The 56,431-nt window shown below is 72.0% G+C and carries 51 protein-coding genes, 5 tRNA genes and 1 pseudogene (1 of these 57 cut by a window edge); 38 read left to right on the forward strand and 19 right to left on the reverse strand.

All coding sequences use genetic code 11. From position 1 onward, the window contains the following. Positions 1 to 349: 349 nt before the first annotated feature. Positions 350 to 1,942, forward strand: a complete 1,593-nt coding sequence (gene serA / locus AC068A_RS25575) for a phosphoglycerate dehydrogenase (RefSeq protein ID WP_478588562.1) — start codon at positions 350 to 352, stop codon at positions 1,940 to 1,942. 152 nt (positions 1,943 to 2,094) lie between these two features. After that, a complete protein-coding gene (locus AC068A_RS25580) occupies positions 2,095 to 2,709 on the forward strand; it encodes a TetR/AcrR family transcriptional regulator (protein WP_478588564.1) in 615 nt (204 codons plus the stop codon). Between the two features lie 74 nt (positions 2,710 to 2,783). On the opposite strand, the gene AC068A_RS25585 is transcribed toward AC068A_RS25580, so the two are convergent. Next, positions 2,784 to 4,136, reverse strand: a complete 1,353-nt coding sequence (locus AC068A_RS25585) for a PucR family transcriptional regulator (RefSeq protein ID WP_478588566.1) — start codon at positions 4,134 to 4,136, stop codon at positions 2,784 to 2,786. Between the two features lie 201 nt (positions 4,137 to 4,337). Between AC068A_RS25585 and AC068A_RS25590 the strand changes: the two genes are divergently transcribed. Both AC068A_RS25590 and pruA read left to right on the forward strand, forming a co-directional pair. Then, positions 4,338 to 5,264: a proline dehydrogenase family protein gene (locus AC068A_RS25590; RefSeq protein ID WP_478588568.1), complete on the forward strand. Its 927-nt coding sequence runs from the start codon at positions 4,338 to 4,340 to the stop codon at positions 5,262 to 5,264. Positions 5,265 to 5,284: 20 nt separating this feature from the next. After that, complete coding sequence (gene pruA, locus AC068A_RS25595; RefSeq protein ID WP_478588570.1) at positions 5,285 to 6,916, forward strand: L-glutamate gamma-semialdehyde dehydrogenase; 1,632 nt, start codon at positions 5,285 to 5,287, stop codon at positions 6,914 to 6,916. A gap of 110 nt (positions 6,917 to 7,026) precedes the next feature. On the opposite strand, the gene AC068A_RS25600 is transcribed toward pruA, so the two are convergent. Next, a complete protein-coding gene (locus tag AC068A_RS25600; protein WP_478588572.1) occupies positions 7,027 to 7,728 on the reverse strand; it encodes a nitroreductase family protein in 702 nt (233 codons plus the stop codon). A gap of 88 nt (positions 7,729 to 7,816) precedes the next feature. On the opposite strand from AC068A_RS25600, the gene AC068A_RS25605 reads away from it, so the two are divergent. After that, positions 7,817 to 8,524 carry a tyrosine-protein phosphatase gene (locus tag AC068A_RS25605; RefSeq protein WP_478588573.1) on the forward strand — a complete coding sequence of 236 codons (708 nt, stop codon included), beginning with the start codon at positions 7,817 to 7,819 and terminating at the stop codon, positions 8,522 to 8,524. Then, positions 8,521 to 9,069: a GNAT family N-acetyltransferase gene (locus tag AC068A_RS25610; protein ID WP_478588575.1), complete on the forward strand. Its 549-nt coding sequence runs from the start codon at positions 8,521 to 8,523 to the stop codon at positions 9,067 to 9,069. Before AC068A_RS25605 ends, AC068A_RS25610 begins: the two co-directional genes overlap by 4 nt. Before the next feature lie 57 nt (positions 9,070 to 9,126). Here the strand turns inward: AC068A_RS25610 and AC068A_RS25615 are convergent, their stop codons facing one another. Next, entirely contained in the window at positions 9,127 to 10,140 is a 1,014-nt protein-coding gene (locus AC068A_RS25615) for an NADP-dependent oxidoreductase (protein WP_478588577.1), read from the reverse strand. A gap of 100 nt (positions 10,141 to 10,240) precedes the next feature. Between AC068A_RS25615 and AC068A_RS25620 the strand changes: the two genes are divergently transcribed. The 4 genes from AC068A_RS25620 to AC068A_RS25635 all read left to right on the forward strand — a co-directional run bounded on the left by AC068A_RS25620 (position 10,241) and on the right by AC068A_RS25635 (position 13,986). Next, positions 10,241 to 11,143, forward strand: a complete 903-nt coding sequence (locus AC068A_RS25620; protein WP_478588579.1) for a LysR family transcriptional regulator — start codon at positions 10,241 to 10,243, stop codon at positions 11,141 to 11,143. A 257-nt stretch (positions 11,144 to 11,400) separates the two neighbouring features. After that, positions 11,401 to 11,535 carry a hypothetical protein gene (locus AC068A_RS25625; RefSeq protein ID WP_478588581.1) on the forward strand — a complete coding sequence of 45 codons (135 nt, stop codon included), beginning with the start codon at positions 11,401 to 11,403 and terminating at the stop codon, positions 11,533 to 11,535. A gap of 94 nt (positions 11,536 to 11,629) precedes the next feature. Beyond that, positions 11,630 to 12,670, forward strand: a complete 1,041-nt coding sequence (locus tag AC068A_RS25630) for a 3-isopropylmalate dehydrogenase (RefSeq protein ID WP_478588583.1) — start codon at positions 11,630 to 11,632, stop codon at positions 12,668 to 12,670. Positions 12,671 to 12,900: 230 nt separating this feature from the next. Beyond that, positions 12,901 to 13,986 carry a branched-chain amino acid aminotransferase gene (locus tag AC068A_RS25635; RefSeq protein ID WP_478588585.1) on the forward strand — a complete coding sequence of 362 codons (1,086 nt, stop codon included), beginning with the start codon at positions 12,901 to 12,903 and terminating at the stop codon, positions 13,984 to 13,986. Positions 13,987 to 14,082: 96 nt separating this feature from the next. Here AC068A_RS25635 and AC068A_RS25640 read toward each other — a convergent pair whose 3' ends face one another. Both AC068A_RS25640 and AC068A_RS25645 read right to left on the reverse strand, forming a co-directional pair. Next, positions 14,083 to 14,238, reverse strand: a complete 156-nt coding sequence (locus tag AC068A_RS25640) for a hypothetical protein (protein WP_478588587.1) — start codon at positions 14,236 to 14,238, stop codon at positions 14,083 to 14,085. A gap of 44 nt (positions 14,239 to 14,282) precedes the next feature. Beyond that, positions 14,283 to 15,713, reverse strand: a complete 1,431-nt coding sequence (locus AC068A_RS25645; RefSeq protein WP_478588589.1) for a cytosine permease — start codon at positions 15,711 to 15,713, stop codon at positions 14,283 to 14,285. 155 nt (positions 15,714 to 15,868) lie between these two features. Between AC068A_RS25645 and ureA the strand changes: the two genes are divergently transcribed. The 6 genes from ureA to AC068A_RS25675 all read left to right on the forward strand — a co-directional run bounded on the left by ureA (position 15,869) and on the right by AC068A_RS25675 (position 23,404). Continuing rightward, a complete protein-coding gene (gene ureA / locus AC068A_RS25650) occupies positions 15,869 to 16,603 on the forward strand; it encodes an urease subunit gamma (protein ID WP_478588590.1) in 735 nt (244 codons plus the stop codon). Then, positions 16,600 to 18,333, forward strand: a complete 1,734-nt coding sequence (locus AC068A_RS25655) for an urease subunit alpha (protein ID WP_478588592.1) — start codon at positions 16,600 to 16,602, stop codon at positions 18,331 to 18,333. The genes ureA and AC068A_RS25655 overlap by 4 nt, the downstream gene beginning before the upstream one ends. Before the next feature lie 58 nt (positions 18,334 to 18,391). Beyond that, complete coding sequence (locus AC068A_RS25660; RefSeq protein WP_478588594.1) at positions 18,392 to 19,438, forward strand: agmatine deiminase family protein; 1,047 nt, start codon at positions 18,392 to 18,394, stop codon at positions 19,436 to 19,438. Positions 19,439 to 19,477: 39 nt separating this feature from the next. Continuing rightward, positions 19,478 to 20,086, forward strand: a complete 609-nt coding sequence (locus tag AC068A_RS25665; RefSeq protein WP_478588596.1) for a TetR/AcrR family transcriptional regulator — start codon at positions 19,478 to 19,480, stop codon at positions 20,084 to 20,086. Between the two features lie 281 nt (positions 20,087 to 20,367). Next, a complete protein-coding gene (cimA, locus tag AC068A_RS25670; protein WP_478588598.1) occupies positions 20,368 to 21,996 on the forward strand; it encodes a citramalate synthase in 1,629 nt (542 codons plus the stop codon). A 91-nt stretch (positions 21,997 to 22,087) separates the two neighbouring features. Beyond that, entirely contained in the window at positions 22,088 to 23,404 is a 1,317-nt protein-coding gene (locus AC068A_RS25675) for a hypothetical protein (RefSeq protein WP_478588600.1), read from the forward strand. A gap of 58 nt (positions 23,405 to 23,462) precedes the next feature. Here AC068A_RS25675 and AC068A_RS25680 read toward each other — a convergent pair whose 3' ends face one another. Continuing rightward, positions 23,463 to 24,074, reverse strand: a complete 612-nt coding sequence (locus AC068A_RS25680) for a YceI family protein (RefSeq protein WP_478588602.1) — start codon at positions 24,072 to 24,074, stop codon at positions 23,463 to 23,465. 256 nt (positions 24,075 to 24,330) lie between these two features. Between AC068A_RS25680 and AC068A_RS25685 the strand changes: the two genes are divergently transcribed. Next, positions 24,331 to 25,914, forward strand: coding sequence for an acyl-CoA carboxylase subunit beta (locus AC068A_RS25685; protein ID WP_478588604.1), 1,584 nt, complete (start codon positions 24,331 to 24,333; stop codon positions 25,912 to 25,914). Positions 25,915 to 25,937: 23 nt separating this feature from the next. Next, positions 25,938 to 26,141, forward strand: a complete 204-nt coding sequence (locus AC068A_RS25690; protein WP_478588606.1) for an acyl-CoA carboxylase subunit epsilon — start codon at positions 25,938 to 25,940, stop codon at positions 26,139 to 26,141. Between the two features lie 222 nt (positions 26,142 to 26,363). Here the strand turns inward: AC068A_RS25690 and AC068A_RS25695 are convergent, their stop codons facing one another. From AC068A_RS25695 to AC068A_RS25730, 8 genes are all read right to left on the reverse strand, one after another. Continuing rightward, positions 26,364 to 26,945: a GTP-binding protein gene (locus AC068A_RS25695; protein ID WP_037792108.1), complete on the reverse strand. Its 582-nt coding sequence runs from the start codon at positions 26,943 to 26,945 to the stop codon at positions 26,364 to 26,366. After that, positions 26,926 to 27,480: a DUF742 domain-containing protein gene (locus AC068A_RS25700; RefSeq protein WP_478588608.1), complete on the reverse strand. Its 555-nt coding sequence runs from the start codon at positions 27,478 to 27,480 to the stop codon at positions 26,926 to 26,928. Before AC068A_RS25700 ends, AC068A_RS25695 begins: the two co-directional genes overlap by 20 nt. Before the next feature lie 93 nt (positions 27,481 to 27,573). Then, a complete protein-coding gene (locus AC068A_RS25705) occupies positions 27,574 to 27,987 on the reverse strand; it encodes a roadblock/LC7 domain-containing protein (RefSeq protein ID WP_114058494.1) in 414 nt (137 codons plus the stop codon). A gap of 10 nt (positions 27,988 to 27,997) precedes the next feature. Further along, positions 27,998 to 31,177: a nitrate- and nitrite sensing domain-containing protein gene (locus AC068A_RS25710; RefSeq protein ID WP_478588610.1), complete on the reverse strand. Its 3,180-nt coding sequence runs from the start codon at positions 31,175 to 31,177 to the stop codon at positions 27,998 to 28,000. Positions 31,178 to 31,469: 292 nt separating this feature from the next. Further along, on the reverse strand, positions 31,470 to 32,063 hold the full coding sequence (locus AC068A_RS25715) for a GTP-binding protein (protein WP_478588611.1): 594 nt from the start codon (positions 32,061 to 32,063) through the stop codon (positions 31,470 to 31,472). After that, entirely contained in the window at positions 32,044 to 32,439 is a 396-nt protein-coding gene (locus tag AC068A_RS25720) for a DUF742 domain-containing protein (RefSeq protein ID WP_478588613.1), read from the reverse strand. Before AC068A_RS25720 ends, AC068A_RS25715 begins: the two co-directional genes overlap by 20 nt. A gap of 152 nt (positions 32,440 to 32,591) precedes the next feature. Then, positions 32,592 to 33,005 (reverse strand): roadblock/LC7 domain-containing protein, encoded by a 414-nt coding sequence (locus AC068A_RS25725; RefSeq protein ID WP_162793327.1) that lies wholly within the window; start codon positions 33,003 to 33,005, stop codon positions 32,592 to 32,594. A gap of 9 nt (positions 33,006 to 33,014) precedes the next feature. Then, positions 33,015 to 36,725, reverse strand: coding sequence for a nitrate- and nitrite sensing domain-containing protein (locus AC068A_RS25730; protein WP_478588615.1), 3,711 nt, complete (start codon positions 36,723 to 36,725; stop codon positions 33,015 to 33,017). A gap of 567 nt (positions 36,726 to 37,292) precedes the next feature. Between AC068A_RS25730 and AC068A_RS25735 the strand changes: the two genes are divergently transcribed. The 9 genes from AC068A_RS25735 (at position 37,293) to AC068A_RS25775 (ending at position 41,385) form a co-directional block, all read left to right on the forward strand. After that, positions 37,293 to 37,481: a hypothetical protein gene (locus AC068A_RS25735; protein ID WP_478588617.1), complete on the forward strand. Its 189-nt coding sequence runs from the start codon at positions 37,293 to 37,295 to the stop codon at positions 37,479 to 37,481. Positions 37,482 to 37,641: 160 nt separating this feature from the next. After that, the gene (locus AC068A_RS25740; protein WP_478588619.1) at positions 37,642 to 38,460 is read left to right on the forward strand and encodes a fumarylacetoacetate hydrolase family protein; all 819 of its coding nucleotides are present in this window, start codon (positions 37,642 to 37,644) and stop codon (positions 38,458 to 38,460) included. Next, positions 38,453 to 39,937 (forward strand): glutamate--tRNA ligase, encoded by a 1,485-nt coding sequence (gene gltX / locus AC068A_RS25745; RefSeq protein ID WP_478588621.1) that lies wholly within the window; start codon positions 38,453 to 38,455, stop codon positions 39,935 to 39,937. The genes AC068A_RS25740 and gltX overlap by 8 nt, the downstream gene beginning before the upstream one ends. A gap of 131 nt (positions 39,938 to 40,068) precedes the next feature. Next, a complete protein-coding gene (locus AC068A_RS25750) occupies positions 40,069 to 40,797 on the forward strand; it encodes an HAD family hydrolase (protein ID WP_478588623.1) in 729 nt (242 codons plus the stop codon). 88 nt (positions 40,798 to 40,885) lie between these two features. Next, a tRNA-Gln gene (locus AC068A_RS25755) sits at positions 40,886 to 40,957 on the forward strand. 27 nt (positions 40,958 to 40,984) lie between these two features. Then, positions 40,985 to 41,057 (forward strand) — tRNA-Glu (locus tag AC068A_RS25760). Between the two features lie 61 nt (positions 41,058 to 41,118). Beyond that, positions 41,119 to 41,191: transfer RNA gene (locus tag AC068A_RS25765), tRNA-Glu, on the forward strand. A 22-nt stretch (positions 41,192 to 41,213) separates the two neighbouring features. Continuing rightward, positions 41,214 to 41,285: transfer RNA gene (locus tag AC068A_RS25770), tRNA-Gln, on the forward strand. Between the two features lie 27 nt (positions 41,286 to 41,312). After that, positions 41,313 to 41,385 (forward strand) — tRNA-Glu (locus AC068A_RS25775). A gap of 191 nt (positions 41,386 to 41,576) precedes the next feature. On the opposite strand, the gene ndgR is transcribed toward AC068A_RS25775, so the two are convergent. Next, positions 41,577 to 42,293: an IclR family transcriptional regulator NdgR gene (gene ndgR, locus AC068A_RS25780; protein ID WP_030304142.1), complete on the reverse strand. Its 717-nt coding sequence runs from the start codon at positions 42,291 to 42,293 to the stop codon at positions 41,577 to 41,579. Positions 42,294 to 42,478: 185 nt separating this feature from the next. Between ndgR and leuC the strand changes: the two genes are divergently transcribed. From leuC to AC068A_RS25800, 4 genes are all read left to right on the forward strand, one after another. Continuing rightward, entirely contained in the window at positions 42,479 to 43,903 is a 1,425-nt protein-coding gene (gene leuC / locus AC068A_RS25785) for a 3-isopropylmalate dehydratase large subunit (RefSeq protein WP_478588625.1), read from the forward strand. A 3-nt stretch (positions 43,904 to 43,906) separates the two neighbouring features. After that, the gene (gene leuD / locus AC068A_RS25790) at positions 43,907 to 44,500 is read left to right on the forward strand and encodes a 3-isopropylmalate dehydratase small subunit (RefSeq protein WP_478588626.1); all 594 of its coding nucleotides are present in this window, start codon (positions 43,907 to 43,909) and stop codon (positions 44,498 to 44,500) included. Positions 44,501 to 44,637: 137 nt separating this feature from the next. Then, complete coding sequence (locus AC068A_RS25795) at positions 44,638 to 44,865, forward strand: SCO5555 family protein (RefSeq protein ID WP_189811706.1); 228 nt, start codon at positions 44,638 to 44,640, stop codon at positions 44,863 to 44,865. A 144-nt stretch (positions 44,866 to 45,009) separates the two neighbouring features. Beyond that, entirely contained in the window at positions 45,010 to 45,690 is a 681-nt protein-coding gene (locus AC068A_RS25800) for an HU family DNA-binding protein (protein WP_478588627.1), read from the forward strand. 284 nt (positions 45,691 to 45,974) lie between these two features. Here AC068A_RS25800 and cofC read toward each other — a convergent pair. Beyond that, positions 45,975 to 46,655, reverse strand: a pseudogene (gene cofC / locus AC068A_RS25805) (2-phospho-L-lactate guanylyltransferase); the annotation flags it as partial. A gap of 169 nt (positions 46,656 to 46,824) precedes the next feature. Here cofC and AC068A_RS25810 point away from each other — a divergent pair. Genes AC068A_RS25810 through AC068A_RS25820 form a run of 3 tightly spaced genes read left to right on the forward strand, consistent with a single transcriptional unit; the run spans position 46,825 to position 49,781 of the window. Beyond that, positions 46,825 to 47,577, forward strand: a complete 753-nt coding sequence (locus tag AC068A_RS25810) for a lysophospholipid acyltransferase family protein (protein ID WP_478588628.1) — start codon at positions 46,825 to 46,827, stop codon at positions 47,575 to 47,577. Next, complete coding sequence (locus AC068A_RS25815) at positions 47,574 to 48,584, forward strand: NAD(P)H-dependent glycerol-3-phosphate dehydrogenase (RefSeq protein ID WP_478588629.1); 1,011 nt, start codon at positions 47,574 to 47,576, stop codon at positions 48,582 to 48,584. The genes AC068A_RS25810 and AC068A_RS25815 overlap by 4 nt, the downstream gene beginning before the upstream one ends. A gap of 39 nt (positions 48,585 to 48,623) precedes the next feature. Further along, positions 48,624 to 49,781: a D-alanine--D-alanine ligase family protein gene (locus AC068A_RS25820; protein ID WP_478588630.1), complete on the forward strand. Its 1,158-nt coding sequence runs from the start codon at positions 48,624 to 48,626 to the stop codon at positions 49,779 to 49,781. A gap of 77 nt (positions 49,782 to 49,858) precedes the next feature. On the opposite strand, the gene AC068A_RS25825 is transcribed toward AC068A_RS25820, so the two are convergent. Both AC068A_RS25825 and AC068A_RS25830 read right to left on the reverse strand, forming a co-directional pair. Then, on the reverse strand, positions 49,859 to 50,323 hold the full coding sequence (locus AC068A_RS25825; RefSeq protein WP_478588631.1) for a DUF3515 domain-containing protein: 465 nt from the start codon (positions 50,321 to 50,323) through the stop codon (positions 49,859 to 49,861). A 62-nt stretch (positions 50,324 to 50,385) separates the two neighbouring features. Next, entirely contained in the window at positions 50,386 to 50,619 is a 234-nt protein-coding gene (locus AC068A_RS25830; protein ID WP_478588632.1) for an Lrp/AsnC family transcriptional regulator, read from the reverse strand. Between the two features lie 245 nt (positions 50,620 to 50,864). Here AC068A_RS25830 and AC068A_RS25835 point away from each other — a divergent pair, with 245 nt between their 5' ends. Both AC068A_RS25835 and thiD read left to right on the forward strand, forming a co-directional pair. Next, positions 50,865 to 51,845 carry a thiamine-phosphate kinase gene (locus AC068A_RS25835; protein ID WP_478588633.1) on the forward strand — a complete coding sequence of 327 codons (981 nt, stop codon included), beginning with the start codon at positions 50,865 to 50,867 and terminating at the stop codon, positions 51,843 to 51,845. Next, positions 51,842 to 52,645 (forward strand): bifunctional hydroxymethylpyrimidine kinase/phosphomethylpyrimidine kinase, encoded by an 804-nt coding sequence (thiD, locus tag AC068A_RS25840; RefSeq protein ID WP_478588634.1) that lies wholly within the window; start codon positions 51,842 to 51,844, stop codon positions 52,643 to 52,645. The genes AC068A_RS25835 and thiD overlap by 4 nt, the downstream gene beginning before the upstream one ends. A gap of 158 nt (positions 52,646 to 52,803) precedes the next feature. On the opposite strand, the gene rpmB is transcribed toward thiD, so the two are convergent. Continuing rightward, positions 52,804 to 52,989, reverse strand: a complete 186-nt coding sequence (gene rpmB / locus AC068A_RS25845) for a 50S ribosomal protein L28 (protein ID WP_064070327.1) — start codon at positions 52,987 to 52,989, stop codon at positions 52,804 to 52,806. 240 nt (positions 52,990 to 53,229) lie between these two features. Here rpmB and AC068A_RS25850 point away from each other — a divergent pair, with 240 nt between their 5' ends. Together AC068A_RS25850 and recG are read left to right on the forward strand one after the other, a co-directional pair. Continuing rightward, positions 53,230 to 54,882 (forward strand): DAK2 domain-containing protein, encoded by a 1,653-nt coding sequence (locus tag AC068A_RS25850; RefSeq protein ID WP_478588635.1) that lies wholly within the window; start codon positions 53,230 to 53,232, stop codon positions 54,880 to 54,882. Between the two features lie 16 nt (positions 54,883 to 54,898). Continuing rightward, positions 54,899 to 56,431, forward strand: partial view of an ATP-dependent DNA helicase RecG gene (gene recG, locus AC068A_RS25855; protein ID WP_478588636.1) — the 5' portion only. It continues 696 nt past the right edge of the window; only the first 1,533 of its 2,229 coding nucleotides appear in the window; its start codon is at positions 54,899 to 54,901; the stop codon falls past the right edge of the window.

A 56,431-nucleotide genomic window follows, 5' to 3' on the forward strand; every position in this document is an offset into this window, starting at 1 on the left:
AGGGAAGAGAGGAAATCAGCGACGGTGAAAAAGTACGAGAAGGCGCCACCCTCCCCCCCCCCCCCCCCCCCCCCCCCCCCCCCCCCCCCCCCCCCCCCCCCCCCCCCCCCCCCCCCCCGCCGCATCCCGGCGAGCCGGAATACAGACATCCTGTAGTGCCGCTTGTCCACCCCGGCCAACCCCGGACGGGTGATCCTTCCGCACAGGCGGAAATCCGGCCCGGATCCGCCACTACACTGCTCAACACAACGCGTCAGGCCCACAGTGTCGTGCGTCTTCCACGCGGCTACCCCCTCCACCGCCTGCGGCCGTCGGGACGGCCGTCCGCACTGGACTTGTGAGGACCCACGTGAGCTCGAAACCTGTCGTACTCATCGCCGAAGAGCTGTCGCCCGCCACCGTCGAGGCGCTCGGCCCGGACTTCGAGATCCGGCACTGCAACGGCGCCGACCGCGCCGAGCTGATCCCCGCGATCGCCGACGTCGACGCCATCCTCGTGCGCTCGGCCACCAAGGTCGACGCGGAGGCCGTCGCCACCGCGCGGAAGCTGAAGGTCATCGCCCGCGCCGGCGTCGGCCTCGACAACGTCGACGTCTCCGCCGCCACCAAGGCCGGCGTGATGGTCGTGAACGCCCCGACCTCCAACATCGTCACCGCCGCAGAGCTCGCCTGCGGCCTGCTCATCGCCTCCGCCCGCCACATCCCGCAGGCCAACACGGCCCTGAAGAACGGCGAGTGGAAGCGCAGCAAGTACACCGGCGTCGAACTCAGCGAGAAGACCCTCGGCGTCGTCGGCCTCGGCCGCATCGGCGTGCTGGTCGCCCAGCGCATGTCCGCCTTCGGCATGAAGGTCGTCGCCTACGACCCGTACGTGCAGCCGGCGCGCGCCGCCCAGATGGGCGTCAAGATGCTGACGCTGGACGAGCTGCTGGAGGTCGCCGACTTCATCACGGTGCACCTGCCCAAGACCCCCGAGACCATCGGTCTCATCGGGAACGAGGCCCTGCACAAGGTGAAGCCGTCCGTGCGCATCGTCAACGCCGCGCGCGGCGGGATCGTCGACGAGGCCGCCCTGTACGCGGCGCTGAAGGAGGGCCGCGTCGCCGGCGCCGGCCTCGACGTGTACGCGAAGGAGCCCTGCACGGACTCCCCGCTGTTCGAGCTCGACCAGGTCGTCTGCACCCCGCACCTCGGCGCGTCCACGGACGAGGCCCAGGAGAAGGCCGGTATCGCGGTCGCCAAGTCGGTGCGCCTCGCGCTCGCCGGCGAGCTCGTACCGGACGCCGTCAACGTCCAGGGCGGTGTCATCGCCGAGGACGTCCGCCCGGGCCTGCCGCTCGCCGAGAAGCTCGGCCGCATCTTCACCGCCCTCGCGGGCGAGGTCGCGGTCCGCCTCGACGTCGAGGTCTGCGGCGAGATCACCCAGCACGACGTCAAGGTGCTGGAACTCTCCGCCCTCAAGGGTGTGTTCGAGGACGTCGTCGACGAGACCGTCTCCTACGTCAACGCCCCGCTGTTCGCGCAGGAGCGCGGCGTCGAGGTACGCCTGACCACCAGCTCGGAGTCCCCGGACCACCGCAACATGGTGACCGTGCGCGGCACCCTGTCGGACGGTCAGGAAGTCGCGGTCTCCGGCACCCTGGCCGGCCCCAAGCACCTCCAGAAGATCGTCGGCGTCGGGGAGTACGACGTGGACCTGGCACTCGCCGACCACATGGTCGTCCTGCGCTACACCGACCGCCCGGGTGTCGTCGGCACCGTCGGCCGCATCCTCGGCGAGGGCGGGCTGAACATCGCGGGCATGCAGGTGGCCCGTGCGGAGGAGCACGGCGAGGCGCTCGCCGTCCTCACCGTGGACGACACCGTTCCGCAGGCCGTGCTCACGGAGATCGCGGAGGAGATCGGCGCCACCTCGGCCCGGTCGGTGAACCTGGTCGGCTGATCGCGCCGACCGCGGCCCGGCCGCGGGCGCCACAGGCAGACGGGAAGGGCCCGGGGAATTGGCGGATTCCCCGGGCCCTTCGTCATGAACGGCCGTCTGGCACGTTTGTATGGATCGACTGTCTGTGACGCTTGTCTTGCTACGGTTGGCGCATGGGACACCGCGAAGACCTCCTTGAAGGCGCCAAGAAATGCCTGGCCGAGAAGGGTTTCGTGCGGACCACCGCGCGGGACATCGTCAATGCCTCGGGCGCGAACCTCGCGTCGATCGGCTACCACTACGGCTCCAAGGACGCGCTGCTGACGCAGGCGTTCGTCGAGCTCGCCCAGGAGTGGGGCGACGCCTTCAAGCCGGACGTCACCGGCGAGGGCGGCTCGCTCGAGCGCTTCCGCTCGGCCTGGGACGGCATCCTCGGCCGGCGCGAGGAGTCGGCCCCGATGTGGGCGGCCAGCATGGAGATCGCGCTCAGCCGCGACGCGCTGCCCGAGCTGCGCGAGATGCTCCTGGCCTCGGAGCCGGAAGGGCGCAGGGGGCTGGTCTCGATGTTCACCGGGCTCCCGGAGGACGAGCTCGACGAGCGGGACGTCCGCACGCTCGGCGGGCTGTACCAGGCCCTGCTGACCGGCGTCATGATGCAGTGGCTGAGCAACCCCGGGGGCGCGGTCACCGCGGAGGAACTGACCGAGGCCATGCGGCGGGTGGCGGAAGGCCTGCTGGGCGCCAAGGCGCCCGGGGCCGCCAAGGGCGGGGACGGCGCCTCGGGCTGACGGGTCGTCGGCCGCCCGGCCGCGGCAACTCCCGTGGCGTTGCCGGGGCCGGGCGGTCCCCGGTCCTCGGCGCCTCAGCGCCGGCGCGGCCGCGGGTCCCGGTGGCCGTGCAGGCGGGACGTCTTGAGGGCCATGTGGAGCAGCAGGCGGTCCTCGCCCTCGTCCAGGTCGAGCCCGGTCAGCTGCTCCACGCGGGACAGCCGGTAGTACAGGGTCTGGCGGTGGATGCCCAGCGCCGCCGCGGCGCGCCCCGCCTGGCCCGCGCAGTCCAGGAACACCTCGGCCGTGCGGGCCAGCTCCCCGTGGGCGGGGGAGAGCAGGGCGCGGACCGCCGGGTCGTCCGCCGGCTCCGCGGCCGCCAGCGCGGACAGCATCCGGTACGGGCCGATCTGCGACCAGCGGGCCACCGGCCCCAGCCGCGGCTGGGCCGCCGCCGCCCGGGCCGCCGCCGCGGCCTGCTCCCAGGCCTTGGCCAGCCGGGCCGGCCCCGCCGTCGGCTCGGCGATCCCGGCCGCCGGTCCGGATCCGGCCGGGGACGTGCCCGCGGCCCCCGCCGCCCGTTCCGGTGCGGGCGTACGGGCCGGGGTGCCGGCCGGGGTGCCGGCGGCCGCGTGCGCCGCCGCTGCCGTACGGGTGGCCGGGGCCGCGGTACGGGCGGCCGCGCCGCTGCCCGGGCCGGTGCCGGGCGGGAGCAGCCGGGCCGCGACCGCCTCGGCCGGAGCGAGGACGTCCGCCGAGCGCAGCCGGACCAGCACCGCCAGCGCCTGCTCCGGGCCCGCTGCCGCGGGAGCCCCCTCGCCGTGCCCCCGCCCCGGAACCACGCACACCGCCGCCGCGCCCGGCACCGACGCCGGGGCCTCGCCGGTCCACGGGGCCACGCACACCACCGCGTGCAGCCCGTCCGCCGCGGCCGGGCCCAGCGCCGCGCGCAGGGCGGCCGCCGCCATGTCCTGCTGCCAGCCCCGCCCGGCCGTGATGACCGCCTGGAACACCCGGGAGAGGTCCGCCCCGGCCTTCGCCTCCTGCGCGAGCAGGACCCCGATCCGGTCGGCCACCTCCATGGCGGCGGCCAGCGCCTCCGGCCCCGGGCCGGGCTCCTGGTCGAGCAGCCACACGTAGCCCTGCACGATCCCGCGGTACCGGATCGGCAGGCAGATGCGCCCCCGGAAGACCCCCGCGTCCGGCGCGGCCGGAATCCGCACCGGGCCCGTGGCCCGGGCGATGCCGAAGCCCTCGAACCAGGACCGCACGGCCGCCGTCGACTGGCGGGTCAGGATCGAGCGGGTGCGCACCGGGTCCATGGCGAGGTCGTCGTCGCTGTCGTGCGCGCCGAAGGCGATCAGGCGGAAATCCCGGTTCTCCAGCGTCGCCGGGGCGCCGAGCAGCGCCGAAATCTCGTCCACCAGGTCCTGGTAATCGCCTTTCACCCGGACATTCTCCCACCGGAGGGCACAGCCTTCAGACACATGTATGAGATCGCGGCCACGGATGCGTGACAGCTGTCGATGGCCGAGGATCGGGTCCATCCTTAGGTTTCACGGTGGTTTTACTTGCGTTTTCCCAACGGCTCCCGCACTCCCCCCCGGGGGGACCGGACGCCTGCTTCTGCCACCTGTTGGAGGTGCCCCGTGCTGGGTCCCGCGATCCTCGCCGCTTCGCGCAGCGACAAGATGCGCCGAATCGTCTCTGCCGCCCCGGTGACCAAGCCCGTGGTGACCCGGTTCATCCCCGGTGAGACGGTCGACCAGGTCATCCCGATCGTCGAGGACCTCACGCACAAGGGGCTGGAGGTCACCCTCGACGTGGTCGGCGAGGACATCACCACCGTGGAGCAGTCCTACGCCGCCCGCGACGCCTACCTGGAGCTCATCGGCCGGCTGAAGGAGCTGGAGCTGGGCGAGCGGGCCGAGATGTCGGTCAAGCTCTCCATGTTCGGACAGGCGCTGGAGGGCGGCCACGAGCTCGCCCTCGCCAACGTCCGCCCGGTCGTCGAGGCCGCCGCCGCCATCGGCACCACCGTCACCCTCGACGCCGAGGACCACACCACCCTCGACTCGATGTTCGCCATCCACGAGGAGCTGCGGAAGGACTTCCCGCAGACCGGCTGCGTCATCCAGGCGTACCTGTTCCGCACCGAGGCCGACGCCCGCCGCCTCGCCGCGAACGGCAGCCGCGTGCGGATCGTGAAGGGCGCCTACAAGGAGCCCGCCGAGGTCGCCTACCAGGACAAGTCCGAGATCGACAAGGCGTACGTCCGCATCCTGAAGATCTTGATGGAGGGCGAGGGCTACCCGATGATCGGATCGCACGACCCGCGCCTGATCGCCATTGCCCAGGAGCTCGCCCGGGCGGCCGGGCGCAAGCTGGACGAGTACGAATTCCAGATGCTGTACGGCATCCGCAGCGAGGAGCACCTGCGGCTCGCCGCCGAGGGGCACCGCATGCGCGTCTACACCGCGTACGGGACGGACTGGTACGGCTACTTCATGCGCCGCCTGGCGGAGAAGCCCGCCAACCTGCTCTTCTTCCTCCGCTCGATGATCACCAAGAACTAGGTCAAGGAGTCAACCAGACCATGGATGCTGTGACCCAGGTCCCCGCGCCGGTCAACGAGCCGGTTCACTCGTACGCCCCCGGCAGCGCCGAGCGCGCGCGTCTCGAGGCGCAGCTCAAGCAGCTGTCCGAGAACCCGATCGACCTGCCGATGACGATCAACGGCGTCAAGCGGATGGGCGGCGGCGAGCGCTTCGACGTGGTCCAGCCGCACGACCACAGGTCGGTGATCGGCACCTACGCCAACGCCACCCGGGCCGACGCCCAGGAAGCCATCGACGCCGCCCTCGCGGCGGCCCCGTCCTGGCGCGCGCTCTCCTTCGACGACCGCGCCGCGATCATCCTGCGCGCCGCCGAGCTGCTGGCCGGCCCGTGGCGCGAGAAGATGGCCGCGTCCACCATGCTGGGCCAGTCGAAGACCGCCCAGCAGGCCGAGATCGACACTCCCTGCGAGCTCGTCGACTTCTGGCGCTTCAACGTCCACTTCGCCCGCCAGATCCTGGCCGAGCAGCCGGTGGCGAACTCCGCCGGCGTGTGGAACCGCAGCGACCACCGCCCGCTCGAGGGCTTCGTCTATGCGATCACCCCGTTCAACTTCACCGCCATCGCCGGCAACCTGCCGACCGCCCCCGCCCTCATGGGCAACGTGGTCGTCTGGAAGCCGTCCCCGACGCAGACCCACTCCGCGGTCCTCCTGATGGAGCTCCTGGAGGAGGCCGGCCTGCCGAAGGGCGTCATCAACCTGGTGACGGGCGACGGCATCGCCGTCTCCGAGGTGGCCCTGAACCACCCCGAGCTCGCCGGCATCCACTTCACCGGCTCGACCAAGACCTTCCAGTACCTGTGGAAGACGGTCGGCAACAACATCGAGAACTACAAGTCCTACCCGCGCCTGGTCGGCGAGACCGGCGGCAAGGACTTCGTCGTCGCGCACCCCTCCGCGGACCGCGCCGTCCTGAAGACCGCCCTGACCCGCGGCTCCTTCGAGTTCCAGGGCCAGAAGTGCTCGGCGTCCTCGCGCGCCTACGTCCCGGCCTCCATCTGGAACGACGGCTTCAAGGAGGCCTTCGCGGCCGAGGTCGACGGCATCGCCATGGGTGACGTCCGCGACCTGACGAACTTCATCGGCGCCGTCATCGACGAGCGCGCCTTCGCGAAGAACAAGGCCGCGATCGACCGCGCCAAGGCCGACCCGACCTGCACGATCGTCGCCGGCGGCACGTACGACGACTCCGAGGGCTACTTCGTCCGCCCGACCGTCATCGAGTGCACCGACCCGGCGAACGAGGTGTTCACCACCGAGTACTTCGGCCCGATCCTCGCCGTGCACGTCTACGAGGACGAGAAGTTCGACGAGATGCTGGCCCAGATGGAGTCGGTGTCCGCGTACGCGCTGACCGGCTCGATCATCGCCGGCGACCGCCACGCCGCCGCCGACGCGATGGAGAAGCTCCGCTTCGCCGCGGGCAACTTCTACATCAACGACAAGTCCACCGGCGCCGTCGTCGGCCAGCAGCCCTTCGGCGGCGGCCGCGCCTCCGGCACCAACGACAAGGCGGGCGCCGCGACCAACCTCCAGCGCTGGGTCTCGACCCGCTCCATCAAGGAGACCCTGGTCCCGCCGACCGAGTACGGCTACCCCCACATGGGCTGACCGCCCGCGCAGGGGCCGACCGTCCCCGCCGAACCCCGCCCCCGCTCCGGTACCCCCAAGCCCGGAGCGGGGGCGGTATCCATTTCGGGCCCGCCGGGCCGGGAGGGGGGTCAGACCTCGACCAGGACCTGGTCCAGGGACTTGCGGACCAGGTCGGGGACCTCGCAGTCGTCGGCGGGGTAGCCGACCGGGATCACGGCGAAGGCCTTCTCGTTCTCCGGGCGGCCCAGTACGTGGGAGAGGAAGCGCATCGGGCTCGGGGTGTGGACCAGGGCGGCCAGGCCCGACAGGTGCAGGGCCGTCAGGAGCATCCCGACCGCGATGCCGACCGACTCGTCCACGTAGTAGTGCTTGCGCTTCGCGCCGTCGGGGCCGAGCCAGTAGCGCTGCTGGAAGACGACGATCAGGGCGGGGGCATCGGTGAGGTGGGTCTTGACCGCGTCCGTGCCGAGGGGGCGCAGGGCCGCCAGCCACTCGTCGCCGAGCCGCCCGTCGTAGGAAATCTCCTCCTCCTGCTCGGCCGCGGCTCGGATCTGCCGGCGCACGGCCGGGTCCTTGACCAGGACGAAGGTCCACGGCTGCTGGTGCGCCCCGGACGGCGCGGTCGCCGCGCACGCGATGGCGTCGCGGACGACCTGCTCGGGCACTGGGTCGGGGGAGAAGTGGCGTACGGTGCGCCGCTCGTCCATCCGCGTACGCAACTCGGCGGCGCGCGCGAGGGATTCGCTGCTCGGCATCCGCTGGGGCCGGTAGGCGACGGGCCGGTACGGCTCGCCGTGGGTCGGGGTCCAGTGCTGGGCGGTAGGTGACATGGGGCGAGTGTGCCGAGGGGGGAACCGCGCGGGCCAGGACCGCGTCCCGGCTGTTTGTCCGTTGTGTGACGACAGGGGGGTATTGACGGTGACGAGCACCGGCCGTTTCCTGGACTGGGAGGGCTGTTTCAACGTCCGCGAGCTGGGCGGGCTGGGGGAGGCGGCGCCGGGCCGGGCGGTCCGGGCCGATGCCCTCGACCGGCTCACCGCACGCGGCTGGACCGCACTGGCCGACCACGGGGTGCGCACCGTCGTCGACCTGCGCAACGACGGCGAGCAGGAACCGGACCACGCACCCCGCCCGGCCGGGCTGAAGACCGTCCGCATCCCGCTCGACGGGATCGAGGACCGGGAGTTCTGGGACGTGTGGTGGGGGCGTCCGGGTTTCGGCACCCCCGCCTATTTCCGGCCTTTCCTGTCCCGCTTCCCCGAGCGCGTCGCCGCCGTCGCGGAGGCCGTCGCCGACGCCCCGCCGGGCGGCGTGGCCTTCCACTGCGGCCTGGGCCGCGACCGCACCGGCATCATCGCGCTCGTACTGCTGCGCCTGCTGGGCGCGAGCCCCGACGAGATCGCCGATGACCACGGGCTGAGCGAGCCCCGGGTCCGCGCGATGTACGCCGCGCGGGGGCGCCCGTACGACAGCACCGCGATCGAGGAGTACGTCGCCGGGCTCGGGACGACCGTGCATCGGCTCGCCCTCGACACCGCGCGGTGGCTGGACCCCCAGCCCTACCTGCGCGCGGGTGGCCTGAGCACGCCCGTGCTGCTGCGGTTGCGTCGGAGACTGGGGGGATGAGCGATACGCCGGTACGGCTCGCGCACACCTCGCAGTTGGGGGAGGGCGAGCTCGATGGGATCAGACAGCTGCTCCACGAAGCCTTCGAAGGGGACTTCGACGAGGAGGACTTCGAGCACGCGCTCGGCGGCATGCACGCCCTGGCGTACGGGCCGGGCGGGGAACTGCTCGCGCACGGCAGCGTCGTCCAGCGGCGGGTGCTGCACGCCGGGCGGGCCCTGCGCTGCGGCTACGTCGAGGCCGTGGCCGTACGCCCCGGGGCGCGGCGGCGGGGCCTGGGCGGCGCCGTCCTGGCGGAGCTGGAGGAGGTGATCGCCGGGGCGTACGTGCTCGGCGCCCTCTCCGCCTCCGACGAGGGGGCCGCGCTGTACGAGGCCCGCGGCTGGACGGTGTGGGGCGGGCGGATCGGGGCGCTCTCGCCCGACGGGCCGGTCCGCCTCGCCGAGGAGGAGGGGACGACGTACGTGTGGGTGCCCGAGGGCGGGGCCCTGCCGGACCCCGCCGAGGGGCTGTGGTTCGACTGGCGCGACGGGGACGTGCTCTAAGCGGCCTCGGGGGCGTGCCCCACTTCCCCGAGGCCGCTTAGCATCTGCGCGCAGGCCTCAGCCGTCGAGACGGACCAGCATCTTGCCCGTGTTGTCCCCGCGCAGCACGCCCAGGAAAGCGTCCACCGTGCGGTCGATGCCCTGGACAACGGTGGTGTCGGTGCCGACGCGGCCGCTGCGCAGGTGCGGGACGAGGAACTCCTCCAGTTCCTCCTGAAGATGGGTGTGGTGGCGGACCAACACCCCTTCCAGGCGCAGCGACTTGTGCACCACCTCGAAGAGGTTCCGCGGCGCGGCGGGTGAGCGGTCGCCGTTGTACAGGGAGATGCCGCCGACCCAGGCGATCCGCCCGAACTCGCGCAGCGACCCGATCGCGCCCTCCAGGTGGTCCCCGCCCACGTTGTCCACGTAGACGTCGATCCCGTCGGGCGCCGCCTGCGCGAGCTGCTCCCCGACCGGCCCGTCGTGGTAGTCGAAGGCCGCGTCGAATCCGAGCACCCCGGTGAGGTGGCGGACCTTCGCCGCCGACCCCGCGCTGCCGATGATCCGGCGGGCGCCCATCAGCCGGGCGAGGTGTCCGACGGCGGTGCCGACGCCGCCCGCCGCGGCCGAGACGAAGAGGTCCTCGCCCTCGCGCAGGACCGCGGTACGGGTGAGGGCGGCGTACGCGGTCAGGCCGGTGCCGCCGAGGATGCTCAGGTACGCCTCCAGCGGGACCCCCTCGTACGGGCGCAGGACGCGGGTGCCCTCCACGCCGGGGGCGACGACCGCGTGCGTGCGCCAGCCCTGGCGGTGGAAGACCAGGTCGCCCTCGCGCAGTTCCGGGTGGCGGGAGCCGAGCACGCGGCCCACGGAGCGGCCCTCCAGCGGGGTGCCCAGCTCGAAGCCGCCCTCGCCGCCGTCCATCATCCCGCGGTGGTACGGGTCCACGGAGAGGAGCAGGTTCTGCACCAGGGCGGTGCCCGGGGCCGGTTCCGGGACCGGGGTCCGGACGAGCGTGAAGTCGGAGCCGGCGGGGAAGCCGGCGGGGCGGGCGGTCTGGTGCACGGCGTAGGCGGTGTTCTCGGTCATGGGCAGGACGTTAGGAAGGAATCGCCGCGCCGGGCAGACGGTTGCGATCATGGAAGCCGCAGACCCATGAAAACTGCTCATGCAACGAGGTGGAAGCCCCATGGCAGCATCCGGACCGGCCGAACTCGCCCCGCACGAACTGCGGATCCTGGTCGCCGTGGCCGAGGCCGGCAGCTTCTCCGCCGCTGCCGCCCGCCTCGGCCTGACCCAGTCGGCGGTCTCCCACTCGGTGCGCGGCAGCGAGGCGAAGGCCGGCGCGGTCCTCTTCGAGCGCGGTCGCGCCGGCGCCTCGCCCACCGCCGCGGGGGAGCGGGCCGTGGCCCTCGCCCGGCGGATCCTCCGGCTGTACGAAGTCCTCGGCGCCGAGGTGCGCGCGGCCGGGGCCGGCGGCGCCGGCCGCGACGCCCTGCGCGGGGTGCTGCGCATCGCGGCGTTCCGCAGCGCGGCCCTGCACCTGCTGCCGTCGGCCCTGGAACGGCTCGCGGCCCGGTACCCCGGCATCCGCCCGGAGGTGCGGGTGGTGCGCGAACTCGGCGCCGGCACGGCGGGGGAGGTGGCCGCCGGCCGCGCCGACCTGGCCATCGCCACGCTGAACGCGGACGGCTCCGGGCTGCCGCCGGGCCTGCTGAGCGGGGTGCTGATGGAGGAGGCGTACGCCCTGGTCCACCCGGCGGGCCACGCCGACCCGAGGTCGCTGCCCCTGCTGGACTGGGACGAGAACTGCGGCTCGTACACCCGCGCGTGGTGGCGGGCCCAGGACTGGATCCCCTGCGCCACGGTCAAGGCGGAGGACGACGGGATGGTGCTCACCATGGTGGGGCGCGGTCTCGGGATGGCGATCATGCCCGAGCTGTCGCTGCGCGAGGCGGGCGACTCCGTCGACATCACCGGTCTGGGCCCTTCGGGGCCGGTGAGGCGCGTGGGATACGTCACTGCCCCGGAATCCGCCGCCACCGTTGCCGTAAGGGCTCTGATCAGGGAACTCCGCTCCGAGAAGGCCTGAAAACGGATGCCCGAAGAGATCCTTTCGAGGGGTTGTGCGTCTCAGATAGTAGGAAGTCCGAGTAATTGCGGAGACATACAGCGGGACCTGCCCTAGCTTTGTAGGAGCCGAACGTCTCGCTGATCAGGCGAATGGCGGCCGACGACGCGCGCCCCCGGCAGGCAACCCCTGCGGCGCAGCGCTCCCGCCCCTTCCGGCGCCTTGAAGGATTCCCTCATGCGGCCCCCTCGTGCCGCGCTCTCAAGGAGTCGATCACCATGACGAAGACCTCCCCCGCCTCCGCCCGCCGCGTCCGCCGCTCCACCGCGGCCGATGCCGACCGCAAGAACGCCGCCGCCGCCCTGCAGCGCGCCCTCGACCGCCGCGACAACGGCGGCTCGGCCGGCCACTGAACGCGGCGCACCCCACCTCGTCGGGCGGGACATATTGCGTCCACATGGTGGACGCAATATGTCTGAGGCTTGGGACAGGGAGTACGGTTCCGACATGTCGACCAGCATCAATCTCGCAGTGATCCCCGGTGATGGCATCGGCCAGGAAGTCGTGGCTCAGGGCCTCAAGGTCCTGACCGCCGTCCTGCCGCAGGATGTGAAGCTGGAGACCAAGGAGTACGACCTCGGCGCCCGCCGCTGGCACCGCACCGGTGAGACCCTCCCGGACGCGGAGCTGGAGGAGCTCAAGCAGCACGACGCGATCCTGCTCGGCGCGATCGGCGACCCGTCGGTCCCGTCCGGCGTGCTGGAGCGCGGCCTGCTGCTCAAACTCCGCTTCGCCTTCGACCACTTCATCAACCTGCGCCCCTCGAAGCTCTTCGCGAACACGGCCACCCCGCTCGCCGGCCGCCCGGAGATCGACTTCATCGTGGTCCGCGAGGGCACCGAGGGCCCGTACACCGGCAACGGCGGCAGCCTGCGCACCGGCACCCCCGCCGAGGTGGCCACCGAGGTCAGCGTCAACACCGCGTACGGGGTGGAGCGCGTCGTCCGCGACGCGTACGAGCGGGCCAACGCCCGCCCGCGCAGGAAGCTGACGCTGGTCCACAAGAACAACGTCCTCGTGTACGCGGGCCACCTGTGGAAGAGCATCTTCGACAAGGTCGGCCGGGAGTACCCCGAGGTCACCACCGACTACCTGCACGTCGACGCCGCGACGATCTTCTTCGTCACCCAGCCCGAGCGCTTCGACGTGATCGTCACGGACAACCTCTTCGGCGACATCCTCACCGACCTGGCCGCCGCCGTGACCGGCGGAATCGGCCTGGCCGCCTCCGGGAACATCAACCCGACCGGGGCCTTCCCGTCCATGTTCGAGCCCGTCCACGGCTCGGCCCCGGACATCGCCGGCACCGGCAAGGCCGACCCGACCGCGACGATCCTGTCCGTCGCCCTCATGCTGCGCCACCTCGGCCACGAGGACCGGGCCGCCCGCATCGAGGACGCCGTCTCCGCCGACCTCGCGGAGCGCGACGGCACCTTCCGCACGACCGACCGGATCGGCGACGCGATCGCCGCACGAGTAGCCGGCTGACCCGGCAGCTCCACCCAGGAAGCCGCCGGGTCGCGCGACTGACGCACCCGGCGGCTTTTCCTGTGCGGTCCGGGGTGTCACCATCTCCCCTGGGCCGCACACTCCCCGCTTCACCGCAGCCGACTCGCGCGCGATAATCGGACGCGAGACCGCGGAATGCGGGGAAGCTCGGACGTCCTGTACGCCGTGAGCGCGGTCCGCCATACACAACCGGTGAAGGACATGCACTCATGACGATGCCCACGATCGAGCTCAAGCCCTCCTCGAACCCGCTGTCCGATGCGGAGCGCGAGGCGATCCTGGCCGGCCCCGGCTTCGGCCGCCACTTCACCGACCACATGGTGACGATCAAGTGGACCGAGGGCCGCGGCTGGCACGACGCGGAGCTGGTCCCGTACGCCCCGCTGTCGATCGACCCGGCGAACATGACCCTGCACTACGCGCAGACGATCTTCGAGGGGCTCAAGGCCTACCGCCAGCCCGACGGCACCGTCGCCTCCTTCCGCCCGGAGGCCAACGCCGAGCGCTTCCAGGCCTCCGCCCGCCGCATGGCGATGCCGGAGCTGCCGACCGAGCTGTTCATCGAGGCCTGCGACGCGCTCATCAAGCAGGACAGCGCCTGGGTGCCCTCCTCCGGTGAGGCCTCCCTGTACCTGCGGCCGTTCATGTTCGCCACCGAGGTCGGCCTCGGCGTCCGCCCGGCCAACGAGTTCCTCTTCATGGTCATCGCCTCGCCCGCCGGCGCCTACTTCGCCGGTGGCGTCAAGCCCGTCTCCGTCTGGCTCTCCGAGGAGTACGTGCGCGCCGTCAAGGGCGGCACCGGCGCCGCCAAGACCGGCGGCAACTACGCCGCGTCCCTCGTCGCCCAGGCACAGGCCGCCTCGCACGGCTGCGACCAGGTGGTCTGGCTCGACGCCGTCGAGCACCGCTGGATCGAGGAGATGGGCGGCATGAACCTGTACTTCGTGTACGGCGACCGCATCGTCACCCCCGAGCTGACCGGATCGCTCCTGCCGGGCATCACCCGCGACTCGCTCCTCACCATCGCCCGCGACCTCGGCTACACGGCCGAGGAGGGGCGCATCTCCACCGAGGACTGGAAGCGCGACAACGAGAACGGCAGCCTGACCGAGGTGTTCGCCTGCGGCACCGCCGCCGTCATCACCCCCGTCGGGGCCGTCAAGTCCGAGCGCGCCGACTGGACCCAGGGCAACGGCGAGCCCGGCGAGGTCACGATGAAGCTCCGCAAGGCGCTGCTGGACCTCCAGACCGGCCGCGCCGAGGACACCCACGGCTGGATGCACCCGCTCGGCTAGGCACTCCCGCCCCGCACCGACCGAAGGCCCCCGCGCGCGCATGCGCCCGGGGGCCTTCGGCGTCGGCCGTCTCGGCGGGGGAGGAGGGGAGCGGGGTCAGCGCTCCTCCTCGGCCTCGCCCTCGTGCCGCTTCTTCTTGCGGTCGTCGTTCGTCCCGTCCGGGCCGAGGCCCACCAGCGCGTCGCCGAAGGCGTAGGCCAGGCCGGCCACGCCCTTGACGATCTTCCCCGCCACGTACGCGAGCTCCTCCACGGCGCCTCCCCGTTTCCCTTCCATCGTTCGTCTACTGGTCGCGTCTACTGATCGGCCGCGACCGCGGCCCTCCCCGCCGTCCCGGCGGCCGGAGCCGCCTCGGGCCGGGCCGTCAGCACGGCGTACACCGCACCGCCGACCAGCCCCGACAGGATGAAGCTGCAGTCCACCCCGCCGGTGAGGGCCAGCAGCGGGCCCTCGTACAGCGGGGTCGACACCGCGGCCAGGCCGACCGCCGCACCCGCCGCCCAGGAGGCGGTGGCGCGGAGGTTCCACCCGCCGCTGTACCAGTAGACGCCGCCGCGGGCCCGACGGTTGAACACCTGGAGGGATTCGGCGTCGTACCGGCCGCGGCAGCGGCGGTGGCCGATCAGCGTGATGACGGCCCAGGGGGTGCCGATCGCGGTCAGCAGCAGCACGAACGAGGTCATCGCGGACTGCACGTCCCACTCGAAGGAGCCGACGAAGACGAACGCCGTGGCGACCGCGGCGGCCGCGAGCGTGGCCGTGGTGCGGGTGGCCCGGGGCGCGATCGCGTCGAGGTCGAGGCCCATGGAGTAGAGCATCAGCCCGGCGTTGCCGACCGAGCCGGCCGCGGCGGCGAGGAGCAGCGGGAGCAGGTACCACTGCGGCGCGGCGGCGACGAGGGGCCCCGCGTAGTCGGCGCCGGCCCGGGCGGCGAGCGCGGTGTACGTGCCGAAGAGCTGCGGGACCAGCAGGCCGGCCAGCAGCCCGAGGCAGGTGGCCCGGTACACGGCGCGGGAGCTGTGCCGGGCGGGGGAGATGTAGCGGGTGTAGTCGCCGAGCAGGGTGATGAAGGCGACGGGCCCGCTGAGGCCGGCCGCGACGGTGGCGAGCAGCCAGGTCGGCCAGAAGGAGCCGAGCAGGTAGGCGGTGTCCGGCGGCGCTGCGGTGGTGAACCCGGGGGCGTACGCGTACAGGCCGACGGCCAGCAGCACCACCATGCCGAGGGAGAGCAGCTTGCTGATGCGCAGCAGCAGCCGGTACCCGAAGACTGCCGCGACCACGGTGAACACGGCCAGGCCCCCGTACATGGCGGCCCGTGTCGCGCCGGTCTCCGGCAGCCCGGTGAGCCGGGAGAGGGTGCCGGCCATGACGTCGCCGCCGATCCACAGGGTCAGCGCGGTGTAGCCGAGGGCGAGCAGCAGGCCGACCACGGAGCCGACGAGGCGTCCGCGCACGCCGAACTGGGCGCCGCTGGAGGTGGAGAGGTTGGTCGCCGTGCGCAGCGAGACCAGGGCGAGCGGCGCGGTGAAGGCGATGCCGGCGAGGGTGCCGGCCACGATGGCGGTGACCGACGGTACGAGGCCCAGCCCGAAGGACGGGGGCAGCCAGCCGAACACGATGACGCCGAGGCAGAGATTGGAGCCGAGCAGGATCGACATCAGGTCACGGGGACTGCTCGTCCGCTCCCCCTCGGGGATGGTGTCGACTCCGCGCTGTTCGATGGGCATGGGGGACTCCCTTGGCAGGGCGGGGGGTGGTGGCACGTCGTTTGAGCGCCATTCAATGTGACCTGCCCCTTGCTCTCAGGTCAATCATTCCGGGACGGCGATTGAAGAGTTAGAGTGATGCTCTAACTCATCGACGTCAAAGGTGGTGGATCGGCGTGCGGCTGACCCCTACGGAACGTGACCGGCTGCTGCTGCGCGGGGTCGCGGAACTGGCCCGGGCCCGGCGGGCCCGCGGGCTCAGGCTCAACGTCCCCGAGGCCACCGCGCTCATCGCGGACACGGTCTGCGAGGCCGCACGCGACGGCAAGCGCCTTGCGGAGGCGATCGAGGAGGCCCGCCGCGTGCTGGGCCCCGACGACGTCCTGCCCGGCGTGGCCGATGTGGTCACCGAGGTGCACGTCGAGGCCGTCTTCGACGACGGCTCCCGCCTCGCCGTGGTCCCGGCCCCGATCCGGGGCGCCGTCCCCCTCGGCGCCGACGCCCCAGGAGCGGTCGTCCCCGGCCCCGGGACCCCGCAGCCGGAGCCCGCGGTGCGCCTGCACGTACGCAACACCGCCTCCGTCCCGGTGAGCGTCACCTCCCACTTCCACTTCTTCGAGGCCAACCCCCGCCTCGACTTCGACCGCGCCGCCGCCTACGGCATGCGCCTGTGCGTCCCCGCGGGCTCCTCCGTACGGTTCGACCCGCACGGCGAGGCCGAGGTCGGGCTCGTCCCCATCGGCGGCGACCGCATCGCCATCGGCTTCGCCGGGCTGGTCGACGGCCCGCTGGACGCCCCCGGAGCCAAGGCCCGGGCGCTGGCCAGGGCGCAGGCCTGCGGCTACCTCGGCGCCCACGCCGGCGACGGCGCCCACGGCGACCCGAACGGCCCGGAAGGAGCCACCGCATGAGCAGGCCCACCAAGCACAGCGACCACTGCGCGCCGGGCAGCCGGCACATCGACCCCCACGAGTACGCCGCCGTCTTCGGCCCCCGCGCCGGGGACCGCGTCCGGCTCGGCGACTCCGGACTCACCGTCCGCGTCGAGTACGACGCACAGGCCCCGGGCGACGAGTTCCTGGCCGGCTTCGGCAAGACCGCCCGCGACGGCCTGCACCTCAAGGCCGCCGCCGTCCGCGAGACCTGCGACGTCGTCATCAGCAACGTGCTGGTCATCGACGCCGTCCTCGGCATCCGCAAGGTCTCCATCGGCATCCGCGAGGGCCGCATCCACGCGATCGGCCGGGCCGGCAACCCCGACACCCTCGACGGCGTGGACGTCGTCGTCGGCACCGGCACGAGCATCGTCCCCGGCGAGGGCCTGATCGCCACCGCCGGCGCCGTGGACACCCACGTCCACCTGCTCTCCCCGCGCATCATGGAGGCCTCGCTGGCCGCCGGCGTCACCACCGTCATCGGCCAGGAGTTCGGCCCCGTCTGGGGTGTCGGCGTCAACTCCCCGTGGGCGCTGAAGCACGCCTTCAACGCCTTCGACGCCTGGCCCGTCAACATCGGCTTCCTCGCCCGCGGTTCGTCCTCCGACAGCGCCCCGCTGGTCGAGGCCCTCGCCGAGGGCGGCGCCTGCGGCTTCAAGGTCCACGAGGACATGGGCGCCCACACCCGGGCCCTGGACACCGCCCTGCGCGTCGCCGAGGAGCACGACGTCCAGGTCGCCCTGCACTCGGACGGACTCAACGAGTGCCTCTCCGTCGAGGACACCCTGCGCGTCCTGGACGGCCGCACCATCCACGCCTTCCACATCGAGGGCTGCGGCGGCGGACACGTCCCCAACGTGCTGAAGATGGCCGGCGTGCCGAACGTCATCGGCTCCTCCACCAACCCCACCCTGCCCTTCGGCCGGGACGCGGTCGCCGAGCACTACGGCATGATCGTCTCCGTCCACGACCTCAAGCCGGACCTCCCCGGCGACGCCGCCATGGCCCGCGACCGGATCCGCGCCGGCACCATGGGCGCCGAGGACGTCCTGCACGACCTGGGCGCGATCGGCATCACCTCCTCCGACGCCCAGGGCATGGGCCGGGCCGGCGAGACCGTCCGCCGCACCTTCGCCATGGCCGCCAAGATGAAGGCCGAACTCGGGCCGCCGGCCGACGACGGCGAGGGCGACGACAACGCCCGCGTCCTGCGCTACACGGCCAAGCTCACCATCAACCCGGCCATCGCCCACGGCCTCGCCCACGAGATCGGCTCCATCGAGGTCGGCAAGCTCGCCGACATCGTGCTGTGGCGCCCCCAGTTCTTCGGCGCCAAGCCCCAGCTCGTCCTCAAGTCCGGCTTCCCCGCGTACGGGGTCACCGGCGACCCGAACGCCGCCACCGACACCTGCGAACCGCTGGTCCTCGGACCGCAGTTCGGCTCGTACGGGGCCACGGCCGCCGACATCTCCGTCGCCTTCGTCTCCGCCGCGGCCGCCGCCCTCGGCTCCGACACCCTGCCGACCCGCCGCCGCCGCGTCGCCGTCCGCGGCACCCGCGGCATCGGACCCCGGGACCTCCTGCTCAACTCCCGGGTGGGCACGGTCGACGTGGACGCGGACAGCGGGCTCGTCACCCTCGACGGCGAGCCGCTGCGCTCCCCCGCGGCCGACTCGGTCTGCCTCAACCGCCTGTACTTCCTGTAGTCGGCGCAGTCTGCAATCCGCACAGCCCGCAGCCCGCACATCCCCTAAGGACCCTGCCATGACCAAGCCCGCCGCCGACGGATTCCGGATGCCCGCCGAGTGGACGCCCCACGAGCGCACCTGGATGGCCTGGCCGAGCCCCAACCCGACCTTCACCGACGAGCAGGAGCTCGCCGAGGCCCGCGCGGCCTGGGGCGCCGTCGCCCGTGCGGTACGCGCGTACGAGCCCGTCACCCTCGTGGTGTCCCCGGGCGATGCCGCGGGCGCCCGCGCGATCGCCGGCGCCGGCGCCGGCCACGAGCTCACGGTGGTCGAGCGGGAGCTCGACGACGCCTGGATGCGCGACATCGGCCCCACCTTCGTCACCAGCGACCGGGGCGAACTCGCCGCCGTCGACTGGACCTTCAACGGCTGGGGCGCCCAGGAATGGGCCCGCTGGGAGCACGACTCCAAGATCGCCCGACACGTCTCGGACCTGGTGGGCACCCGCACCTTCAGCACCCCGCTCGTCAACGAGGGCGGCGCCGTCCACGTGGACGGCGAGGGCACCGTGCTCCTCACCGACACCGTCCAGCTCGGCCCGGACCGCAACCCCGGCTGGACCCGTGAGCAGGTCGAGGCCGAGATCCACGCCCACCTCGGCACCACGAAGGCGATCTGGCTGCCGTACGGCCTGGCCGGCGACTACGGCACGTACGGCACCCAGGGCCACGTCGACATCGTGGCCGCCTTCGCCCGGCCCGGCGTGGTGATGGTGCACACCCAGCCCGACCCGGCCCACCCGGACCACGAGCGCTGCAAGACGATCGCCGCCATGCTGCGCGCCGCCACCGACGCCCGGGGCCGCCGGCTGGAGGTCGTGGAGATCCCGGCGCCGACGGTGCTGGAGGAGGACGGGGAGTGGGTCGACTACTCCTACATCAACCACTACCTGTGCAACGGCGGCGTGGTGCTGTGCGCCTTCGACGACCCGCGCGACGAGGAGGCGGCCGAGATTTTCCGGGGCCTGTTCCCGGAGCGGACCGTGACCCCCGTTGACGCACGTACGATTTTCGCCGGGGGTGGCGGCATCCACTGCATCACCCAGCAGCAGCCGAAGGTCTGACCGGAGGCGGACCGACAGCGGAACGACGAGGAGCAGCCCATGGCGGCCGGTGGAGCACGCGCGGCACGGAAGAACGCACCGCCGCGCGAGGACGTCCTCGCCGCCGCCATGGCCACGATCGCCGCGCGCGGCCTGGAGGGCCTCACCATGGCGGGCCTGGGCCGCGAGGTCGGCATGAGCAGCGGCCACCTCCTCTACTACTTCGGCAGCAAGGACGAGCTCCTGCTCCAGACCCTGGAGTGGAGCGAGGCCGCGCTCGGCGCCGAGCGGCGGGCCCTGCTCGCCCGCCGCGGACCGGCGCGCGAGCGCCTCGCCGCGTACGTGGACCTGTACGTCCCCGAGGAGGCCCGGGACCCGCACTGGACGCTGTGGCTGGAGGTCTGGAACCGCTCGCAGAACGCCGGACCCGGCGAACGCGACCGGCAGGCCGCCATCGAGGGAGCCTGGCACCGCGACCTGGTCGCGCTGCTCGCCGAGGGCATCTCGCGCGGGGAGTTCCGGCCGGTGGACCCCGACCGCTTCGGGGCGCGGCTGCGGGCCCTGCTGGACGGGTTCAGCATCCAGGTCGCCGTCGGCCTGCCCGGGATCGGAAGGGCGGACATCCTGGCACACGTCTCCGAATTCCTGGACCAGTCTCTCGTATCGTGAGACGCCCCCGGCGGCCGATGGCACCGTGTGCCAGACTGCGGACGTGCTTGCCCAGCTGATGATTATCTGCAGCAGCGCGCCGGTCCGCAGTGACCGCTGAACCGTGGAAGACCTTCGCGGCGGCGGCCACCGTGCCCCAGACCCGCGCGCAGACCTCTCGCACCCGCGAGGGGTCTTTTCGTTTACCGGCTCGCATCCTGCCGGGAAGGCGTCGCGCGCGATGATGGGGGCAGTGGATCCCGGGCATCCGGAACCACTCATCCGACAGGAGTCAGACCAGCATGACGACGACAGAGGCGACAGCCCCGGCCGCGGCCCAGGGACCCGGCGACAGCTTCCACGTCTTCGACACCACGCTGCGCGACGGCGCCCAGCGTGAGGGCATCAACCTCACTGTCGCGGACAAGCTGACGATCGCCCGGCACCTGGACGACTTCGGAGTGGGCTTCATCGAGGGCGGCTGGCCCGGCGCCAACCCCCGCGACACCGAGTTCTTCGCCCGCGCCCGTGCCGAGATCCAGTTCAAGCACGCCCAGCTCGTCGCCTTCGGCGCGACCCGGCGGGCGGGCGGCTCGGCCGCCGAGGACCCGCAGGTGCGGGCCCTGCTGGAGTCCGGCGCCCCGGTGATCACCCTGGTCGCCAAGTCCCACGACCGCCACGTCGAACTCGCCCTGCGCACCACCCTGGACGAGAACTTGGCGATGGTCCGCGACACCGTCTCCCACCTGGTCTCCCAGGGGCGGCGCGTCTTCGTCGACTGCGAGCACTTCTTCGACGGCTACCGGGCCAACAGCGAGTACGCCAAGTCCGTCGTCCGCACCGCCCACGAGGCCGGCGCCGAGGTGGTCATCCTCTGCGACACCAACGGCGGCATGCTGCCCGCGCAGATCAGCGCCACCGTCTCCACCGTGCTGGCCGACACCGGGGCCCGCCTCGGCATCCACGCCCAGGACGACACCGGCTGCGCGGTGGCCAACACCCTCGCCGCCGTCGACGCGGGCGCCACGCACGTCCAGTGCACCGCGAACGGGTACGGCGAGCGCGTCGGCAACGCCAACCTCTTCCCGGTCGTCGCCGCGCTGGAGATCAAGTACGGCCGCCGGGTGCTGCCCGCGGGGGCGCTCGCCGAGATGACCCGCATCTCGCACGCCATCGCCGAGGTCGTGAACCTGACCCCGTCCACCCACCAGCCCTACGTCGGCGTCTCCGCCTTCGCGCACAAGGCGGGCCTGCACGCCTCGGCGATCAAGGTCGACCCGGACCTGTACCAGCACATCGACCCCGAGCTCGTCGGCAACACCATGCGGATGCTGGTCTCCGACATGGCCGGCCGCGCCTCGATCGAGCTCAAGGGCCGGGAGCTCGGCGTCGACCTCGGCGGGGACCGCGCGCTGATCGCCCGGGTCGTCGAGCGGGTCAAGGAGCGGGAGCTCTCGGGCTACACGTACGAGGCCGCGGACGCCTCCTTCGAGCTGCTGCTGCGCGCCGAGGCCGAGGGCCGCGCCCGCAAGTACTTCCGCACCGAGTCCTGGCGCGCGATCGTCGAGGACCGCCCCGACGGCACCCACGCCAACGAGGCCACCGTCAAGCTGTGGGCCAAGGGCGAGCGGATCGTCGCCACGGCGGAGGGCAACGGCCCGGTCAACGCGCTGGACCGGGCCCTGCGGGTGGCGCTCGAACGCTTCTACCCGCAGCTGGCCAAGTTCGAGCTGACCGACTACAAGGTCCGCATCCTGGAGGGCACCCACGGCACGGAGTCCACGACCCGCGTCCTGATCTCCACCACGGACGGCACCCGCGAGTGGTCCACGGTCGGCGTCGCCCCGAACGTGATCGCCGCCTCCTGGCAGGCCCTGGAGGACGCGATCACGTACGGTCTGCTGCACGCGGGCATCGAACCCGCCGAGTGACCGGCGCACAGGTGAAGCCCGGGCCCGCCCGGCGGCTGTTTCTTATGCCCGACTCACACGGAAAAGGGGTGGTTCCGGTAGCGTCGGGAGTATGAGGACCAGGCTGATATCCATACTTTCCGGGCTCCTGCTGGCCCTGTCCGCCACCGTCCTCGCGGCCGCCCCGCAGGCGTCGGCGGCGACCGGGCCCGAGGCGGTGGCGGAGGCCCTCACACAGGGCCCCGTCTACGTGGACCCGCGCGCCGCGGCGCAGCTGCCGAAAGCCGAGGCGGACGCGCTGGCGAAGAAGATCAAGGACGCCGGCAAGCCGGTGTTCGTCGCGGTACTGCCGGCCACCTCGGAATTCCCGGCCGACAGCGTGCTGCGCACGGTCCGGACCGAGACGGGGATCACCGGGCTCTACGCGATCCGGCTCGGCGACGGGTTCAATGCCGGTGCCGACCGGGCGGTCATGCCGACCGCCGCCGTCCGCAACCTCACCGACGCGGTGAAGGCGGGCGGACCGGTGGACGCCGGCACCCAGCTGAACAACTTCGTCGACCAGGCCCTGCCCCAGGCCAGGGGCTCCGCCCCGGCCTCCTGGAGCGGCGGCGCAGCCGACGGCGGCGTCCCGGTCGGCGGGCTCGTCACCCTCGGCGCGGTCGCCCTGATCGGCGGCGGCGGTGCGTACGCCCTGGTGCGCCGCAACCGCAGGAAGAAGGAGGAAGCGGAGCGCGAGGCCGTGGAGAAGCTCCGCACGGTCGTCGACGAGGACATCACGGCCTTCGGCGAGGAGCTCGACCGGCTGGACTTCCACCCCGCGGAGCCCGGCGCCGACGACGCCATGCGGGCGGACTACGCCCAGGGCCTCGACTCGTACGAGAAGGCCAAGGACATCATGGCCGCGGTGCAGCATCCGGAGGAGGTCAGGGGAGTCACCCAGGCCCTCGAGGACGGCCGCTTCGCCTTGGTCCGCCTGGACGCGCGGCGCCAGGGCAGGCCGCTGCCCGAGCGGCGTCCGCCCTGCTTCTTCGACCCGCGGCACGGGCCGAGCGCCGAGGACGCCGACTGGGCGCCGGCGGGCGGGGCCTCCCGCAGTGTGCCCGTGTGCGCGGCGGACGCCGTCCGGCTGCGCGAGGGCCGGGACCCGATGGTGCGGACGGTGGACACCGAGTACGGGCCGCGCCCCTACTACGACGCGGGCCCCGTGTACGGCCCCTGGGCCGGCGGGTACTTCGGCGGAGGCATGCTCCCCGGCCTGCTGATGGGCACCATGCTGGGCTCGATGATGTCGCCCGGCCACGCCTACGCGTCCGACTTCGGCGGGTACGAGGGCGGGGACTTCTCCGGCGCCGACTTCGACTCCTCCGGCTTCGGGGGAGGGGACTTCGGCGGTGGCGGGGGCTTCGACGGCGGGGGCGGCTTCTAGGGCCGCCCCCGATCCGGCAGCGGTGGTGCGGAGCCTGCGGAGACCGCAGCCCTCCGGGTCAGGCCTGCCGGACGGCCGAGATGTCGAAGGTCAGCCTCACCTTGTCGCTGACCATGACACCGCCGGCCTCCAGCGCGGCGTTCCAGGTCAGACCCCAGTCCGAGCGCAGGATCTCGGCGGAGCCCTCGAAGCCCACGCGCTGGTTGCCGTAGACGTCCGTGGCGGAGCCGTTGAACTCCAGGTCGATGGAGAGCGGCCGGGTGACGTCCTTGATCGTCAGGTCGCCGGTGATGCGGTAGGTGTCCGCGCCGACCCGGGCCGCCCCGGTGGAGCGGAAGGTCATCAGCGGGAAGGCGTCGGCCGCGAAGAAGTCGTCGCCGCGCAGGTGGGCGTCGCGGTCGGCGATGCCCGTGTCCACGGAGGCGATCTTCACGTCGATGGTGGCGGTGGAACGGGACGGGTCGCTGCCGTCCAGGTGCAGGGCGCCGGAGTAGTCGCCGAAGGTACCGCGGACGTTGGTCACCATCGCGTGGCGGACGGTGAAGCCGATGCTGCTGTGGGCGGCGTCGATGGCGTAGTCGCCGGTGAGGGCGGCCAGGTCCGGGTCCACGTCGAGGGTGGCGACGGTGGCGGCGGCGTCCTGCTGGCTGCGGCGGGTGAACAGACCCATGACTCTCTCCTTGGTGGGGGGCGGTGCCGAAGTTGTTTAACCTTCAACGAGAACGACCGTAGACCCATTCCGTTCAAATTTCAACATCTGGTCGGGGTGTCAGGCGGTTTTGTCGAACCACCACAACAGGCGGCTGTCTCGCCTGGTGGTCTTCGCGCACCGCTGCGCGGTTCTGTGCGGGCCAGACAGCGGAACACGGCCGAGACTGTGTAGAACCAACGGAGGTTTTTCATGGTCCGCTTCGTAAGGTCGGTACATGACCGTTGTGGACCAGACTCCGAGCGAGCCGATGGACGCCCACGGGCGCGTGGCCGAGCTGCACTCCCTGCGCGAGCAGGCGCGGCGTGGACCCAGTGACCGGGCGACCGAGGCCCAGCATGCGAAGGGCAAGCTGACGGCGCGCGAGCGCATCGCGCTGCTCCTCGACGAGGGTTCCTTCAAGGAGGTCGAGCAGCTGCGCCGGCACCGGGCGACCGGCTTCGGCCTGGAGGGCAAGAAGCCGTACACCGACGGTGTCATCACCGGCTGGGGCACGGTCGAGGGCCGCACGGTCTTCGTCTACGCACACGACTTCCGGATCTTCGGCGGCGCCCTGGGCGAGGCCCACGCCACGAAGATCCACAAGATCATGGACATGGCCATCGCGGCCGGTGCCCCGCTGGTCTCCCTCAACGACGGCGCCGGCGCCCGTATCCAGGAGGGCGTCTCCGCCCTCGCCGGCTACGGCGGCATCTTCCAGCGCAACACCAGGGCCTCGGGCGTCATCCCGCAGATTTCGGTGATGCTGGGCCCCTGCGCGGGCGGTGCGGCGTACTCGCCGGCCCTGACGGACTTCGTGTTCATGGTCCGCGACACCTCGCAGATGTTCATCACCGGCCCCGACGTCGTGCGCGCCGTCACCGGCGAGGAGATCAGCCAGAACGGCCTGGGCGGCGCCGACGTGCACGCCGAGACCTCCGGCGTGGCGCACTTCGCGTACGACGACGAGGAGACCTGCATCTCCGAGGTCCGCTACCTCATCTCGATGCTCCCCTCCAACAACCGCGAGAACCCCCCGGTCCACGCCACCTCCGACCCGGCCGACCGCCGCTCGGACGTCCTGCTGGACCTGGTCCCCGCGGACGGCAACCGCCCGTACGACATGCACAAGGTCATCGAGGAGCTCGTCGACGACGGCGACGTCCTGGAGATCCACGAGCGCTGGGCCCGCAACATCATCTGCGCCCTGGCCCGCCTGGACGGACAGGTCGTCGGCATCGTCGCCAACCAGCCGCAGACGCTGGCCGGCGTCCTCGACATCGAGGCCTCCGAGAAGGCCGCGCGCTTCGTCCAGATGTGCGACGCCTTCAACATCCCGATCATCACCCTGCTCGACGTGCCCGGCTTCCTCCCGGGCGTCGACCAGGAGCACGGCGGCATCATCCGCCACGGCGCCAAGCTGCTGTACGCGTACTGCAACGCCACCGTCCCGCGGATCTCGCTGATCCTGCGCAAGGCCTACGGCGGCGCGTACATCGTCATGGACTCCCAGTCCATCGGCGCCGACCTCACCTACGCCTGGCCGACCAACGAGATCGCGGTCATGGGCGCCGAGGGCGCCGCCAACGTCATCTTCCGCAAGCAGATCGCGGAGGCCGAGGACCCCGAGGCCATGCGCGCGCGCATGGTCAAGGAGTACAAGGCCGAGCTGATGCACCCGTACTACGCGGCCGAACGCGGCCTCGTCGACGACGTCATCGACCCCGCCGAGACCCGCGAGACCCTCGTCAGCGCCCTCGCGATGCTCCGCAGCAAGCACGCCGACCTGCCGTCCCGCAAGCACGGCAACCCGCCGCAGTAACGAGCGAAGGAGACCTGCCACCCATGAGCAAGACTGCCGACACCCTGCTGCGCGTCGAGAAGGGCAACGCCGCGCCGGAGGAGCTGGCCGCGATCACCGCGATCCTGCTCGCCCGCGCCGCCGCCAAGCCGGAGGCCCGCCCGGCGCACCGCATCGGCACCCAGGCCGGCTGGCGCCGCCTCGAGCGCGCCCGGGGCTTCCGCGCCCCGCACAGCTGGCAGGGCTGACCCACAGCTCCTCCGTCAGGCCCCGCACCCTCCCCCGGACTCCGTCCGGTGGGACCCCCAGGGTGCGGGGCCTGACGCATGCCCGGGACCGCGCGACGCCGACAGGGCTACGGGGACCTCAGGAGGCCGCGTACGGGGGACGGGGAAGGCCCCCGTGTCCGACAACGGGGAAGGCCCCGTGTCCACGGGGACACGGGGCCTTCGCGTACGCGCTGCGCAGTGCTACCGCAGCCGTGCCATGAGGGCGTGCTCGACGAGGGTGATGAGCGCGCTCTTGGCGTCGGCCCGGTGGCGGGCGTCGGTGGTGATGATGGGGGCGTCGGGGCCGATCTGGAGGGCTTCCCGGACTTCTTCGGGGGTGTAGGGCTGGTGCCCGTCGAAGCCGTTGAGGGCGATGACGAAGGGCAGGCCGCTGTTCTCGAAGTAGTCGACGGCGGGGAAGCAGTCGGCGAGTCGGCGGGTGTCGACGAGGACGACGGCGCCGATGGCGCCGCGGACGAGGTCGTCCCACATGAACCAGAACCGGTCCTGTCCGGGGGTGCCGAACAGGTACAGGATGAGGTCCTGGTCCAGGGTGATGCGGCCGAAGTCCATGGCGACGGTGGTCGTCGTCTTGTCCCCGGTGTGGGTGAGGTCGTCGATGCCGGCGGAGGCGCTGGTCATGACGGCTTCGGTGCGCAGCGGGTTGATCTCGGAGACCGCGCCGACGAACGTGGTCTTGCCCACGCCGAAGCCGCCCGCCACCACGATCTTCGCGGAGGTGGTGGAGCGAGCCGCTCCGCCGTTAGAGCTTGCGAAGTCCACTGAGCACCCTTTCGAGCAGTGTCACATCTGGCTGGCCACCGGCGGATTCGTCGCCGCCGGACTGGTGAATGGCGACAAGGCCCGCCTCCGCCAGGTCGGCGACGAGGATACGGGCGACACCAAGAGGAATGGAGAGAAGTGCCGAGATTTCCGCGACGGATTTGATCTCCAGGCACAGGCGGCAGATGCGCTGGTGCTCGGGCAACTGCCCTTGCAGCCGCGCGGGGTCTGCCGTGGTACTGACCAGCGCCTCGATGGCGAGCTGGTAGCGCGGCCGCGTACGGCCGCCGGTCATCGCGTACGGGCGCACCAGCGGGTTGTGGGCCTTGGGGGCCTGCGGCTGTCTGCCCCGGGGGGACTGCTGCGCGGGCCGCTGGGGCACCTGCTGATGGGGCTGGCCGTACGGCTGTTGCTGGTAGGGAACCTGCTCAGGCATGGGCCGGCTTGGCGCGGAGGGGAAGTTGAAGCGGTTCTGGTCGTGCCCACCCTGCGGCTGCTGAGCGCCGCCATAAGGATGTCCTCCGGGTGTTGTCACGTCTCCTCCTCCGACTCCAAGAACGCAGTACTCCCTGTGGAACCGCGCCACCGCACCCTACGGTGCGATGGCGCGAAACGCACTGCCCGTTTGCTAGTTGAGAAGGCTTCCCTGCAGTTCGGCGCGCAGGTCCGGGGTGAGGACCGTGCCCGCGCGATCCACGAGGAGGGCCATCTCGTAGCCGACGAGACCGATGTCGCACTCGGGGTGCGCGAGCACCGCGAGCGAGGACCCGTCGGAGATGGACATGAGGAAGAGGAATCCCCGGTCCATCTCGACCACGGTCTGGTTGACGGCGCCGCCCTCGAAGATGCGGGAGGCTCCGGCGGTCAGCGAGGTCAGTCCGGAGGCCACGGCCGCCAGCTGATCGGCGCGGTCACGCGGGAAACCATCGGACATCGCCAGAAGGAGGCCGTCGGCGGAGACCACCACCGTGTGGGACACCCCGGGGGTGTTGTCCACGAAGTTGGTGATCAACCAGTTAAGGTTCTGTGCCGCCTGGCTCATCGGGCTCACACTAACGCTCCTGGTCATAGCTGTTACTTGACTGCTCAGTACCCGCGCTCCGGCCCTGCTGGACGCCGCGCCGCAGGTTGCTCAACCTGCCGCGCACGTCCTCCGGAGCCCGGGAGACCTGGGGGCCGCCCTGCGGAGTCGTCTCCGCAGAACCTTCGACCAGGTTGGCCTTGGGCACCCGCCGAGGCAGACCGGACGCGGTGACCCCGCCCGCCTTCGGCTCACGGAGCTTTCCGGCCTGCTGCCAGCGCTCGTCGTTCTTCGAGCGCCAGCCCCCGGCCTCCTCGCCCCGCTCCGGTGCCGCGGGCTGCTGCTGGCGCGGCGACCGCTGCTCGAAGAGGGATCCGGTGGACTCCGCTTCCTGCTGCGCCGGCTGCCACTGCTGCTGGCTGCCGCGGCGCGGCAGGCCCGCTCCGGTCATTGCGTGACCGGTGTCGGCAGCGGCGCCCGGACGATCGAAGCCTACGCGGTCCGCGGCGGGTTCGGGAGCGGCCTGGGATTCCGATTCAGTCCCGTACTCCTGCTGGTAGCCATCGGAGTACGTGTTCTGCCCGGGCCACTCGGCATGCCCCGACTGGGCAGCGTAGCCGTTGTCGTAGCCCTGCACGTCCTGCTGGGGCTGCTGGTAGGCCGCTTCCGCATAGGTGAAGTCCTGCTGCGGGTAGGCCTCGTAGCCCTGCTGGTCCGCGTGGGCCTGCTGCTCGTCGTACGAGGCGTCGTAGCCCTGCGGGGGCTGCTGCTCGTACTCCGGGTACTGCTGGTAGCCGTGCTCCGGCTGCGGTTCCGCATACTCCTGCTGCGCGGCGTACTCGCCGGCAGGCGCCTGAGGCTGGCTCAGCTGCGCCTCCAGCGCCGCACGGCGCTCCTGCTGGCCGAGGGAGCGGCCGACCGCGTCCAGGCCGCCCTCGGCGCCCTGGCCGTCGTAGCGGGAGTCGTCGAAGCCGAGTTCGGCCGCCGTGCGCAGCGGCGCGGCCTGCTGAACCTGCTGCTGCGGGATCATCGAGGAGACGGTGAACTCGTCGTCCGGGATGCCCTCGCCACCGCCACCGTGGGTGATCGCGTCGGGGAGCATGATGAGCGACGTCGTACCGGCCGCCTCGCCCGAGGGGCGCAGCTGGACACGGATGCTGTGCCGGTCCGCCAGGCGGCCGACCACGAAGAGGCCCATGCGCTGCGAGATCGCGGCGTCCACGGTCGGCGGGTTGGCCAGCTTGTGGTTGATGTCCGCGAAGTCCTCGGCGGTCAGGCCGATGCCCTTGTCGTGGATCTCGACCATGACGCGGCCGTCCGGCAGACGCGTGGCGCTGACGCGGACCTTGGTCTGCGGGGAGGAGAACGTGGTGGCGTTCTCCAGCAGCTCGGCGAGCAGGTGCACGAGGTCGGTCACGGCCTGGCCGTGGATCTCGGCCTCGGAGATGTTCGAGAGCTCGATGCGCTCGTACTGCTCCACCTCGGAGGAGGCGGCGCGCAGCACGTCGACGAGGGGCACCGGCTGGTCCCAGCGGCGGCCCGGCTCCTCGCCCGCGAGGATGAGGAGGTTCTCGCCGTTGCGGCGCATACGGGTGGCGAGGTGGTCCAGGCGGAAGAGGTTCTCCAGCTGGTCCGGGTCGGCCTCGTTGTTCTCCAGTTCGGTGATCAGGGTCAGCTGGCCCTCGATCAGCGACTGGTTGCGCATGGAGAGGTTCGTGAAGATCGCGTTGACGTTCCCCCGCAGGAGCGCCTGCTCGGCGGCGAGCCGGACGGCCTCCCGGTGGACCTGGTCGAAGGCGCGGGCGACCTCGCCGATCTCGTCCTGGGAGTCGATCGGGATCGGCGCGACACGGGTGTCGACCTTGCCCGGGTCGGTGCGCGAGAGCTGGTCGACGAGCATCGGCAGGCGCTGCTCGGCGACGTCGAAGGCGGCACCGCGCAGGCGGCGCATCGAGCGGCTCATCTGGCGGGCCACCATGCCGGCCAGGATGAACGCGGCGAGCAGGGCCACGACCACGGCGGCGCCGGTCCAGATGGCGACGTTGCGGGCGTCGTCGGAGACCGCGACGGCGTCCTTGACGGCCTTGTCGAGGAGGTCCTTCTCGATCTCGGCGTAGCCCTCGAACTTGGCGGTGGCACCGGCCTGCCAGGCGGCCGGCGTGGTGCCGTTCTTCGCCAGGGTGGCGGGCTTCTCGCCGCTGGCTATCGCCTCGGTCATGCCCGTGAGCGCCGAGCCGTTGACCGTGGGCGGCGCCTTGAACGGGGCGCCGGTCTGCTCGGCCTGTGCCTTCGCGGCGGCGAGCTTGGCGGCCCCGTCCTGGGACTTCTTCTGCATGACGTCTTTGAAGCGGTTGACGTCTTCGTCGGTGCCCGCGGCGATGTACTCGCCGACCGCGATCTCCTCGAGGTAGGCGTACGAGGAGAAGGCGACCAGCTGGGCCTTGCGGACCTCTTCGTTCTCGTTCGGCCGGACCAGCAGGTGCGTGCCGATGGCGCGCTGGAGCGACTCGGCGGCCTTGGCCAGCTCGATCGCGTAGACCATGCGGCCGTAGCTGGTCACGTTGCCGGTGCCCAGGCCCAGTTCGTTGGAGAACTGCATGAGGTAGTGCTGGACGAGGAGGTACCCGTCCTCGGTCGGGACGGGGCCCAACTGGGAGGGCAGGTTCTTCTTCGCCGTCTCGGGAGCCTTGAAGGCCGTCTGGCGGACCGCGGCCAGCTTGGGCTCCTCCTGGCGGAAGAGCTCCAGGCGCCGCTCCAGACCCTGGTTCTTCGGCAGGTCCTTGACGGCCTGCGCGAACTTCGCCTTCGCCGCGTCGGTGGCCTCGTAGGCCTTCGCGACGGCGGCGTTGCCCGTGTCGCCCTTCAGCAGCGGCTCGGCCGTGAGGTCGCGCTCGTTGAGCAGCGCCTGGCCGTATTCCGCCGCCGCCTGGACGATGCGGGCGGTCTTCTCGGCGTCCTTGGCCTCGTTCCAGGTGTCGAGCGACCCCTTCACCTGGAAGCCGCCCATGACCAGGCCGACGAGGACCGGGAGGAGCAGGATGGCGTTCAGACGGGTCGCCACACGCCAGTTGCGGGGCGAGAACCTGCTGGAGCTGCCGCTCTTCGGCGCCGGTTCCACGGGCGCGTCGAGGGGCGACGCGGCCGCGCGCTGCGGCGGGGTGAAGTTGCCGCGCGCGGGTTCATCCGCGGGGCTCGAGTTGCTTCGCCTCACTCGACCAACAACCTCTCGGCGGTGCTACTAGCTGGTTAGTTGAATTCCAGCATGGTCAAGGGCCGTGTTCCAAACAGTCGGAATCGGCCGGTCCCGGAGACCTGCGACACACGTAAAACAGACATAAAGAGCGAGTGGCGGCAAAAACGGGGCCGCATGTACGCGCAGCGGTACCGCGCGAACGCGCCGTGTGCAGGTGCGGGGGTCAATTCTCTGTCGAAACGTTATGAACGGGAAGAGCGGGCCGTGTCGCACGACACAGCCCGCCCTCCCGGTCGCACGGCAGGCCCGGTTACTTCAGCCGTGCCATGAGGGCGTGCTCGACGAGGGTGATGAGCGCGCTCTTGGCGTCGGCCCGGTGGCGGGCGTCGGTGGTGATGATGGGGGCGTCGGGGCCGATCTGGAGGGCTTCCCGGACTTCTTCGGGGGTGTAGGGCTGGTGCCCGTCGAAGCCGTTGAGGGCGATGACGAAGGGCAGGCCGCTGTTCTCGAAATAGTCGACGGCGGGGAAGCAGTCGGCGAGTCGGCGGGTGTCGACGAGGACGACGGCGCCGATGGCGCCGCGGACGAGGTCGTCCCACATGAACCAGAACCGGTCCTGTCCGGGGGTGCCGAACAGGTACAGGATGAGGTCTTGGTCCAGGGTGATGCGGCCGAAGTCCATGGCGACGGTGGTCGTCGTCTTGTCCCCGGTGTGGGTGAGGTCGTCGATGCCGGCGGAGGCGCTGGTCATGACGGCTTCGGTGCGCAGCGGGTTGATCTCGGAGACCGCGCCGACGAACGTGGTCTTGCCCACGCCGAAGCCGCCCGCCACCACGATCTTCGCGGAGGTGGTGGAGCGCGGCGCCCCGGCGAGGGAACTGCCGTTAGAGCTTGCGAAGTCCACTGAGCACCCTTTCGAGCAGTGTCACGTCCGGCGTACCGCCGGCCTCTCCGTTGCCCGGCTGGTGGATTGCCACCATGCCGGCCTCTGCCAGGTCGGCGACGAGGATCCGGGCCACACCGAGCGGCATGGACAGCAGTGCGGAGACTTCCGCGACCGACTTGACCTCGCGGCACAGCGTGCAGATGCGCTGGTGCTCGGGCAGCAGGCCGGACAGGTGCATCGGATCGGCCGTGGTGCTGACCAGTGCCTCGATGGCGAGCTGGTAGCGCGGCCGGGTCCGTCCGCCGGTCATGGCGTACGGGCGCACGAGCGGCTGGTCGCCTTCCGCGTACGACGAATCGTCGTACGCGTCGGAATAGGCGGGGGGCGGGGTCATTGATCCTCCGGGCTGGACAGCAGTGGTCAGCGTGCCGTCTGACGGGGCGGCCGGTGGGGGGGACTGTATGACGGCCTGATGGTGGTACTGGGCACCGGGGCGGGGGCCCCGGTCCCCCGGCCGGAAGTACCGTCCGGCCGGGGGATGGTGAGTCAGATGAGCAGGCTTCCCTGCAGTTCGGCGCGCAGGTCCGGGGTGAGGACCGTGCCCGCGCGATCCACGAGGAGGGCCATCTCGTAGCCGACGAGACCGATGTCGCACTCGGGGTGCGCGAGCACCGCGAGCGAGGACCCGTCGGAGACGGACATGAGGAAGAGGAATCCCCGGTCCATCTCGACCACGGTCTGGTTGACGGCGCCGCCCTCGAAGATGCGGGAGGCTCCGGCGGTCAGCGAGGTCAGTCCGGAGGCCACGGCCGCCAGCTGATCGGCGCGGTCACGCGGGAAACCATCGGACATCGCCAGAAGGAGGCCGTCGGCGGAGACCACCACCGTGTGGGACACCCCGGGGGTGTTGTCCACGAAGTTGGTGATCAACCAGTTCAGGTTCTGTGCCGCCTGGCTCATCGAACTCAACTAACGCTCCTGCTGGTAAGTGGGGTCGATGGGGTAACTGCCGGTCGCCGGGCCGTTGTTTCCGGCCTGGCGGCCCTGCTGGATACCGCGTCGGAGGTTGGTCAGACGGCCCCGGACGTCGTCCGGTGCACGCGAGACCTGGGGACCGGCCTGAGTGTCGGTCTGCTGCTGCGCGGTGCCGGCCACGAGGTTCGCCCGCGGAACTCGGCGGGGCAGCCCCGAAGTGGTGATGCCGCCAGCGGCCGGTTGGCGCACGCGCTCGGCCTGGCGCATCAGTTCGTCGTTCGGCGAGGACCGCCAGCTGACGGTCGGCATGCTGCCGGTCGTCGTCTGGGCGGACTCGGCCGAAGGCTCCTGGCCGCGTCGGGGCGGCGACTGCTCCGGACGCTGACGCGGAGCGGGCGCCGGGGCCGGCGGGGCGGCCTGCGGCTGGTGGAGCCCGGACGGTGCCTGCCCGGACGGCTGCGCGCCGTCCTGCGGGTACCAGTTCGACTCCAGGGTGTCGAAGATCGGGCTGCGCTCGCCGCCCTGGCGCCCGGCCGGCGGCAGGGCCTCCGGCTGCTGGGGCTGCGGCAGCTGGGGCGCCTGCGGCGGCGGCGGGAAGCTGCCGACGCCGGGGCCGCCGGGCCGCGGGGCCTGGAACTCGGGGCGGGCGAACTGTCCCCCGGACTCCGTCCGGGGGGACCCCCAGGCGGACGGGTCCACCGGGCCGCGCACGTCGGGACGCTCGAACTGCCCGGTCGTGCTGTTGCCGCCGGCCTGCGGGCGCGGGGCACCGAAGTCCGGGCGCGGGAACTCGGAGGTGGAGCCGGGACCCGAGAGCTCGTCGTGGCCGCGCGGGACCTCCTGGCCACCGTGGCGGGCCGGGGCGGTGCCCCAGCTGGCGGCCTGCGGGACCCCGGCGGGCGGAGCACCGGCACCGGAACCCGGGAGCTCCGGGCGCACGGCGCCGTCGCGCGGCGGCAGCTGCGGCCGCGGGCCGCGCTGGGCCGGGGCCTCGGGTCCCTGGCCGGCGGGGGCCTGCCCAGCGGGGGCGGCCGGCTGCGGCGGCTGCGGCCGCTCGAAGCCGTTGCCCTGCGGGAAGCCGGCCGGGCCGGAAGCGGAGGGGGCGGCGGCCGGACGGCCCTGGGGACCGCCGGCGGGACCGCGGCCCGGCTGCGGGCCACCGCCGCCGAACGGGCCCTGGCCCTGGCCGGCCGGAGCACCCGGCGCACCCTGCCCGCCGGGCATGCCCGGCATGCCGGGACCGCCCTGCGGACGCCCGCCCGGAGCACCCTGCTGCGGACGGCCCGGCAGGCCCTGAGGGCCGCCGGCGCCGCCCTGCTGGGCCAGCGCGGCACGCTGGCCCATGGCCGCGGCCACACCGCTGCGCTGGGGGCCGGAGCCCACGGGCTGGCGGGCACCGCCGCCCGGGCCGGAGCCCTGGCCGGCGGAGCCGCCGGGACCGCTCTGCGGACCCGCGGCACCCTGGCCGCCGGGGCCGCCCGGCTTCTTGCCGCCCTGGGCGACGTCCACCGGGAGCATGACGAGGGCCGTCGTACCGCCGGAGTCGGACGGGCGCAGCTGGATGCGGATGCCGTGTCGCAGGGACAGGCGGCCGACCACGAACAGGCCCATGCGGCGGGAGACGGAGACGTCCACGGTCGGCGGCGCGGCGAGCCGCTCGTTGATCGCGGCGAGGTCCTCGGGGGAGAGGCCGATGCCGGTGTCGTGGATCTCGACGAGCACCCGGCCGTCGGGCAGCGCGTGACCGGTGACCTTGACCTTGGTCTGCGGGGAGGAGAACGACGTCGCGTTCTCCAGCAGCTCGGCGAGCAGGTGCACGAGGTCGTTGACGACGCGGCCGGCGACCTCGGTCGCCGGGACCGCGGCCAGTTCGATGCGCTCGTACTGCTCCACCTCGGACGCGGCGGCGCGGAGCACGTCGACGAGCGGGACGGGGCGGGTCCACCGGCGGCCCGGCTCCTCGCCCGCGAGGACGAGGAGGTTTTCGCCGTTACGGCGCATACGGGTCGCGAGGTGGTCGAGCTTGAAGAGCGAGGACAGCTGGTCCGGGTCGGCCTCGCGCGACTCCAGTTCGGAGATGAGCGAGAGCTGACGCTGGATGAGGCCCTGGCTGCGGCGCGAGAGGTTGGTGAACATCGCGTTGACGTTGCCCCGCAGAAGGGCCTGCTCGGCGGCGAGGCGGACGGCCTCGCGGTGCACGTCGTCGAAGGCCGCGGCCACCTGGCCGATCTCGTCGCGGGTGTGCAGGCCGACGGACTCCACGGACGTGTCGACGTCCTGCGGGTCGGACTCCGACAGCTGCTTGACGATCTCGGGCAGGCGTTCCTGGGCGACCCGGGTCGCGGTGTCCTGGAGGCGGCGCAGCGAGCGGATCATGGACCGGGCCATGACGAAGGCGCCGACGAGGGAGACGCCGAGCACGAGGAGGATCAGGGCACCGTTGATGATCGCGTCGCGCTGCGACTCGTTCTTCAGCTCACGGGCCTTCTGCTCCATGTCCTCGAGCAGCGTCAGCTCGATGACCTTCATGGCCTGGAGCTTGGTGTCGTCCGCGTCGTACCAGTCCATCCAGGACTTGTACTGCGTCTCCTTGGCGAACTGGTCCTTGGTGGACAGGACGCGGCGGGTGTAGTGGTCCGCCTTGCCGATCTCCGGGTTGCCGTCGCCGAGCGAGGCGAGGAGGTCCTCGGTCTTGCCCTGGTAGACGAGTTCGAAGGTCTTCTTCGCCTGGCTCTCGCCGCGGAGCGCGGAGAGGGCGTAGAGGCGGTCGTTCTCGGTGAGCGTGCCCGCCTTCTCGTTGCTGTCGGGCAGCGAGGCGGCGATGATCGCGCGCTGGATCGAGGCGTATTCCTTGGCGGAGGAGAACGCCGCCAGGGCGCGCGTACGCTTGATCATCTCCGGGCTGGAGGTGGCCTGGGCCATGTCCTGGGAGAGCGAGAGCAGGGAGACGATCAGCGAGTTGTACTCGGTGACGGTCTGCTGGGCGCCGTTCTGGTACGCCTTCTTGCGGATCGCCTCGATCTCGGTGAGCTGACGGCCGATCTGCAGGATGTTGTTGCGGATCGACTTGAGCGTCTCGTCCTTGTCCTCGGTGGCGTCGACCTTGTCGGTCGCGGCGGCGAAGGACTTGGCGGCGGCGTCGGTGTTCGCCCGGACGGTCTGGACGAGGCTGTCGGGCTTGCCCGACTTGTCGATCGACAGCGGACCGGCCGACTTGTCGCGCTCCTCCTGGAGCGCGGCGGCCAGGCTGGTTGCCTGACGCGTCATCGTCGTCAGCAGCTGCATGTGCTCGAGCTGCGCGATGTCGTTGAGCGAGTCGTTGATACGGAAGCCGCCGAGCGAGGTGGCGGCGACGACCGGCAGGGTCAGCAGCGACACCAGGCGCGTGCTGATTCGCCAGTTCTGCATGTGCAGACGCGATCCGGGCCCGGCAGGGGCCTTCGGTATCGCGGTGTCCTTGTCGACCGGCTCCTCGACCGCGGCCTTGCCCTTGGTCTTGCCCCTGGGCTTGATGCGGGAGGCCTTGCTCTTCGCTCCGGAGGGGCCGGGGCCCGTGCCTTCGAGGGCCGGCCCGCGGCCCTGGGCGTGCTGGGGCGATGAGCCGCGGTCGGTCCCGCCGCGCGGGTCCTGCTCCGCAGCAGCGTCCCCTCTGCCCTGAAGGGCCTGGGGAGACCCCTTGCCGTCCCTCTTGAATCGTCCCTGCACTAGCGTCGCAACCTCTGGACCAGGCGTCCCGCCGGGCGACCGGTGGGACGGTGTCGAGTCGTGGGGCGCTGTCGCGGCCCCATGGTGGTCGTCGGTGACCGGCGCGTCTCCCTCTCGTTCACCGCCGCTCGGCGCGGTCTCGCGCCACCTGCGCGCCGGCTCTCTCGCGCGGCGGTCTCGCGCATTCCAGCACAGTGGCGGATCTCCAACAAGGTGCGCATGTCGGCCCTGTCGGCCGTCAACGGAACGTGAGGGAGCGGCTACACCGTGTGTGGCGTCTTTCGGGGCGAATCGGACTTACACGATTCAAACGCTAGGGCCGCCAAGGTGTCCCAGTCGAGATGATCAGGAGCGGAATGGCTGATTCAGTGGCGCAATGTCCGTTTCGCCGCTCTGAATTGACCGCCTGTTATGTCCGAATTGCCGGGTCCCTGGTGAGCAAACTCACATGACCGAGCCCCATACTTCCCGGTTCAGCCCGGGAATCGGATGTTTAGCCTTGCCCTTTACAGGGTTGACGGAACCGACAACCCCACCCGACAACCGAGCCGAGGGCCCGAGACTCCGATGAAGACGACGATGATGTTCCGCAACATAGCCAACCCGCGCCGCACCACCCTCGCGCACCTGAAGGACGCCGAGGAACTGCAGCAGGTCCAGGCTCCGGAGCACGCCGTCGAGCTGCCCACCCAGACCGCGAACCCGCGCCGCACCGTGCTGATGCACGCCCCGGCCGCCGCTCCCGCCGCCGAGTAGGGCGCCGCAGCACAGCGGAGGAACGGGCGGCGGCGGCAGCCGAGCCGGGCGCGCCGCCGCGGGGCGCCGGCGAATGAACGCGGGGCCCCGCCGCCCTCCGCGTTAGCCTGGAGTCCGCAGACTCCAGCCAGCGGAAACACAAGAGGGGCAGGCGCAAGGCGTGCGCATCGCCAGGTTCTCGATCGACGGCAATGTCGCGTTCGGCGCGGTCGAGGGCGGCACCGCCCCCGGCGCCGAGGGCGAGCTCGTCCTCGACATCATCAAGGGCATCCCGTTCGCGGACTTCGAGCTCTCCGGCACGAAGGTCCCGCTGAGCAAGGTCCGGCTCCTGCCGCCCGTGCTCCCGAACAAGGTCGTGGCCGTCGGCCGCAACTACGCGGAGCACGCGGCGGAGCTCGGCAACTCCGTCTTCGACGACCAGGGGCGCCCCGAGGCCCCCATCACCTTCTTCAAGCCCTCCACCTCGGTGGTCGGCCCGGGCGACCCGATCACGTACCCGTCCTTCACCCAGGACCTCCACCACGAGGCGGAGCTCGCCGTGGTGATCGGCCGGATGTGCCGCGAGGTCCCGCGGGAGCGCGTCAAGGACGTCATCCTCGGCTACACCTGCGCCAACGACGTGACCGCCCGCGACGTACAGCAGCGCGAGAAGCAGTGGGCCCGCGCCAAGGGCTTCGACAGCGCCTGCCCGCTCGGCCCCTGGATCGAGACCGGCCTGGACCCGGCGGCGATCGCCGAGGGCCTGGCCGTCCAGTGCACCGTCAACGGCGAGCAGCGCCAGCTCGGCAGCACCCGCGACATGATCCGCTCCGTCGAGGACCTGGTCGTGCACATCACCGAGGCCATGACGCTGCTGCCCGGCGACGTCATCCTCACGGGGACCCCGGCCGGAGTCGGCCCCCTCAACGTCGGCGACGAGGTCGCCGTCACCATCGAAGGCATCGGCACTCTCACCAACAAGGTGATCAAGCGTGGCTAGCGCATCTCCCGTACGCGTACGGTTCTGTCCCTCGCCGACCGGCAACCCCCACGTGGGCCTGGTCCGCACCGCCCTCTTCAACTGGGCGTTCGCCCGCCACCACGGTGGCACGTTCGTCTTCCGCATCGAGGACACCGACGCGGCCCGCGACTCCGAGGAGTCGTACGACCAGCTCCTCGACTCGCTGAAGTGGCTGGGCTTCACCTGGGACGAGGGCCCGGAGGTGGGCGGCCCGCACGCCCCGTACCGCCAGTCCCAGCGCATGGACATCTACGCGGACGTCGCCCAGCGCCTGCGCGATGGCGGCTACGCGTACGACTGCTACTGCACCACCGAGGAGCTCGACGCCCGGCGCGCGGCCGCCCGCGCCGCCGGCAAGCCCTCCGGCTACGACGGCCACTGCCGCGAGCTGACCGCCGTGCAGCTGGAGGCGTACCAGGGCGAGCACCGCACCCCGATCGTGCGCTTCCGGATGCCCGAGGAGCCGATCACCTTCACCGACCTGGTCCGCGGCGAGCTGACCTTCACCCCGGAGAACGTGTCGGACTTCGGCATCCTGCGTGCCAACGGCGCCCCGCTCTACACGCTCGTCAACCCGGTCGACGACGCGCTGATGCAGATCACGCACGTGCTGCGCGGCGAGGACCTGCTGTCCTCCACCCCCCGCCAGATCGCGCTCTACAAGGCGCTGATGGAGCTCGGCATCGCCACGGGCGTCCCGCAGTTCGGCCACCTGCCGTACGTCATGGGCGAGGGCAACAAGAAGCTCTCCAAGCGCGACCCGGAGTCCTCGCTCAACCTGTACCGCGAGCGCGGCTTCCTCCCCGAGGGCCTGCTGAACTACCTCTCGCTCCTCGGCTGGTCCTTCTCCAAGGACCAGGACGTCTTCTCGATCGAGGAGATGGTGGCGAAGTTCGACATCACCGAGGTCAACGCCAACCCGGCCCGCTTCGACCTGAAGAAGGCCGAGGCGATCAACGCCGACCACATCCGCCGGCTGGACGAGAAGGCCTTCGCGGACGCCTGCACGCCGTGGCTCCGGGCCCCGTTCGCCAACTGGGAGCCGGAGGACTTCGACGCCGAGGCCTGGGCGGCCATCGCCCCGTACGCCCAGACCCGCGTGACCGTCCTGTCGGACATCACCGACAACGTCGACTTCCTCTTCCGCAAGGAGCCGGTCGAGGACCAGGCGTCCTGGGACAAGGCCATGAAGGGCGAGCCCGCGGCCCTGCTCACCACCGCGCGCGGCCACCTGGACGCGGCCGACTGGAGCGACCCCGAGTCCCTCAAGCAGGCCGTCCTGACCGCCGGCGAGGCCCACGGCCTCAAGCTCGGCAAGGCCCAGGCCCCGGTCCGCGTGGCCGTCACCGGCCGCACGGTCGGCCTGCCGCTCTTCGAGTCCCTCCAGATCCTGGGCAGGGAGCGCTCGCTGGCCCGCATCGACGCCGCCCTGGCCAAGCTGGGCGCGGCCGCGTAGGCAGCCCGCACCACCGTCCCGCAGGGGGCGGCCGCCGGTCCGTCCGGAGGCCGCCCCCTGCGGCGTTCTGCCGTGACGGACTTTCTCCGTCGTGCCGCCGCGCGACGGGGCGGCGGCGTAGCCTCGGCGGTATGCCGATCCGCGCCGTGCTGTGGGACATCGACGACACCCTGTTCGACTACACGGGGGCGGACACCGCCGGGCTCGCCCGCCGGCTCGCCGAGGAGGGCCTGGCCGGGCGCTACGGGTCCCCGGAGCAGGCGCTCGCCCGGTGGCGGGAGACCACCACCCGGCACTGGGAGCGCTTCGCGGCCGGCGAGGCGACCTTCCAGGGCCAGCGCCGGGACCGGGTGCGGGATTTCCTCGGCGAGCCCGCGATGGGCGACGAGGAGGCCGACGCCTGGTTCGACCGGTACGTGGAGCACTACAAGGCCGCCTGGACCGTGTTCCCCGACGTCGTGCCCGCCCTGGACGCCCTGGCGGGCAGCCACCGGCACGGTGTGCTCTCCAACTCCTCCAGCGCCAACCAGGACCCGAAGCTGCGCGCCCTCGGCCTGCGCGAGCGCTTCGAGGTGCTGGTCTGCGCCGCCGAGCTGGGGGTCAGCAAGCCCGAGGAGGCGGCCTTCCGCGCGGCCTGCGAGGCGCTGGGGCTGGCTCCCGGGGAGGTGGCCTACGTGGGCGACCAGCCGGAGATCGACGCCCGGGGCGCCCGCGACGCGGGACTGACCGGGGTGTGGCTCGACCGCAGCGGCGACCGGGGGCCCGCACCCGCCGGCGTACACCGGATCGAGGGGCTTGCGCAGCTGCCGGAGCTGCTGGCCGGGGATACCCGTTTTGGAGCACGGTCAGCCATCCGGTAATGTTCTTTCTGCGCCGCCGGGGCGGGCCGAAAGGCCGGAAGCCGGGGGCGCAGCCCGAAGGAAAATCCCGCAAGGGGTTGACTTCTGGTGGGGTATGGTGTAATTGGCAACACGAGGGTTTCTGGTTCCCTTATTCTAGGTTCGAGTCCTGGTACCCCAGCGCAGTGCAGCAGTTTCGCAGTGCTTAGCCCCCGTTGTGTAGCGGCCTAGCACGCCGCCCTCTCAAGGCGGTAGCGCCGGTTCGAATCCGGTCGGGGGTACAGATCCTTCCCGCGAGGGGTCCTGGGTAGCTCCCGGACATCTTGATGCAGGATCGCTAGGGCCCCCGTTGTGTAGCGGCCTAGCACGCCGCCCTCTCAAGGCGGTAGCGCCGGTTCGAATCCGGTCGGGGGTACTCAGGTTGGTTTAGACCACCTTGGGCTATGGTGTAATTGGCAACACGAAGGTTTCTGGTTCCTTTGTTCTAGGTTCGAGTCCTGGTAGCCCAGCGCAGTACAGCGCAAGCTGTAAGGCATGCCCCCGTTGTGTAGCGGCCTAGCACGCCGCCCTCTCAAGGCGGTAGCGCCGGTTCGAATCCGGTCGGGGGTACGCACTGAAGAGGCCCTCCGCGTCCATCGCGGAGGGCCTCTTCGTCGTTCACCGCCCCGACCGCCGCCCCGCCGCCGTGTGCGGGCCCACCCGTGGCGCAGTGCACAAGGACGGGCCCGGAGGCGCGCGTTCGGACGTGTGCGGCGTCGTACGCGCCCCCGGGCCGGGGGAGGGGGAAGAAGGCCGGGAGGTCAGCCGGAGCGGCGCAAGGCCTCGGTGAGGCGCGCGGCGGCGTCGATGACCGCCTGGGCGTGCATCCGGCCGGGGTGGCGGGTCAGGCGCTCGATCGGCCCGGAGACCGACACGGCGGCCACCACGCGGTTCGACGGCCCGCGCACCGGCGCCGAGACGGACGCCACACCGGGCTCGCGCTCGCCGATCGACTGCGCCCAGCCGCGCCGCCGGACGCCCGACAGGGCCGTCGCCGTGAAGCGCGCGCCCTGGAGGCCGCGGTGCAGCCGCTCGGGCTCCTCCCAGGCCATGAGGATCTGCGCGGCCGAGCCGGCCTTCATCGGGAGCGTGGAGCCCACCGGGACGGTGTCCCGCAGACCGGACAGCCGCTCGGCGGCCGCCACGCAGATGCGCATGTCCCCCTGCCGGCGGTAGAGCTGCGCGCTCTCCCCGGTCACGTCACGGAGGTGGGTGAGTACCGGTCCCGCCGTGGCCAGCAGGCGGTCCTCGCCGGCTGCGGCGGCGAGCTCCGCCAGCCGCGGTCCGAGGATGAACCGGCCCTGCATGTCCCTCGCCACCATCCGGTGGTGTTCCAGTGCCACGGCCAGGCGATGTGCCGTGGGTCGTGCGAGCCCTGTCGCCGCGACCAGCCCGGCGAGGGTGGCCGGACCGGACTCCAGTGCGCTCAAAACCAGAGCTGCCTTGTCGAGAACGCCGACGCCGCTAGAGTTGTCCATGAAACGATATTCACGTCTCACACTGTGAAACGCAAGTTCAATTTTTCCAAGAAACAGCGAGTCTGTATGTGCGGGTCCACGAACCACTGGGTCCGAGGCCGTCGTCCGGCATACGGGCTGCCGGCGATCAGGCGCACCACATCTCTATGAAGCGCCGGCCACACCGGCCGGCCGGAGGGAAAGCGATGGGTAGGACACTCGCGGAGAAGGTCTGGGACGACCATGTCGTCCGGCGCGCCGAGGGCGAGCCCGACCTCCTCTTCATCGATCTGCACCTGCTGCACGAGGTGACCAGCCCCCAGGCCTTCGACGGCCTGCGGCAGGCCGGCCGCAAGGTCCGCCGTCTCGACCTCACCATCGCGACCGAGGACCACAACACCCCCACCCTCGACATCGACAAGCCGATCGCGGACCCGGTCTCCCGGGCCCAGCTGGAGACGCTGCGCAAGAACTGCGCCGAGTTCGGCGTACGCCTGCACCCGCTCGGCGACGTCGAGCAGGGCGTCGTCCACGTCGTGGGACCGCAGCTCGGCCTGACCCAGCCCGGCACCACCGTGGTCTGCGGCGACTCGCACACCTCCACGCACGGCGCCTTCGGCGCGCTGGCCTTCGGCATCGGCACCAGCCAGGTCGAGCACGTCCTGGCCACCCAGACGCTGCCCATGGCGCGCCCCAGGACGATGGCCATCACCGTCACGGGCGAGCTGGCCGAGGGCGTCACGGCCAAGGACCTGATCCTGGCGATCATCGCCAGGATCGGCACCGGCGGCGGCCAGGGCTACGTCATCGAATACCGCGGCGAGGCCATCGAGAAGCTGTCGATGGAAGCCCGCATGACCATCTGCAACATGTCGATCGAGGCCGGTGCCCGCGCGGGCATGATCGCCCCCGACCAGACCACGTTCGACTACCTCGCGGGCCGCGACCACGCCCCGACCGGCGAGGACTGGGACGCCGCGGTCGCCTACTGGAAGACCCTGCGCACCGACGAGGACGCGGTCTTCGACGCCGAGGTCGTCATCGACGGCGCCGCCCTGTCGCCGTTCGTCACCTGGGGCACCAACCCGGGCCAGGGCGCCCCGCTGTCGGCCAGCGTCCCCGATCCGGCTTCGTACGAGGACGCCTCGGAGCGCCTGGCCGCTGAAAAGGCCCTGGAATACATGGGGTTGACAGCCGGGCAGCCGCTGCGGGACATCGAGGTGGACACCGTCTTCGTAGGCTCCTGCACCAACGGCCGGATCGAGGACCTGCGCGCCGTCGCGGATGTCATCAAGGGCCGCAAAGTCGCCGACGGCGTACGGATGCTGGTCGTCCCCGGCTCGGTCCGCGTCGCCCTCCAGGCGGTCGAGGAGGGCCTGGACAAGGTCTTCAAGGAGGCCGGCGCCGAGTGGCGGCACGCCGGGTGCTCCATGTGCCTGGGCATGAACCCCGACCAACTGGCCCCCGGTGAGCGCTCCGCGTCCACCTCCAACCGCAACTTCGAGGGCCGGCAGGGCAAGGGCGGCCGCACGCACCTGGTCTCCCCGCAGGTGGCCGCCGCCACCGCGGTGCTGGGCCACCTGGCCTCGCCCGCCGACCTGTCCGACGTCCACGCCACCGCCGGAGTCTGAACCATGGAAGCCTTCACCACCCACACCGGCCGGGCCGTGCCGCTGCGCCGCAGCAACGTCGACACCGACCAGATCATCCCCGCCCACTGGCTGAAGAAGATCACCCGCGACGGCTTCGAGGACGGGCTCTTCGAGGCCTGGCGCAAGGACCCCGAGTTCGTCACCAACCGCCCCGAGCGCGCGGGCGCCACGGTGCTGATCGCCGGCCCCGACTTCGGCACCGGCTCCTCCCGGGAGCACGCCGTCTGGGCCCTCCAGAACTTCGGGTTCAAGGCGGTCATCTCCTCCCGCTTCGCCGATATCTTCCGCGGCAACTCGCTGAAGAACGGGCTGCTGACGGTCGTCCTGCCGCAGGAGACCGTCGACCGCCTGTGGGAGCTGACCGAGGCCGACCCGGCCGCCGAGGTGACCGTCGACCTGGTCGCCCGCCAGGTCCGCGCGGCAGGCATCGAGGCGGAGTTCGAACTCGACGACAACGCCCGGTGGCGTCTGCTGGAGGGGCTGGACGACATCTCGCTCACCCTTCAGAACGAAGCCGACATCGCCGCGTACGAAAGCGCCCGGCCCGCCTTCAAGCCGCGTACGGTTCGCGCCTGATTACAGCCTGATCAGGGGTTATTCACCCCCTGAAGATCACATGGACAACACTGTGCCCCCCGCCCCACGGCGGGGGGCACAGTCCTGTGTTGAGGCCCCGTGAGGCGACAACTCGCCCCAGATGGCACAATCTGTGCATGGAACGCGACAGTCAACTGGAGCTCTACCAACTCGTCGCGGACCGGTTGAAAGAAGCACACACACGGGTGCGCACACTGCAAGTCCCGGAGGGCGTAAGGATGGCGCTGTCCCGGAAGCTGTTGGTCGTCACGGCCGCGGCGAAGCATGATCTCGCCGATGCGGCAAGGCGCCTGGACAGGTTGATGAAGGACCTTGACGAGGGTCGATTCCCTGAAGGCGACTGATGCGAAGGAACTCCGCAACGGGCACTTCCGTTGCGGCACTAGGGTGATTAGCCCGTTTCGTGTTTGATTTGCGGTATATATCCGCCTAACGTGCGAAATAAGCTTGAACACATTCGTTCTGGCGAGGTCTCCGAAGGGGAAGACGTGAACAAGGCGCAGCTCGTAGAAGCGATTGCCGACAAGCTGGGCGGCCGCCAGCAGGCCGCCGACGCTGTCGACGCGGTACTGGACGCCATGGTCCGCGCGGTCGTCGCCGGTGACCGGGTCTCGGTCACGGGCTTCGGCTCGTTCGAGAAGGTCGACCGGCCGGCCCGCTACGCCCGCAACCCGCAGACGGGTGAGCGCGTCCGGGTCAAGAAGACCTCGGTTCCCCGCTTCCGCGCGGGCCAGGGCTTCAAGGACCTGGTCAGCGGCACCAAGAAGCTCCCCAAGGGCGACGAGGTGGCCGTGAAGAAGGCGCCCAAGGGCAGCCTGACCGGCGGCCCTTCCGCCACGGTCAAGAAGGCCGCGGCGAAGAAGACCACCGCCGCCAAGAAGGCCGCCGTGAAGAAGACGGCCGCGGCCGCGGCGAAGAAGGTCACGGCGGCCAAGAAGACGACTGCGGCGGCGAAGAAGGCCACCGCGGCCAAGAAGGCGACGGCGGCGAAGACCACCGCCGCGGCGAAGAAGACGACGGCCGCCAAGAAGACGGCCGCCGCGAAGAAGACCGCGCCCGCCACCAAGGCCGCCGCGAAGAAGGCCCCGGCCAAGAAGACCACGGCGCGCTCGACCGCCGCGAAGAAGACCGCCACCGCCGCAAAGAAGACCACCGCCCGCAAGAAGTAGGGCGCACGTCTCACACGCCGGGCCGGCTTCCCCCGAGGGGAGCCGGCCCGCGGTGCGTCATCGCAGGTCAGGCGATTTCTTCGTCAGAACGTCTGCAAGGTGACCAGGGTGATCCGCAGACCCGCGCCCTCCCCCGAGGTCTCGATCCGGACCCGCTGGCCGGGGCGCAGCAGCCGCAGCCCGCCCGCGTCGAACGCCGGGGCGTCGAACGGCACCGGCGTGCCGTCGTCCAGCAGCACACTGCCGCTGCGGGTCTGGGGGTCGTAGGTGTACGCGGTCGCCTGCATACCGGCACTGTATCGGGCCGTGTGGGGGCCGACGCCCAGGGACAGCGCCCGGCGCAGGTCCGCCCCCGTGTCCACGTCCCGGCGCACGCTGTCCACCCCCGACAGGGCGATTTCCGCCGCCCCCGACGCGGAATGCCGGGCCCTCGACGGCCCTCCGAACGAGGGTGCCAATTCCGTCTCCGGGCCGGCGGAAAGCAGGGTCGTACCGATTCCCGCGGCATCCGCGAGAAATGCCCGGGGAAATACGGATGCCGCTTCGAGCACGCGTAGCAATTCCGGCGGACGCAGCGCCGGAAGATCCGCGTTCATGGCGGCGAGCGCCGCCCGGGGCCGGGCCGCGCGTATCTCCCGCGCCCCGTGGGCCAGTGCCGCGTTGAGGCCCGCGCCCGGCCCGTCCGGCACGATCCGCGCCCCCAGCCGGGCCAGTTCCGCCCCCGCCCGCGCGTCGTCCGTGACGACCACCACATCCGCCACCGCCCGGCAGGCCAGCGCCCCCGCCACGGTGTCCTGCGCGAACGCCAGCGCCAGCCCCGGCCGCGAGGCGCCCACGGCGGCCGCGAGGCGGCTCTTGGCCACGGCCAAGGGCTTCAGCGGGATCACCAGGCTCCAGACGGCGTTCGTGGCGGACCCCTTCCCTCCGGTGCCCGGCGGCACCCGCGCGTGCCATGGCCGGGCCATGAGCCGGTCATGCATCGGTCCATTGTCGCCGCCGCCGGCCGACCGGGGGCTGCGGCGGACCGGGCGGGGCGTACGGTGTTCTCGACAGAGACCGGTCCCAAGGCCACACTTGCGGCCGACGAGGTGCCCCAACCGTGCACCGGTTCCGAGCCCAGAGGAAGGTGTCCGAGTGTCCCGCCGCAGAATCGGCTTCTGGTACCGCCTGGCGGCGGTCATCGCAAAACCGCCGCTGGTGGTGCTCTTCAAGCGGGACTGGCGGGGAATGGAGCACATTCCGGCCGACGGCGGATTCATCACCGCCGTCAACCACAACTCGTACCTGGACCCGCTCTCGTACGCGCATTTCCAGTACAACACCGGCCGCGTTCCCCGCTTCCTGGCGAAGGCCGCCCTGTTCAAGGTGCCGATCGTGGGCGCCATCCTGCACGGCTCCGGCCAGATCCCCGTCTACCGCGAGACCACCAACGCCCTGGACGCGTTCCGGGCCGCCGTGGACGCCATCGAGTGCGGCGAGTGCGTGGCCTTCTACCCGGAGGGCACCCTCACCCGCGACCCCGAGGTGTGGCCGATGGCCGGCAAGACCGGCGCCGCCCGCGTCGCGCTGATGACCAAGGTGCCGGTCATCCCGGTGGCCCAGTGGGGCGCCAACCTGGCCATGCCGCCGTACGCCGAGGAGGACAAGGTCCGGCTGTTCCCGCGCAAGACCCTCCAGGTGCTCGCCGGGCCGCCGGTGGACCTCTCCGCGTACTACGACCGGGAACCCACCCCGGAGGTCCTCAAGGAGGCCACCGAGGCCATCATGGCGGCCATCACCGCCCTCCTGGAGGAGCTGCGCGGGGAGAAGGCGCCCGACCGGCCCTACGACCACCGCAAGGCCCGGGCGGAACAGCGGCGCAAGGCCGCGGGGGAGGCCTCCAAGTGACGCGTCCCGTCAAGGCAGCCGTCTTCTCGGCGGGCTCCTGGGGCACCGCCTTCGGCATGGTGCTCGCCGACGCCGGCTGCGAGGTCACCCTCTGGGCCCGCCGCCCGGAGGTCGCCGAAGCCATCAACACCGGCCGCACCAACCCGGACTACTTCCCCGGCGTGGAGCTCCCGGCGAACCTGCGCGCCACCACCGACCCGGCCGAGGCCGCCCGCGGCGCCGACTTCACCGTCCTGTCCATCCCCTCCCAGACCCTGCGCGGCAACCTCGCCGAATGGGCTCCGCTGCTGGCGCCCGACACCGTCCTCGTCTCGCTGATGAAGGGCATCGAACTGGGCACGGCCAAGCGGATGAGCGAGGTCATCGAGGAGGTCGCCAAGGTGCCCGCCGAGCGGGTCGCCGTCGTCACCGGCCCCAACCTGGCCCGCGAGATCGTCGCCCGGCAGCCCGCCGCCGCGGTCGTCGCCTGCTCCGACGGGGCCGTCGCCCAGCGCCTCCAGGCGGCCTGCCACACCGCCTATTTCCGCCCGTACACCAGCACCGACGTCGTCGGCTGCGAGCTCGGCGGCGCCGTGAAGAACGTCATCGGCCTCGCCGTCGGCATCGCGGACGGCATGGGCCTCGGCGACAACACCAAGGGCTCGCTCATCACCCGGGGCCTGGCCGAGGCCACCCGGCTGGGCGTGGCCATGGGCGCCGACCCGCTGACCTTCTCCGGTCTCGCCGGCCTCGGCGACCTGGTCGCCACCTGCTCCTCGCCGCTCTCCCGGAACCACACCTTCGGCACCAACCTCGGCCGCGGGATGACCCTGGAGGAGACCATCGCGGTCACCAAGCAGACCGCCGAGGGCGTCAAGTCCTGCCAGTCGGTGGCCGATCTGGCCCGCCGCCACGGGGTCGACATGCCGATCACCGACACGGTCGTCGAGATCGTCCACCACGGCAAGCCCCCGCTGGTCGCCCTGAAGGAGCTCATGGCACGCAGCGCCAAACCGGAACGCCGCTGACTCCTTTCCGGACGCATGAGCGGGTACCCTCGTGGCGATATGAGCAGCGAGAACCTCCCCCAGACCCCTGAGCAGCAGGGCCGCAAGCCCCGCGTGGCCGTCGTGTTCGGCGGCCGCAGCTCGGAACACGCCATCTCGGTCGTCACCGCGGGCGCCGTGCTGCGCGCCATCGACCGCTCCAAGTACGAGGTGCTGCCCATCGGCATCACCACGGACGGGCGGTGGGCGCTGACCGCCGACGAGCCCGAGCGGATGGCCATCGCCGACCGCAGGCTCCCGAGCGTCGAGGAGCTCGCGGAATCCGACGAGGGCGGCGTCGTGCTCTCCGTCGACCCGGCCAGCCGCGAGGTCGTGTACACCGAGCCGGGCGCCGTCCCCAAGGCACTGGGCGAGGTCGACGTCGTCTTCCCGATGCTGCACGGCCCGTACGGCGAGGACGGCACCCTCCAGGGCCTGCTGGAGCTCTCCGGCGTCCCGTACGTCGGCTCGGGCGTCCTGGCCTCGGCCGTCGGCCAGGACAAGGAGTACATGAAGCGCGTCTTCACCTCCTTCGGCCTGCCGGTCGGCCCGTACCTGACCGTCCGCCCCCGCGAGTGGGAGGCCGACGCGGACGCCGCCAAGGCCCGGATCCTGGACTTCGCCGGCGAGCACGGCTGGCCGCTGTTCATCAAGCCCGCCCGGGCCGGGTCCTCCATCGGCATCACCAAGGTCGACGACGTCTCCGGGCTGGACGCCGCGATCCGCGAGGCCCGCCGCCACGACCCGAAGGTCATCGTGGAGGCGCTGCTGCGCGGCCGCGAGATCGAGTGCGGGGTGCTGGAGTTCGAGGACGGGCCGCGCGCGAGCGCGCCCGCCGAGATCCCGCCGGTCTCCGCCCACGACTTCTACGACTTCGAGGCGAAGTACATCGACTCCGCCGCGGGCATCGTGCCCGCCCCGCTCACCCCGGAGCAGACCGCCGAGGTGCAGCGGCTCGCGATCGAGGCCTTCGAGGCCGCATCCTGCGAGGGCCTGGTGCGCGCCGACTTCTTCCTCACCGAGGACGGCACCTTCGTCATCAACGAGATCAACACCATGCCCGGGTTCACGCCGATCTCCATGTACCCGCGCATGTGGCAGGAGACGGGCATCTCGTACCCGGAGCTGGTGGACCGCCTGATCCAGGCGGCCCTGCGCCGCTCCACCGGGCTGCGCTAGCCGCGGCCCGGCGGGGCGGCCCGCCCGCCCGCACACGCGAAACCGCCCGCCGGGATTCCCGGCGGGCGGTCGGTGTGTCAGTACGAGGAGATCCCTTCCGGAACGGTCTCGGCCACCGCGGCGGACAGCCCGACCAGCATCCCCGCGTCCGAGGCGTGCTCCTTGTCGACCCGCACCTCCGTGTACGCCAGCCGCATCCCGGTGGTGAACCGGAAGGAGCCGTCGTCGAGCTTCTCCAGCAGCCAGGCCACGTTGTTCACGTGGACCCCCTCCTGCCGGGGATCGGCCATCTTGGCGGGCTTGGGGATACCGCACCGCAGTACGATCGCCGAGCCGCCCCACGCGGCGGTCAGACCGGACTCCGGCTCGGTGGGAGTCCGTTCCAGACCGGCCACCGTCTCCGGGAGCTCCTTGTGCAGCGCCGCACAGAACCCGGCGACGTCGGCGGGCGGTGCGGGCGGCGGGTCCACCCGGGCCGCGCCGCCGCCCGGGGAGCAGCCCGCGAGGGCGGCTGCCACGACCAGGGCGGACAGAGCGGGCACACGGACACGGACACGGAGCGGCCGGCGGTGCAATGACATCACCGGCCAAGAGTAGACGGGGGCTACAGATGGACCACCGGGCAGGTCAGGGTGCGGGTGATGCCCTCCACCTGCTGGACGCGGGCGACCACCATCCGGCCGAGATCGTCCACGGTGTCCGCCTGGGCGCGCACGATCACGTCGTACGGGCCCGTCACGTCCTCCGCCTGGATCACCCCCGGGATCTGGCTGATGGACTCGGCGACGACCGACGCCTTGCCCACCTCGGTCTGGATGAGGATGTACGCCTGTACCACGGAACCTCCAGAGCGGCCACGAGGATCGATTCCCCTAACCTCAGGATGGGCCCACGGACAGCGGGTGGGCCCGGGGAAGAAGGGACGCCACGGTACCGCGTCGCCGTGCACCACGGGGAGACCCGGGTGATCGGCGCCACGCACAGCGGGGCGTGCGAAGAGAAGAAGTTGACGTATCAGTTGACGGTACCCAGAGCTGTGACGGGGCGCGACCGCAAGCGGACTGGGCAAGAAGGGGCACAGCGATGAAGGGCACTGTGGGCGAGCTGGGGGAGTTCGGGCTCATTCGGGAGCTCACCTCACGGCTCACCACCACCCCGGCGGTCCGGCTCGGGCCGGGCGACGACGCCGCAGTGGTGTCCGCCCCCGACCGCAGGGTCGTGGCGAGCACGGACATCCTGCTGGAGGGCCGGCACTTCCGGCGCGACTGGTCCACGGCCTACGACGTCGGACGCAAGGCCGCCGCACAGAACCTCGCCGACATCGCCGCCATGGGCGCGGTGCCGACCGCGCTGCTGCTCGGCCTGGTCGTCCCGGCCGAGCTGCCGGTCACCTGGCCCACCGAGCTGATGGACGGCCTGCGCGACGAGTGCCAGGTCGCCGGAGCCGCCGTGGTCGGCGGGGACGTCGTCCGCGGCGACACCATCACCGTCTCCATCACCGCCCTCGGCGACCTGCGCAACCACGAGCCCGTGCTGCGCTCCGGCGCCCAGCCCGGCGACGTCGTCGCCGTCACCGGCTGGCTCGGCTGGTCCGCGGCCGGCTACGCGGTCCTCAAGCGCGGCTTCCGCTCCCCGCGGGCCTTCGTCGAGGCGCACCGGCGCCCCGAGCCCCCTTACCACGCCGGCCCCGCGGCAGCCGGACTCGGCGCCACCGCCATGACCGACGTGAGCGACGGCCTGATCGCCGACCTCGGGCACATCGCGGAGGCCAGCAAGGTACGGATCGACCTGCGCTCGGCGGCCGTCGACATCCCGACGCAGATGCACGACATCGGGCAGGCGGTCGGTGTCGACCCCTTGCAGTGGGTGCTCACCGGGGGAGAGGATCACGCCATCGTGGCGACCTTCCCGCCCGACGTGAAGCTGCCCGCCCGCTGGAAGGTCATCGGAGAGGTGCTGAACCGGTCCGCACTGCCCCAGGTGACCGTGGACGGGGCGCCCTGGACCAGCACCGGCGGCTGGGACCACTTCGGCCCCGACTCCACCGAGGAGACTGCCCGATGAACGACGCGCCACCGCTGTGCCTGACCGTTGCCGGATCGGACTGCGGCGGTGGCGCCGGCATCCAGGCCGACCTCAAGACCATGCTCGCGCTCGGCGTGCACGGGATGAGCGTGGTGACCGCCGTGACCGCGCAGAACTCCCTCGGGGTGCGCGGGGTCTGGGAGCTGCCCGCCGAGGCCGTCACCGCCCAGTACCGGGCCGTCGCCGACGACATCGGCGTCCAGGCCGTGAAGACCGGGATGCTCTCCTCCGCCGCCCTGGTCGAGACCGTGGCCGGGCTGCTGGCGGCCACCGGCGCCCCGGCCGTCGTGGACCCCGTCGGGGTCTCCAAGCACGGGGACGCGCTGCTCGCCGCCTCGGCGCTGGACGCCGTACGCGGGGAGCTGCTGCCGCGGGCCACGGTGGCGACGCCCAACCTGGACGAGGTGGCCCAGCTCACCGGAGTGGTCGTGGAGAGCGAGGACGACATGCGGCGCGCCGCCGACGCCGTCCTCGCCCTCGGGCCCGAGTGGGCGCTGATCAAGGGCGGGCACCTGGCCGCCCACGGCGGCGAGGCCGCCGACCTCCTGACCGACGGCGGGACGCAGCTCTGGCTGCGCTCCCCGCGCCACGACAACCGGCACACCCACGGCACCGGCTGCACCCTCGCCGCCGCGATCGCGGCCGGGCTCGCCAAGGGACAGGACGTGCCGCAGGCCGTCATGGCGGCCAAGGAGTACGTGACCGGCGCCATCGCGGCCGGCTTCGCGCTCGGCGGCGGCATCGGACCGGTGGACCACGCCTGGCAGTGGCGCCGCTGACGCACCCGCCGGCCCGTGAACGGACGGAAGCCCGCCGCATCAGGAGATGCGGCGGGCTTCCCGCAGGGAAAGGACTCCCGCAAGGCAAAAGGCCGGTCCACGAGGTGGACCGGCCTTCCTGGCAACCGGAAAGGGCTGCGCTACGACGACGGGACGCGTCAGCGCGAGACCTTGCCGGCCTTGATGCACGAGGTGCAGGCGTTGAGGCGCTTCGGCGTCCCACTGACCACGGCACGCACGCGCTGGATGTTCGGGTTCCAGCGACGGGACGTACGGCGGTGCGAGTGCGAGATGTTGTTGCCGAAGCCCGGCCCCTTGCCGCAAACGTCGCAGTTGGCAGCCACAGGTCACTCCAAAGACTTCAGATGCACTTACAGTGAAATCCGGCGCACCGGATCAGAAATCTGAAGTGGTTTGCCGGGGAAAAACCCGACTCTCATCGGGCAACCGGAGCAGCATACAACGGCTGCTGCCGTCCAAGAAAACTACCACGGCCGCCGCCGGGCCCGCCCCGCGGTCCCCGGGTCCCGGAGGCGCTTCGTTACCCTGCGGTGAACCCTGGCCCGCACAAGGAGGAACGCCCGGTGCCGCACGAGCCGCAGCCGCAGCCCTTCGACGAGCTCGACGCCGAAGCGGTGCGCACCTGGAGCTCGCTGGCCCTGGCCGCGCTGGACCGGGCCCGCGAGGACATCGACGCGATCAACGTCTACCCGGTCGCGGACGCGGACACCGGCACCAACCTCTACCTCACCGCCGAGTCGGCCGACCGCGCCCTCGACGCCGCCGGGGCCGCCGCCCCCCTCGCCCAGGCCGTACGGGCCTGGGCGCACGGCGCGCTCATAGGCGCCCGCGGCAACTCCGGGACCATCCTGGCCCAGCTGCTGCGCGGGGTGGCCGACGTCCTGGGCGACGACCCGGCGGGGCGGGGACCGGCCCGGCTGCTGGCCCAGGCGCTGACCCGGGCCGCGCAGGAGGCGTACGAGGCGGTCGCGCACCCCGTCGAGGGGACCATGCTCACCGTGGCCGCCGCGGCGGCGCGGGCCGCCGAGACCGCCGCGGAGGCCGCCGGTACGGCCGCCGGGAGCGTCGCGGACGTCGCCCGGGCCGCGTACGAGGGGGCCCGCGCGGCCCTCGCCGAAACCCCGGGGCAGCTGGCCGAGCTGGGCCGGGCCGGGGTGGTCGACGCCGGGGGCTGCGGGCTGGTCGCGGTGCTCGGGGCGCTGTGGCAGGCGCTGTCCGGGCACGAGCCCGCCGCGGACGCGGTCCGCGGCCGGGCCACCGTGCCCGTACCGCAGCAGCAGCGGCCCTGCGACGCCCACGAGGAGCACGAGGGGCCCGCGTACGAGGTGGTCTACCTGCTGGAGGCCGCCGAGGAGGCGGTGGCGGTGCTGCGCGGGCGGCTCGACGGCCTCGGCGACTCCCTCGTCGTGGTCGGCGGCGACGGGCTGTGGAACGTCCACGTCCACGTCGACGACCCCGGCGCCGCCGTGGAGGCCGGCGTCGTCGCCGGACGGCCCTACCGGATCCGCATCACGCACTTCGGCGACGAGCGGCGCCGGGGGCGCGGGGAGCGCGCCCAGCGGGCCGTGGTCGCCGTGGTCCCCGGTGAGGGCCTGGCCGGCCTGTGCGCGGAAGCCGGTGCGACCACCGTCCTCACCCCGCCCGGACAGGCCCCCGACACCGGCGAGCTCGCCGACGCCGTCCGCCGGGCCCACGCCCGCGAGGTGGTGCTGCTGCCCGGCGGGGCCGACCAGCGCGCGGCCGCGGCCGCCGCGGCCGAGCGGGCCCGCGCCGACGGCGTCCGGGTCGCCGTGATCCCCACCCGGTCAGCCGTCCAGGGCCTGGCCGCCCTCGCCGTGCACGACCCGCAGGCCACCTTCGACGAGGACGTGGTCGCCATGACCGCGGCCGCCGGCGCCACCCGCTACGCGGAACTCGCCGTGGCCGAACGGCAGTCCTTCACCTCCGCCGGGATCTGCCAGGCCGGCGACGTGCTCGGGCTCATCGACGGCGACGTCGCCGTCATCGGCTCCGGCCTCGCCGACACCGCCGAGGCGGTCCTGGAGCGCATGCTCGGCTCCGGCGGCGAACTCGTCACCCTGGTCCTGGGCCCCGAGGTGCCGGACGCCCTCGCCGAACGGCTGGAGGCCTACGTCCAGCACGGGCACCTGGCGGTGGACACCGTCGTCTACCGGGGCGGCCGCCACTCGGCGCCCCTGCTGATCGGGGTCGAATAGCCGTCCTGTCGGCGCCATGGTGTGCAATGAACATGTGCCCGCGCTCGACGAAGACCTCAAGAAGACGCTCGGCCCCGCCACCGCCAAGGTGCTGGCCGAGCAGCTCGGCCTGCACACGGCCCTGGACCTGCTCCACCACTACCCGAGGCGGTACGCCGAGCGCGGCGAGCTGACCTCGCTGGAGGGGCTCGCCGACCAGCTCGACGAGCACGTCACCGTCGTCGCCCAGGTCGCCGACGCCCGGATCCTGACCTTCAACGGCGGCCGCGGCAAACGCCTGGAGGTGACCATCACCGACGGCAGCGGCCGGCTCCAGCTGGTGTTCTTCGGCGCGGGCGTGCACAAGCCGCACAAGGAGCTGCTGCCCGGCCGCCGGGCCATGTTCGCGGGCAAGGTCTCCCTGTTCAACCGCAAGCTCCAGCTGGCCCACCCCGCCTACGAGCCGCTGGGCGCCGACGCGGGCGAGTCCGACGCGGCCGCGGCCTTCGCCGGCAAGCTCATCCCGATCTACCCGGCCTGCAAGCAGCTGGAGTCCTGGAAGATCGCCAAAGCCGTCGACGCCGTCCTGCCGCGCGCCGGCGAAGCCCTGGACCCGCTGCCGCCGGCCCTGCGCGAGGGCCGCGGCCTGGTCCCGCTCCACGAGGCCCTGCTGAAGATCCACCGGCCGGGCACGAAGGCCGACATCGAGGACGCCCGGCAGCGCCTGAAGTGGGACGAGGCCTTCGTCCTCCAGACCGCCCTGGCCCGCCGCCGGCACGCCGACTCCCAGCTGCCGGCCGTCGCCCGTCGCCCCGCCCCCGCCGGCCTGCTCGACACCTTCGACGCCAAGCTGCCCTTCACCCTCACCGAGGGCCAGCAGACCGTCTCCCGCGAGATTTTCGACGACCTGGCCACCGAGCACCCCATGCACCGCCTCCTCCAGGGCGAGGTCGGCTCCGGCAAGACGCTGGTCGCGCTGCGGGCCATGCTCGCCGTCGTGGACAGCGGCGGGCAGGCCGCGATGCTCGCGCCCACCGAGGTCCTCGCCCAGCAGCACCACCGCTCGATCACCGAGATGATGGGCGAACTCGCCGAAGGAGGCATGCTCGGCGGCTCCGAGCAGGGCACCAAGGTCGTCCTCCTCACCGGCTCGATGGGCGCGGCCGCGCGCCGGCAGGCCCTGCTCGACCTGGTCACGGGCGAGGCCGGCATCGTCATCGGCACCCACGCGCTCATCGAGGACAAGGTCCAGTTCCACGACCTCGGCCTGGTCGTGGTCGACGAGCAGCACCGCTTCGGCGTCGAGCAGCGCGACGCACTGCGGGCCAAGGGGCACTCCCGGGGGGAAAGGCGGACGCCGCACCTGCTGGTGATGACCGCGACCCCGATCCCGCGCACGGTCGCGATGACCGTCTTCGGAGACCTGGAGACCTCGGTCCTCGACCAGCTCCCCGCCGGCCGCTCCCCGATCGCCACCCACGTCGTCCCCGCCAAGGACAAGCCGCACTTCCTCACCCGGGCCTGGGAGCGGGTCCGCGAGGAGGTCGGGGCCGGCCACCAGGCGTACGTG

Source organism: Streptomyces sp. NPDC043854, from assembly GCF_056436005.1.

What these genes read in the sequence shown, in the direction of transcription:
- AC068A_RS25795 (WP_189811706.1), top strand. Translation starts at nt 44,638, where the DNA reads ATGGAACGCGACAGTCAACTGGAGCTCTACCAACTCGTCGCGGACCGG.
- AC068A_RS25820 (WP_478588630.1), top strand. Translation starts at nt 48,624, where the DNA reads ATGAGCAGCGAGAACCTCCCCCAGACCCCTGAGCAGCAGGGCCGCAAG.
- AC068A_RS25655 (WP_478588592.1), top strand. Translation starts at nt 16,600, where the DNA reads ATGAGCAGGCCCACCAAGCACAGCGACCACTGCGCGCCGGGCAGCCGG.
- AC068A_RS25720 (WP_478588613.1), bottom strand. Translation starts at nt 32,439, where the DNA reads ATGACCCCGCCCCCCGCCTATTCCGACGCGTACGACGATTCGTCGTAC.
- AC068A_RS25835 (WP_478588633.1), top strand. Translation starts at nt 50,865, where the DNA reads ATGAAGGGCACTGTGGGCGAGCTGGGGGAGTTCGGGCTCATTCGGGAG.
- AC068A_RS25660 (WP_478588594.1), top strand. Translation starts at nt 18,392, where the DNA reads ATGACCAAGCCCGCCGCCGACGGATTCCGGATGCCCGCCGAGTGGACG.
- thiD (WP_478588634.1), top strand. Translation starts at nt 51,842, where the DNA reads ATGAACGACGCGCCACCGCTGTGCCTGACCGTTGCCGGATCGGACTGC.
- leuD (WP_478588626.1), top strand. Translation starts at nt 43,907, where the DNA reads ATGGAAGCCTTCACCACCCACACCGGCCGGGCCGTGCCGCTGCGCCGC.
- AC068A_RS25690 (WP_478588606.1), top strand. Translation starts at nt 25,938, where the DNA reads ATGAGCAAGACTGCCGACACCCTGCTGCGCGTCGAGAAGGGCAACGCC.
- AC068A_RS25665 (WP_478588596.1), top strand. Translation starts at nt 19,478, where the DNA reads ATGGCGGCCGGTGGAGCACGCGCGGCACGGAAGAACGCACCGCCGCGC.
- AC068A_RS25635 (WP_478588585.1), top strand. Translation starts at nt 12,901, where the DNA reads ATGACGATGCCCACGATCGAGCTCAAGCCCTCCTCGAACCCGCTGTCC.
- AC068A_RS25750 (WP_478588623.1), top strand. Translation starts at nt 40,069, where the DNA reads ATGCCGATCCGCGCCGTGCTGTGGGACATCGACGACACCCTGTTCGAC.
- AC068A_RS25600 (WP_478588572.1), bottom strand. Translation starts at nt 7,728, where the DNA reads ATGTCACCTACCGCCCAGCACTGGACCCCGACCCACGGCGAGCCGTAC.
- AC068A_RS25615 (WP_478588577.1), bottom strand. Translation starts at nt 10,140, where the DNA reads ATGACCGAGAACACCGCCTACGCCGTGCACCAGACCGCCCGCCCCGCC.
- ndgR (WP_030304142.1), bottom strand. Translation starts at nt 42,293, where the DNA reads ATGGACAACTCTAGCGGCGTCGGCGTTCTCGACAAGGCAGCTCTGGTT.
- AC068A_RS25725 (WP_162793327.1), bottom strand. Translation starts at nt 33,005, where the DNA reads ATGAGCCAGGCGGCACAGAACCTGAACTGGTTGATCACCAACTTCGTG.
- AC068A_RS25680 (WP_478588602.1), bottom strand. Translation starts at nt 24,074, where the DNA reads ATGGGTCTGTTCACCCGCCGCAGCCAGCAGGACGCCGCCGCCACCGTC.
- AC068A_RS25580 (WP_478588564.1), top strand. Translation starts at nt 2,095, where the DNA reads ATGGGACACCGCGAAGACCTCCTTGAAGGCGCCAAGAAATGCCTGGCC.
- AC068A_RS25610 (WP_478588575.1), top strand. Translation starts at nt 8,521, where the DNA reads ATGAGCGATACGCCGGTACGGCTCGCGCACACCTCGCAGTTGGGGGAG.
- AC068A_RS25675 (WP_478588600.1), top strand. Translation starts at nt 22,088, where the DNA reads ATGAGGACCAGGCTGATATCCATACTTTCCGGGCTCCTGCTGGCCCTG.
- leuC (WP_478588625.1), top strand. Translation starts at nt 42,479, where the DNA reads ATGGGTAGGACACTCGCGGAGAAGGTCTGGGACGACCATGTCGTCCGG.
- AC068A_RS25645 (WP_478588589.1), bottom strand. Translation starts at nt 15,713, where the DNA reads ATGCCCATCGAACAGCGCGGAGTCGACACCATCCCCGAGGGGGAGCGG.
- AC068A_RS25705 (WP_114058494.1), bottom strand. Translation starts at nt 27,987, where the DNA reads ATGAGCCAGGCGGCACAGAACCTTAACTGGTTGATCACCAACTTCGTG.
- AC068A_RS25625 (WP_478588581.1), top strand. Translation starts at nt 11,401, where the DNA reads ATGACGAAGACCTCCCCCGCCTCCGCCCGCCGCGTCCGCCGCTCCACC.
- cimA (WP_478588598.1), top strand. Translation starts at nt 20,368, where the DNA reads ATGACGACGACAGAGGCGACAGCCCCGGCCGCGGCCCAGGGACCCGGC.
- AC068A_RS25620 (WP_478588579.1), top strand. Translation starts at nt 10,241, where the DNA reads ATGGCAGCATCCGGACCGGCCGAACTCGCCCCGCACGAACTGCGGATC.
- AC068A_RS25735 (WP_478588617.1), top strand. Translation starts at nt 37,293, where the DNA reads ATGAAGACGACGATGATGTTCCGCAACATAGCCAACCCGCGCCGCACC.
- AC068A_RS25685 (WP_478588604.1), top strand. Translation starts at nt 24,331, where the DNA reads ATGACCGTTGTGGACCAGACTCCGAGCGAGCCGATGGACGCCCACGGG.
- AC068A_RS25630 (WP_478588583.1), top strand. Translation starts at nt 11,630, where the DNA reads ATGTCGACCAGCATCAATCTCGCAGTGATCCCCGGTGATGGCATCGGC.
- pruA (WP_478588570.1), top strand. Translation starts at nt 5,285, where the DNA reads ATGGATGCTGTGACCCAGGTCCCCGCGCCGGTCAACGAGCCGGTTCAC.